Genomic DNA, 55,443 nt, shown 5'->3' with positions numbered 1-55,443 from the left:
GTTCGATATCCCCGCAACACTCGCGAGCATAGCGATCAACAATCTTCCGGCAGTTCTTGTCGGTGGGCTGTTCGGCACCGCATTTGCCGGATATTTGGGCGTAGCAACGCGCCTGGTTACCGGTCCAGTGACACTGATCGCTTCACCGCTCAGCAATGTTTTTGTCGCCGAAGCAAACCAGAACAATAATCGTGGACACCTGCTTGGCGTGGCACGCGGGCTTCTCCTGCTGGCCGCCGGCTTTACCGCGGTGCCGATATTGCTGCTTGGACTCGCCGCGCCCTATGTGGTCGTTCCGCTCCTGGGCGAGCCTTGGATGCCCACCGCGGAAATCATGACCGCACTGGCGCTGATGGGCGCGGCACAAGCGTTGTCTACTCCGCTTAGCGACGTTCCCGCTCTGTTACGGCGGCAAGGAACAAGACTGGTCATCGACCTCGTACGAGCGGTTCTCGTGTTTGGCCCGCTGCTCGCCGGCGCCCAGGCGGGCTGGCAGCCAGTCACCGTCATCTATTTCATGGCCGCCGGCGGCGCGTCGGGTTTCGCTCTGAAAATGGCGGCATCGCTGTATCTGCTGACCCACGACCCTCAACCAGCAGGCGCTGCAACGTGCATCCAACATGAATGTCTCGAGGAAAAAACACCATGAATTCGTCGTCGGTTGACAACCTTCAAGCGGCAGTTGCGGTCACCCAGCATGACCGTGCCGATGTCTCATGGTCACGCCCTTTTATCTCGGTCGGGATACCAACCTTTCGCCGACCGGATACGATCCGCAGGGCGATCGACAGCGTCTTGGGCCAGGATTACTCCGATTGGGAGTTGGTCGTGAGCGACGACGAGGGACCGGAGGGCGAGACCTGGGCTATCGTGACCGACTATGCGCGGAGCGAACCTCGCATCCGCATCATCGAGAACAGCCGAGGTCGCGGTCAGGTGGAGAACACCAACAACGCAATGCTGGCTTGCTCCGGACGATGGATTAAGTTGCTGCATGACGATGACTGGCTTGCGCCAGGTGCACTCAGGACATTCGCCGAAGTTGCCAAACAGCACCCGTCGGTCGCCTTCATGACGTCTGCCGCAAACATAATCGAGGACAAGCGAGTGAGATTTCGCCAAGTCCCCAAGGAGCAGGAACCGATCTCCCTTTATTCCAGCCAGCAGTGCCTGATGGACCTCTATCTGGTGCGTGCGACACGCTGCCTGGGGATCATTCCATCCACATTGTTGATCAACAGCGACGTCATTCGTGCCGGCTGCTTGATGCGCACGCACAAAGAGATTCCGGCCGGAGTGGATCAACTGTTCTTCGTCGATCTAGCCAGCCATGGGGACATGGTGGCGATAAGCGATCCGCTTACCTTTTATGATGCAACGAGCCATCCAAGCATTACCACGTCAAAGAGTTTCCGCGAGGTCGACGAAGTGACCCTCGCCGTCAAGCAGCTTAACTGGAATCTCATCAAGGACCGCAACCATCTCCCGCCTCCCGAGACATTGCTGCGGGCCTTGCGGGTTGCTCGTATTCCCATGCGGTTCCACCAGCAGTCCTGGTTGACCACGTTCCTGGATGGGATTCAGATCTTCCGACCTTCCGTCATGAAGGTGGCGGGCTGGCACGTGCTTAACCACGTGTTTGCAATCCGCCCAAGATTGGGCCGGGTGCGCACGCGACGGCGGTAAGGTGAGGCTGGCCGACAAGCACATCAGCGACAGATTGCGCGCACAAGCCTCTTGCGCGCGCGCATGGTACGGGCGTTTACCTCACGGCAAGACGCATATGCGCCCAAGAAGAGCCACCAGTTCCGCCTGGCGCCGTGTATCGGTCTTGGCGAACAGCGACGCCAGCTGCGACCTGATTGTGGTGCGGCTCAAACGTCGGTTGCGCGCGATTTCCAGAGGGGCATCGCCCTGCGCCAAGCGCAGTGCAAGCTGCGTTTCGGCACTCGTCAGGCCAAACATTCTTTGCAGCGTCTGGGGATTTGGCCCGGACCTGTTTTCACGATCCAGCAGCGCCACGATGCTTGTCGCGTCAGGCGTTGCTATGCCCTTCTCGTTCAATATCAGAGGCCTGTCGCCCATGCCGCGGATCACCACCCATGAAAGCGTGCCAGGAAGAAAATTGGCCGGCACGTTTGCGATCAGCCGTCTCAGAGCAACAGACACCTTGCCGGCCGTATCAGCTACCTCGCCCTCGCGCTCCAAGGTGTTTTGAGCGGCTGAATTCCACTCCATGACCTTCCTGTCGCTGTTCAGGATCAGATAGCCACAACCGATGCGATCGAGCATTCTTACAACAGATGCAAGGCTGCTCTGCCGTGGCTCGACAGCCACGCCGTCGAACCTTTGTGGTGCTTGTTGCCAGGCGGAGGCATGGCCACCTTGCGTTCTCAAGGCGGAGACGGACTTTCCCCCGAAACTTCCATATTGACGACCAAGAACTCCATCATCTTGCCTACCAACCAGTGCCATTTTTCTTACCTCCCGCAAAACGGCAACGCCTCCCAGTTAAAGGAAGGTGCCTTACACATGTCAGTCAGGTCGCTTGGAGAGTTGCGGTCCGATCCGCCCCCGACATCGGACAAAATGCGCGCTACAATCCCGGGGAACAATCCTGCGGTCGGACTAGTCTGTACGCTTTTCGGTCTAATCTCGACGGACTAGTCAGAAGGTTATAGTCTGGCACATGCGTTTGCATTCGCTCAGTTTGCATCCGAACAGCTCAGGCAAGTTGCTGACCCACCTTGCCTCGATGTCGCTCCTGATCGCGACACTTGCGGTCGAGACGGCGCTGCCCGCCTCCGTGACATACGACATCGGCTTTTTTGAATTTGTTCCCACCATTATTGCCATCTCATATCTCGAAGATCGCCTGATTGCCCTTGCGGCAACGTTTGCGATGGCGGCTGTCGGCTTGTTGGCGCGGGACGTCGTGCACAATCCAACCGACGTCGACGTTTGGATTCGGGCCATTCTGCTGCTGGTTGCAGGGGGGATGATCGCCCTGACTTTCCACCGGCAGAGGCAGGACTATCGCACCCTTTTGCAGGTTGCGGAGGCTAGACTCGCGGCCTTGGAAGCAACTGAAAACAGTTATCGCTGGGCATTCGAACGTGCCGCCATTGGCTTTGCCAACATGAGCGAGAACGGAGAGTTGCAACGGTCCAACAAGCGTCTTTGTGAGATGACAGGGCATGTCGAGGAGGAGCTGTCAAGTCTGCCGCTCAAGGCACTCGTCCACCCCGACGACAACCACATCTTGGCGGAAGCGTTGGCTCGCCTGAAAGACACGACTTCGTTCGGCTCGGAGATCCGTCTCCTGAGAAGAGACGGCACGGTTTTGTGGACAAGATTGGCCCTGTCTTTGGCCGTGCCAGCCGATGCTCTCCCTCACAGCATTTTTGTGGTGGTGGACGATATATCGGGAGAGCGAACCGCCCGCGAGGCGCTCCGGGCTCAGAAGGAATGGTTGGACCTGGCGCTATCGTCCAGCCGGTTGGGGACATGGCGCATAGATTTCGAGAGCGGGTCCGTGAATGGCTCGGCCGCGTTCTGGGAAATGATGGGACTGGCACCCGCGCCGTGCCGTCCATTGCAGGAATTGGCCGCGGTCGTTCACCCGGCCGATTTGCCGAATCTGACCACACCGGGAGAACTAGCATCAGGCGCCAACTACGACGCGGAGATCCGCATCAGGCGAGCTGGAGGGCATATCCGCTGGATTGCTCTACGGGGACGGGACGAATTGCGGGACGGTCGTGCACAGCGAATAGGAGTCGCCGCGGATCTCACCGATAGGCGCATAACCATCTTGCTGCGGGCTGCGGCGAAGAAGCGAGAGCGGGCCATGCTTGAACAGCGCCATAGGCTCAACAATCTGTTTCCGGTGATCACGGCGCTTGTGAATATGGTTGGTGCTCCCGACGATGATATCGCCCGCTACAAGCAGACACTGATCGAGAAGATCGGCGCACTCCAGGCGACGCATCTGCTTCTTTCACGCGATGGCAGCCTGTCGGCTTCCCTGCGTGACCTCATTGCTCAGGAATTGCAGCCCTATATGGGGACGCACAACATTTCGATCAGTGGACCCGAGGTTAAAATGGCAGAGGGTTCGGCTGAGAGCTTCGCAATGATCGTTCACGAGCTTACGACCAATTCTGTGAAGCATGGGGCTCTCGGCACTCCGGCAGGCCGGATCGAGGTCCTGTGGCGATTCGCAGCCCAGGAACCCGACGCCGACATAGTGTTTGAATGGTCGGAATCGGGAGAGCGCCGGGTCTCCGCCTCGGCTCGGCGTGGTTTCGGGTCGTTGATTATTGGAGCCGACGGTGAGCCTATCGTGGGCCACTCTTCCAAGCTTGAGATGCTGGATCACGGACTGAAATATTCGGTCCGGCTGCCGCCAAAAGCAATCGGCGCTAGTTGATGTCTCTGGCGGCCCATGTCTTCAGCAGGACCGCGGCTTCTGTCCGATTTCGTGCCCCAAGTTCGCGCAGGACGGCGGCAGCATGTATCTTCGTCGTCGCTTCTGCAATTTCAAGAGAGCGGGCAATCTCTTTGTTCGAGTAACCTTCCGCCATCAACCTGAGGACTTGCTTCTGTCTGGACGTAAGCCTGCCCAGATTGTTGACGCTGGTGGTCCTGTGGGGCATTTGCGTGGGAGCCTCGGATGGAAGGCGTACCGACTCCTTGGACCTGTGTGAAAGAAGTGCCGGAACGTAAATACGGCCGGCCAGGATTTCGTTCACTGCCAGGACCACCTCCTCGTCCGTTTGGGACTTTACGATATAGCCATGAAGTCCAATCGAAAGGGCAGTCAGAATCTCGGCGCGTGAATCGGTCCCCGAGACAATTGCAAACCGTGTGTCGGGATGAGCCGGTAAGACGTCGCGAAGATCATCCTGACCGGACAGTCCCGGCATGTTCAGGTCGAGGATGGCGAGATCAACGGGCGCCTGATCTTCAAGCAGGCTTATGACGGTATCAAAACACGCCGCTTCGAATATTTCCAAGTCTGGAATGCCGGCCATCAATGCCAGTCGCAGCCCACGACGATACAAGCCGTGATCGTCGGCGATGATAATACGATACATGAACCACCCACCTTTTGGCAGCCCCGCATATGTCCCTAGCTGCCGAAACCTCCGTCTGGATGGACTGTACGGTGACCCAACACAGATCAGCCGCCCGCTGATCCCCCGTATGTCGACGCCCGCCGCCACCCATCCGCACATTTCAACATTCTAATATAGCTTACAATCGCACACATTTCAGGGCCAGATATTGAAGTGTTTTTTTCGTACGAACGGTAGCGATGCCCTTCCGAGGGGGTCGTTGCCGGCGTCGGACATATCCACAGTAGTGCCAATCGAGCGGATACAGCTCCCCAGCTCTGATTGATCGCCCTGCCGCGCCCATGCCCTGCCAGCTGGGATACTGAAGTCAAAAGGCCGGGAAAGTGCCATTCAAATGCACGACGACGCCCTCTCGTGCGCCACTTACCATCGCTGCACTCCGGAGAGGCGAAGCCAACACTGGCGTACCCTCCGGCCGGGTGGGCTGGACCCACAACACCGCGACAGTCGTATCAATAGGAGGACGAGATGAAAGCGGTCATTCAGTGCGGTGGAATGGGAACACGCCTTCGGCCTTTCACATCCATCTTGCCCAAGCCTCTCATGCCGATCGGTGCTCGACCGGTTCTTGAATTGCTTTTGAAGTGGCTGCGACGGAACGGCATTCAGGAAGTCTACGTCACGACCGGCTATCTGGGGCACTTGATCCGCACCGTATGCGGAGACGGGTCACAGTGGAATCTAAGGATACGCTATACCCAGGAGATGGAACCTCTCGGCACCATTGGCCCGCTCTCCCTGATCAGGGAGCAACTGGACGAGCCGTTCATTGTTCTCAATGGGGACGTACTTACCGATCTCAGTCTTAGCCGGTTTGTGGCGTCACACCGCACTCACACGGATCCAGTCACCATCGCCACAGCTTCCCGCGTCATCAAGATGGACTTCGGCGTCATCGATGAGATCGATAATACTGTCAAAGTATTTCGTGAAAAACCCACGCTATCTCATCTGGTAAGTATGGGAATATATTGCATGAATCCAGACGTTTTTCGCTTTATACCTGACGGCATCGCCTTTGGATTCGACGACCTCATGCTGCAAATGATGCAAAACGGCACGAATGTGCACGTCTACAAACATGACGGGCTTTGGCTGGATATCGGACGCGTTGAGGATTTTCAAAACGCACAAACCATTGCCTGGGAAGAGCAGTCCGCATCGATCGAGGTCTCGGCAGCGGCCGCTTGAGGGCTGAACGCTCGACCGCGCCAACATGAGGAGGTCGTAATGCTCTTGGTCAGCGCTCCTATTCTTGGCTTTCCGGAAAAGGCGGCCTTGGCCAAAGTTGTCGACAGTGGGTGGCTGACGATGGGGGACCAGGTGCGAGCCTTTGAAGAGGCCTTCGCGGCCGTGCATGATGCGGTCGATTGCGTTGCCGTCAGCTCTTGCACCGCCGCCCTGCATCTCATTCTCCATGCACTTGGGATCGGCCCTGGAGACGAAGTGCTGGTTCCCTCGCTGACCTTCGTGGCGACCGCGAATGCAGTGCTCTACGTAGGAGCAACACCGGTATTCGTCGACATAGAGTCGGCCGAAGTGCCACTGATGTCCCTAAGCGACGCGGAAGCCAAGTGCACCGGACGCACCAAGGCTGTCATTCTCGTCCACTTTGCCGGCTACCTCGCCGACCGGGAAGAGTGGCAGAGATTTGCCCGTGTGCGAGGACTGCATATCGTCGAGGATGCCGCGCATGCTCCCGGCCTTAAGGAGGTGGGGACTTACGGTGCGGCCGCCGCCTTCAGCTTCTACGGCAACAAGAACATGACCACCGCGGAAGGTGGAGCCGTAATCGCCCGGGATGCACAGCTCCGCGAAGCGATCCGCCAGGCTCGCGGACATGGGATGACCAGCGGCACACATCAGCGGCTGAACAGCCGCACGCCGCAATATGATGTGACGATGCTCGGTTTCAATTATCGCATGGATGAATTGCGCGCCGCTATTGGCTTGGTCCAGCTTCAGAACCTGCAGGAATGGAATGAAATCCGGCGCATATTGGTCGTCCTCTATCGACGTCTGATCGCAGACTATTGCTCGGCCGTGACAGTCCCGTTCTGCAAACCGCGGACCTCGGCCTATCACATCATGCCTGTCCTCCTGCCACCTGACGTCGACCGGCAAACGGTGATCGACCACCTGCGAACGAAGGGGATACAGACCACAATCCACTATACGCCCGTGCACCAGATGACGCTCTATCGCCAAATGTTCACTGAAATCCATCTGCCGAAGACCGAGGATTTCGCGCAGCGGGAGTTGACGATTCCACTACACCCGCAAATTACGGCAAGTGCGATCGAGTCGGTGGTTGTTGCATTGGCCACCGCGATTGAAAGCAGCGGGCGTGCGGGAGCAGCGGCATGAACGCACTCGACGTGACGATGCATCGGCCCGCCGTAGCTGGCACCAGCCACGGAATTGCCAGACGCGCGATGGACATCATCCTCGCCGCAGCCGCGGGAATGGCACTCGCTCCGCTGATGCTATTGATTGCTGTTGCACTCTTGGTCGAGGGTGGTTGGCCCGTGCTTTTCGCACAGACGCGCCTGGGTGCCGGCGCAAAACCGTTTCGCATGTACAAGTTCCGCAAATTCAAGACGACAGCCGATCCTTTCGGCCTTGCCCTGACCATGAACGATGACAGCCGCATGACGCGGATAGGCCGTTTTCTCGCGGCAACGAAACTTGATGAATTGCCGCAACTGTGGAACGTTTTTACGGGAGACATGGCAATTGTCGGCCCGCGGCCGGAAAGCCTTGCCTTCGCCGATTGTTTCCGCGGCGGCAATGAAGCCGTCCTACAGTGGAAGCCCGGCCTGCTCGGCCCGACCCAGGTTCTCTTCCGTCACGAAGCCTGTTTTTACCCGCCCTCCCTTGATCCGCTCCTGTTTTACCGAGAGGTCCTGTTCCCGGCCAAGGCAACGATCGACCTCGCCTACTATCCGCGGCGCACGATTGCATCGGACCTCGTCTGGATAATGCGAGGCTTCAGGGCGGTTTTCGGCGTGTCGCTACCTCCCGCGGCAAGTGGGTAGAGCAAGTGGGTAGAGTTGGAAATTGAGGAGAGTTTGGCATGAATGGATTGTTGTTCGTTCGCCAGTTTGACGGCTCACACGATCAAAGGAGTGCGCGGTCGTGAGTTATCACGGCAGGAAGGTCCTGGTCACGGGTGCGGATGGATTTATCGGATCCCACCTCACGGAAGCGCTGGTGCTCGAAGGCGCCGATGTCACGGCATTGGCCCTCTACAACTCGTTCGACAGCCATGGCTGGCTGGATGATTTGCCCGACCACGTTCGAAGTCAGGTGCAATGCATTCGTGGGGACGTTCGTGACAGCGCGTTCATCAACCGGATCGTGCGCGGCCAGGCGGTGGTGTTTCATCTGGCTGCGCTGATTGCGATTCCCTATTCCTACGCGGCTGCCCAATCCTATGTGGAAACCAATGTTCTGGGCACCGTGAATGTCCTCGAAGCGGCACGCCACTGGGAAACCGAACGTATTGTGCATACGTCCACAAGCGAGGTTTATGGCACCGCTCTGACCATGCCGATCCACGAATCCCACCCGTTGCAGGGACAGTCCCCCTACTCTGCATCCAAGATCGGGGCGGACATGATGGCGGCGTCCTATGCCAGGTCCTTCGATGTGCCGGTGGTCATCCTGCGACCGTTCAATACATACGGGCCGCGCCAGAGCGAGCGGGCCATCGTGCCGACCATCATAAGGCAGGCTCTGGACGAGAAATGTCCGGCGATCATGGTCGGCGACACCAGCCCTATCCGCGACCTTACCTTTGTGGAAGACACTGCGGCGGCATTTGTGGCGGCAGGGGCGGCCGAGCTTGAATTTGGCCATGCTTACAATGCCGGCAGCCAGCGCGCCGTCAGTGTCTCGGACGTTTTGGAGTTGGTGCTCGAGTTGAGTGGCACCAGGAAACCAGTTCGTCGAGATGAAAGCCGGATGCGGCCGCAAAACTCCGAGGTTCGCGCGTTGCTCGCCGATTCCTCAAACCTTGAAAGTAAAGTCGGATGGCGGGCACATACGAGCCTGCGTGATGGTCTGGAAAGGACCATCGAATGGTGGCGCTCGCGGCTCACCGAAGGCCGCGTCCGACGCGAAATGAGCTACATGACATGACCTTTCCGCGGCTCATACCGGCTGTGCTGTTGATGGCCGCTCTGCTGGCGCTGCACACAGCCGGAAACCGGCCGAGCGGTGCGGCAGGCACGGAGCCGGCAATGGATCTGCCCGCTTATCTGAAACCTGCAACTGATCCGGCGACAGGGATCCGCTTTACTCGGATCACCCAGCCCGGAGCGCTTGGCAGCGGAATTGTCTGCGGCAAAATATATTGCAGTCATCGTTACTCGAGCGCGCAAGCCTGGAATGCAGATCAGAGCCTCCTCGTCCTCATGAACGGCTGCAACGGCATGTGTTTTCTCGACGGGAAAACCTACCTCCCTTTGTTTCATCGCAACAAGTCGGGTGAGTGCGAGTGGCGCCCCCGAAACGCGGAGATGATGATCTGTGTCGATGGTCAGAAGATTTCGATCTGGGCGCCCCGCACCAATCGTGAGGACATAGTGTATGCCGCAACGAAATATCGGGATCTCGAATTTGGCCCGTCCAAGGGAAATCCTAGTCGTGACGGCAACCGCATTGCCGTACGCGCGACCCGCAATGATGGAGCTGCTGTCGTCTTCGCATACGACATCGACCGGCGTCTGAAATACCCGGACATCGATCTCGCCCAGGTTGCCGGAACGACCAGTTCCTGCACCATTTCTCCGCTTGGAGAGAACATCCTGTGTTTCCAAAATCTGGTCGACGGCACCGAGCAGCGAGCCATTTTCGCAGTCGACGGCACCCTGCGCCAGACGTGGAAGGATCATCATCGGCCCGGCCATGGCGATTTGACTCTCGATGCGGATGGCAGCGAAATTTACGTCGGAACCAGCAAATCCGCTCCGGACAAATATCAGGTGATCAAGCGTCGGCTGTCCGATGGAAAGGTCACGTCGCTCACGAAGTACGGTGAGGCCGAGCATACGTCGCTGCGTGCTTTGGACAGGCCCGAATGGGCATTTATAAGTTACGGGGGCAATCCCGATGAGGTTCGGAGCCACCCGGACTGGGCGCCATACACGCGCGAAGTTATCGCGCTGCGTGTCGACGGTCGTCAGGAGGTCCGACGCATCGTGCAGACGCGAAACGCTCCGTTCGACTATTGGAGCGAGACGCACGCCTCCCCGTCCCCTGATGGGTCGCAAGTGATCTGGTCGAGCAATTGGGGGGTGCCTGGTGGGCCGGTCTACGAATTCGTCGCCCATCTCGATTGGCCGCAGCAGCCGGGCCTGAATTAAAGGGAGATTGCCATCAATGGCCTTCGTTAGCCGAATTTTCTTTGCAGCCCTTGCCGGCTGCCTGGCCCTGGATATCGCAGCCGCGGCTGAAGCGCCGGTGGCCTATAAGCTGTCGCCCGGCGATACGGTGGAGATAGGAATAGCCTCAATAGCGGAGCGAACGCAACGCGCGATCGTCCAGATGGATGGCTCGATCGCGCTGCCTGAGTTCGGGATGATCCCGGTTGGCGGGCTGACGCCGGCCGAATTGCAGACGCGCATGGAGGCGGTGCTGCCAACCAAGATCGTCCATCAGCGCCTGCCTGATGGACGGGAACAAATGATCGTCATCAAGCCGAGCGACGTCACGGCCGTGATCGCGGAGTACCGTCCGATCTATGTGACTGGCGATGTGCTGACGCCAGGGCAGCAGACTTACCGGCCACTCATGACTGTCCGCCAGGCAATCGCGGTCGCCGGCGGTTTCAGTCTCCTGCGGTCTCGGGCAAGCCAAAGCGGACCTGATCCCGTTGATCTGCGACGCGACTACGAGTCGATCTGGGGGGACTACATCAGGGACTACTTTCATGGCGCCCGCATCCGCGCCGAACTTCAGAACCAGGCAGAATTTGAGATGCAGCCGCCGCAAGGCTCGCCCCTGTCGAATGCATTGATATCGGCGGTCGCGCAGGCGGAAGCGGAGGGCCTCAAGATTTCGCTGAACAATTTTCAACAGGAGCAAAGCTATCTCGACAAGACCGCCAAGGATGCCGAGGCTCAGGTCGAGGTTCTGCTCAAGCGCGAGCAAACGGAAGCGGCCGCGGTGAAACAGGATGAGGACGATCTTGCGCGGGTCACCAAATCGTTCGAATCGGGCAACCTGACCAACAGCAGGCTCGCCGACGTCAGGCGTGCCGTGCTGATGTCGTCGAGCCGGGCGCTGGAGACCTCGGTCGAACTGATGAGAACGCGGCGCCAGCAGGAAGACTCCGTCAGGCAGCAGGAACGCAATGAAAATCAAAGAAGGATTGGCCTTCTGAACGAGTTGAGGGACACCGACCTTCGCCTGGCCGAGACCACTGCAAGGCTCCACGCAGCCAGCCAGAAGCTTCAGCCATCGGGGGCGTCCGCGCTTCCACTGCCGGTCGCCGGCGAAACCTTTCAGGCGCGGATCACAATAACCGGCGGGGCCGGCGACGCGTCGAGAGGTCGACCGGTCGACCAGGACACTGAGGTTGCGCCTGGAGACACCATCGAGGTGAGGTTCAGCAGCGAACTGCAGAGCGCGGCGATCCAGTAGTTGCGCGGACGTGAACCGAGCCGGGAACGACGTGGCTGATAGCTCGCCTCACGGCATCAAGACCGGGCGCCTGAGAATCAACATGGGAAAATCAAGAAAGCGGGTTTGCCGTGATTGGTGAAATAGATGTCGCCAGCGCCTACAGCACCGGCCGCACCGACTTCATGGGACTGAAGTTGGTTGTCGCGCCCGGCGTGCTTGTCCCTCGCCCGGAGACAGAACTGCTCGGCAGCACCGCCCTCAATGTGCTTCGTGAACTTAATCGGCCGGTACCGCGTGTCGTGGACATGTGCTGCGGGGCGGGCAATCTCGCCTGCGCCATTGGATACAAGATCCCCACCGCGCGCGTCTGGGCGAGCGATCTTACTGACAGCTGTGTCGAAACCACCTGCCGGAACGTCGCCCATCTTGGCCTGGCCGGGCGCATTTCGGTGCTGCAGGGCGACCTGTTCAATTCCTTCTCGGGTCTGGAACTCGAAGGCACGATCGATCTGGTCGTCTGCAACCCGCCTTATATCTCGGAGAAGCGGCTCGAAAATGACCGCGCGCATCTGATGGAACTTGAACCACGTGAGGCCTTCGCTGCCGGACCTTACGGCCTGAGCATTCATATGCGGGTGATCAAGGAGGCGCGGCGCTATCTGCGGCAAGGTGGTATGCTGCTTTTCGAGGTCGGGCTTGGCCAGGACCGGCAGGTCATGAGTTTGGTTGAGCGTTCCAAAGCCTACGAGAGCATTCGCACGGTTGCGAACAAAGCCGGTGAAGCCAGGGTGGTTTGTGCACGGGCCAAAGCGCCAGCGTGAGCCGCGCCATGGGTTTGCGCGCCCGGTTGGGACGACACCCTTAACCGTAGTCCGGCGATCAGTTTTCCTTGCTGACCACGTAACGTGCAATTCCCTGGATGGAATCGAAATTCTCAGGCAGAAGTTCACTGTCCTCGACAGTGATGCCGAATGTCTCCTCGACGAAGCCGATAACTTCAAGCACTCCAGTCGAGTCTATGATGCCCTGGTCGAGCAACGACGTTTCAACTTCCAGCGCACGCGGGTCGGCTACGTAGAAATTTGACGCCAGAAAGGCGCGGATTTGATCGCTGTAGGTGTCAATTCTGTTGTTCATGCTCAGCATTGAATTGGCCTCCGATCCAGATAATTTCCGTGAATCGCTTTATGACAGAGCTATTTTCTTGAGCTTGCCCGTGTCCGTCATCGGTAGACTGGACACAATTTGGATGGACTTCGGAATCATGAAGTTTTCCAGCCGCTTCTGACATTCCATCCGCAGCTGCTTTTCACCCATGATCGTTCCTTCCTCGATGACGACAAACGCTTTCACTGCTTGCCCCAGCAGGTCGTCGGGAACTCCGACAACCGCGGCTTCCCGTACTCCCGGGATTTCCATCAGCACGTTTTCGACTTCCCTAGGCGCCACCTTTTCTCCCCGCGATTTTATGATCTCATCGCTGCGGCCGACAAAATAGAGGTACCCTTCCTCGTCCATTCGGCAGTAGTCGCCGGTGTACAGAACCTGCTCGCCGGGCAAAGGGCCGGGCTTGAGCTTCCTCGCGGTAGCCTCCGGCTTCCCCCAGTAACCCTTCATGATCGTCGCCCCGCGAATGACCAGCTGGCCGACGACATTGGGACCGACCTTTCGGTCATCCTCATCGACAATCCACATTTCGGTGTTCGGGATGGCGATCCCCACGCTCAAGGGTTTTCGGGCAAGATCGTCCGGCGGAAGATAGGTGCAGCGTTTGCATTCGGTCAGGCCGTACATCGAATAGATGCGGGCGTCGGCAAACAGCTCCTGGAGCAGGCGAATGTGCTTGAGCGGCAGGGCCGCGGCCGTATTCGTGACATACCTTATGCTTGCAAAATCATGTGCGTTCAGCGTCTTGAGATCCGACAGCGCGGCAAAGATGGTTGGCACGCCGGGAAAGCCTGTAACTCTCTCCCTTTCGATGATCGCAAGTATCTGTGAGGGGAAGGCAAACGAGCGCTCGAGGACCAACCGCGCCCCGGTACGGAATGCCATTATCATCTGATAGAGGCCGTAATCGAAGGCCAGGGGCAAGACATTGAGGATCACATCGTCTTCGCCAAGTTCAAGGTACGAGGCAATCGACGTGCATGCTGTCATCATGTTCCTGTGCGTCAGCATCACGCCTTTGGGTTCGCCGGTCGAGCCCGACGTGTAGATGATGGCTGCGAGATCGATATCGATGCGGCGGCGGGCCGGCGCTTTGCCGTGGCCGGCAGCCGCCTCATCCCAACGCACGGCATGCGGCAATCTTCGAAGCTCGGCGTCGTCCACCGGACCGGAGACGATGAGCCGCCGCAGCGACGGACAGTTACGCGCCGGCTCAGTAAAGATCGGCTGCAAATGTTTGTCGGTGATCAATGCTGCCGGAAGGCAATCGTTGAGCAAATACCCCAGCTTGTCGCTCTTGGTGAGCGGATTGACGATGCATACAACGGCGCTCGCCTTGAGAACCGCCCAGAAGCTGACCACGGTCTCGACGGTGTTGTCGGCGAAGATCATGACGCGGTCACCGGGGGTGACCCCGGACGTGACGAGATGATTGGCGACCGCGTTGGAACGTGTCTCAAGCTCGTCATAGGTGAGCCGGTGCTCGCCGCACACCAGCGCCATCTTGTCGCCGAGCCGGCCGGCCGAATGGCTGAGGTAATCGTCCAGCAGAGGTACGGCGCCATGCATCATACCAGCACCTCTTCCCTGTGCAGGCGATCGACATCTATCCTGAGGTCGACCGCACGCCCGCTCGATGGACGGCTTGCGACAAACTGCTGATGGAGGAGCTGCGTCGACAGCACGCCGACCAACGCCATGTTGTCCGAGTTGGACAGATCCCCATCGCCGGTCTTGGCAGCGCATTTGTCCAGCAGGCGCGCGACCGAGTTCGGATCAAAGACATTCGCCGCGCGCAGGGCAGTCTCGGAGAGTGCTTCGCGGACATAGGCTGGTGCGCTATCGCCCATGAAGCAAAGTGCGTTGGGCGCCCGGTAGGGTTGCTTCTTGCGGGCCACGACTTCCGCAGGCACGATTGATTTCGCCACACGCTTCAGCACGTGTTTCTCATCCAGAATACGCAGCTTGTAGTCGGCCGGAAGCGAATTCGCCAAGGCCACGAGCCTGTCGTCCAGGAACGGGAAGCGCCCTTCGACGGAGTGAGCCATCAGCATCCTGTCTCCTTGCGAGGAAAGCAGGTAGCCCGACATCAGCGTCCTGATCTCAAGGTACTGGTCCTGCGCGAGAGGACCCCATCGTTGGAACTCTTCGGGCAGGCGGCCGAGCAGGTCCGCCACCACGTTGTGGCGCGCCGCTTCGGCGTGCATGTCGGCCGAGAACAGCCGTTTGATGGCGCTGGTGGTGCGCCAGCGGGTGTCATGCGCGAAGCCGGGCGCGCCAAATGCATGGATACCGTGCCCAAAGAACTGGCGCGCCATCGCCTGCTGCTTGACCGGCGAGCGGCTCAGATAAGGGTAGAGGCGTTCCAGCAGTCGCGCGCGGCGGGCGGATGCGGGCTGCCGCCCCCAGAAGCGGCGGACCTTGCCTTCACGGAACAGGTCGTAGCCAGCGAACATCTCGTCGGCCCCCTCGCCGGTCAGCACGACCTTGATGCCATGTTCGCGCACCAGCCTCGAGAGAAGGAACAACGGCGCCGGCGCGGTTCTGAGAATCGGACGCTCGGCGTGACGGATCACATCTGGGAAGATGTCGGCGATGTCACCGCGCGAAACCATCACCTCGTGGTGCTCGCCGCCGCTCGCATCGGCAACCAGCCGCTGGTAACGGGTTTCATCATATTCGGCGTCAGCAAAGCGCAACGAAAAGGTCTGAAATGGCGCGCCGGCGAAGCGCCTCCCGAGCATGGCGACAAGCGAGCTGTCGAGCCCGCCGGAAAGGTAGCAGCCGACCGGCACATCCGCCTTCACCATTCTAAGCGCCGTCGCGGCCTGCAAGGCGCTGCGCACTTCGTCCACCGCATCGTCCAGTGAGCCCGTGAAGGTGCCATGGGCCGGGTCCGCGATCTCGGGATAGCAAGGTTTCCAGAAAGCGTGCTCACGAACGCTGCCATTGTCGTAGATGCGTACATGGCCGGGGGTAAGTTCCTTTACTCCCTGAAATACGCCTTGCGGCGGTACGACCGTCCAGAGCGTGAAAGTCTGGTCGACCCCCGCCGGATCGAAAGCCCGCGGTATCGCGGTGTCGGCTGCGAAAATGGCCTTCACTTCGCTGGCGAAGTGAAGGCGTCCAGCGTGTTCGCACAAATGCAGCGGGCAGATGCCGAACCGATCGCGCGATAGGACGAGGCGGCCTGTCAGCGAGTCCCAGATGGCGAGTGCCCACTGCCCGTTCAGCCGCTCGAACGCGGCCACGCCCCAGGCGCGATAGGCGTGCACGACGACCTCCGTATCGCTGCGGGTGCGGAAACGATGTCCCAGGGCCATGAGTTGTTCACGCAGCTCGACGTAGTTGAAGATCTCGCCGTTGAACACGATCCAGGTGGTATCGCCTGTGTCGGCGAGGGGCTGCTGGCCGCTCGAGAGATCGATGACCGACAGGCGGGTATGCGCCAGCCCGGCTCGCCTGTCGCGGTAAAGGCCGCTCTCGTCCGGGCCTCGATGGGAAAGCGCGGCTGCCATTCGTAGAAGCGCGGCTCGTGAAGGAGGCTCCGCAGCCGCGTTCAGCGCCACAATTCCGGCGATGCCGCACATGGGGTCAATCCCTATCCATCGCAGCGGACAGCTGCGGCCGTGCGTGAAGGTAGCGTGCAGCGCGGCGTTTGCTGACGATATCCTTATAGACCTTCTCGACCTGCCCGGCCGTGAGGCCGGCGGCGGCGGCAACCACGCCGGCCGAAATTCCGTGATTCATGCCGTAGAGGCACAAATCCATCAGCTGATAGGGCAAGGCGAAGTAGAACTCCTCCTGGGTTTGCGCCATGGAAAACGTGTCCGTGGTCGGCAGCCTTGTTTGGACCTCCTTGTCAATACCGAGATATTCCGCCAGCTGGTAAACCTGGGTCTTGTAGAGATGGACGATAGGCATCACATCGGCGACCCCGTCGCCCTGCTTGACGAAGAAGCCCTGGTCATATTCGAGCCGGTTCGGCGTGCCTGCCACTGCATAGTTGAGGCGGTCCGCATGATAGTATTCAGTCATCTTGCGAACCCGCTGCTTGTAGTTGGTTGCAGCGACGATCTGCAGGTAAGCCGCCGGCGACAGACGCACGGTGTCGATCTTTCCGTCCGGATCCTCGACCGTAAGGCGCGTGATATTGAGGCCGCTGCTCTCCAGCACCGATGCCATGACCAGCTTGCATTTCCAGCCTTCGCCATATCCAGGAACGGCAGTTCGGATGGCCTCCATCTGTCGGGCGTAGGCGCCGATGCCCTCGAGCGCCGGCCGGATATCTTCAAGGATTGTGTCGATGCCAAGCTGCCCTGCGACGCTGCGGCCAAGCCTCAAAGAGTCGCCGGACGAATCGCGCTCCGGCATGAACAGGCCCAGTACCTTGTCCCTGCCGAACGCCCGAGCGCACACCGTTGCGACGACAGAACTGTCGATGCCTCCAGAGAGCCCGACGACCACTCCGCGACGCCGTTGTGTGCCGAGAACCTGTTCGCGCAGGGTCTCGACGATGCGATCGATCTCCAGCCGGGCATCGAGCGCCAGTACGTCGCTGCTGAATTCCCCGATCAGGTCGATGACACTGCCTCCTGTTGGCGTGACTCGACCGAAGAGTAGGTCTCGGTCACAGCGTTTTCGATGAGCGGGCGATTGACGGTCAGATGGGGCTCCACGACCATGTCGATGTGAGTGCCGGCGATCGGAATGACGTCCAGATGGACGAATGCCCGATCCCACCCAAGTGCAAGCGGCATTCCGGGCCGCGCGCAACGGAACAAGGTGCCGGTGATCGGCAGTATCGGCCTGGGTTCTGTGAGCCACTGGAAGAAGGCGCGCGCGCGCAGAACTTCCTGCAGTTCCAGTTTGGTTCTGAAGCTCGTCGGGTTGAACTGACCCTCGGCATAGCGGTCGAGGAAGCTGGCAAGCCGGGATTCGCAGTGCATTTTGACCGCGACCTTGGCAAGCGCGCGGCATGCCACTCGACTAGCCGATATACGATTGGTTCGGATCCGGTGAAATGTCCGGGTAATCGTCTCCCAACGCTTGCTGCGCTCGCCAACCAGGCTGGTATCCAGAATGCCCGTGAACGCTACAGCTCGCCCTTGATCAAGCAGACGCGCGGCAACCTCAAAAGCGACAGCTCCTCCGAGCGAGTGACCAAGCAGGCGAACACAGCCGGTCGGCTGCACGCGGTTGATATGATCGATTGCAGCTTCGACCATTGCGGCGACAGTGTTCTGACCTTGCAGGATCATGCCCAGGGCCGGATATCTTATGGGAGACACCCTGGCGACCTTGCTTATTGCTGATGCGAACGAAGCAAGGCTCGGACCATAGCCGACCGACCCGGGGAAAAGGAAAAGCAGCGGAGGCTCGTGTTTCCAAGCGGGCGCGTGCTCGCCGCCTCCTTGAGCGGAAATGACCGCTGCAACCATCTCATCGAAGCTCATTCCAACCGTGAAGGCTTCCAATCCGAGTTCCTGCCCGATCGCGCTTTCGATTTCCATGACGCAATGCAGCAGCTTCAGCGAATCTCCCCCCGCTTCATCCCAGCAGCCCAGGGCGACCCGCGTCTTGAGGACCTTGGTCCAGGCACGCCGTACGATCTGATGAGCAGGAACTTCATTTCCCGCATGGGGGATTTGCGGTGGGGGCGTTGTTTCCCGAACCGAAAGGTCGATTGCAGCCAGCATTGCCATATCGATCTTTCCGCTGGCCAGCCGCGGTATCTCGGCGCTTGCATGGAGCCGCATCGGGCAAAGCGCCGGCGGCAATTTTGTCCTGGCAAGTTGGCGCAGCTCGTCGCAAAAACCGGCTCCCGCCCCGCCGTGCGGTACGGCGAACGCTACCAGTTCATTGGCCGGGGTGACGATAACCACGGCATCCTTCACCGACGGCGCGCAACGCAGAACCCGTTCGAGTTCGGCCGGCTCAACGCGCCGCCCATTGACCTTTATCTGGCGCCCTTTGCGACCGATGATCCGCAGCAGGCCGTCACTCCCAATTTGCACGAGATCGCCCGTCGCAAAGATGCGAAGCGTCTGGTCGTCGGGATCTACTTCAAACGGAACAACTGCCCCGTTTTCCCAATATCCGAGCGCGACATACGGACTTCTGATCAACAGTTCTCCGATCTTGCCTGGCTGAACCGGGTAACCCTCTTCATCGACCACTGCGAAGCTGATTCCCGGAAGCAGCCAACCGACGGGAGCTGAAGAATCGAATTCCTGCCAATCGTGCGGCAAGAACCACTGCGATCCAGTCGTTTCCGTCGATGAATAGCCGATCTGCACCAGGCAATTTGGCGGGACAGCCTTGCGCACGAGGCGGATGTCGGTCGAAGACACCTTCTCGCCTCCAATTCGGGCAACCCTGAGTGAACCAAAGGCGTCCGCGGGCTCATCCGCCAGGAGAGCGCGAAGCAATGCCGGCACCAGATAGGTGATCGTCACGCCTTCCGATTGCATGCGGCCGCGAACCCCGCGCAGGCCAACGGCTTCGACCTCCACAAGCTGCAACGTGGCACCCGTGAGAAGAGCAGCAAGGATTTCCCGACAACCGGCGATGGTTGCCGGGCCGGTCAGGGGCAGGAAAACATCCTGTGCATTGATGTGGCACGCGTCGACATATTGCTGCACCCGGCACAGCAAGTTCCGCTGGCTGTTGACAATCCCCTTGGGGCGGCCCGTGCTGCCGGAGGTATAAAGCACGATTGCCGGTGCATCGACAGAAACGATACGGTGTGCGGCTGGACGAGGCGTTGCCTGCAACGATTGCGCCATCTCCATCCGGGCAACGTTCTGGGGCAGATCAAGGCCGTAGATGCCTTTGTCGCCAATTATGGCGGAGAGCCTCGCGTCGGCGACGATTTCGTTGATGCGCGAGTCCGGATCTCGCACGTTAAGCGGCACTGACGGTCGACCGGATGCCATGCTGGCCAGCATCGCAACGGTGTACCAGACCGAGTTGGCCTGAAGTATTCCAATCGCATTTCCGTCGGGAACGACGGCTTCAATCCAGCCGGCCAATGCCTCGACCGCCCGAAAAAGCTCGGAATAGGTCAGTTGATTGGTGCCGTCGCTGGCGGCTAATTTTTCGGAATAACGCCCGGCGATTTCCCTGAGGTGATCAAAGACAGGAATGTCGGCGAAGCCAGTTCCCATCCGTTGGTGCAGACGTAGAACAGGCCCGCCATGGTCAAGAGCATGATCGGGAGCTTTTGACCATCGACAAGAGACCACCGCCTGGTAGTCAGCCTGCACCGTTTGAATCGCCCTCGAAGATTCTAAATGCGCCAGAGACATAAGGGCCCCACGCTAGGATTGTTGCCGCTTATCGCCCCGCGGCATGATCTTTTCATCAATCATTCGGATGATGCGCGAGGCGGTCTTGATCGCTTGAATCGTTCGAAGTTGAGCATGCCAGCCTGCGCTCGCTCGGCTGTGCTACCTTACCGAAGTGTCGGGTTGTCCGCTGCTGTCCGCTTCGCCAGTGCCTGAAACGAAGCAGTATGCGAATACTTCCCCTCCAAGCTCATCCGTGACACGAACCCAATTGTTTTCCCATGTCCGCAGGGTAACCTGGCGTCCCGTTGACATAGTCGCCGCCGTGAACGGACTGGACGCATTGACATTACTCGCCGCGACCACGTCGTCCCCCTCCATTTGTTCTACCAGGTATGTTTGCATCACTGCTCCTGACTGCAGGGCATGGCCGGTTCAATTGCGTGTAGCTGGAGGCATGAACTCCCAACCGCGGGGAACGGATTTCGTTCCATGCCACAGGCAACACTATGCCGGCAGTCAGCGACCGCCCCTGGCAGGACCGTGGCCCTAGCCGCTTAATGACTTGGTCAGGACTGAGCTATGTTTTGGCGGAGATGGGCCCTCGCTGCGAAGCCGCATACTTCTGGAATAGTGCAATCTTGTCGGGATAGGTAATCCGGATTTCGCTGTGACACCCCTCGCAGCGATATTTGGATGCAACCTGGAACCAGCGCCCGGGTTTCAGCAGAGCCAAGCCGCAACGCGGACATTTGAATGTCATTTCAAGAGGGCATAGATTCTGACACAGCGGCATTTCGTAACTTTCATAAGATGTACCTAATGTTAGGCAACGACAGCCGGCCGAAATCGTTCCTGGGCGCCGTTCTTTTCGTCAGGCCGATGACCAACCTCGGACGCCAGGAAACCATTGGAGTTATCCGCGATGCCAGCTTCACTGGCGCAGGCCTGAACTCAAGCGCACCCCGATTTCTGGTGGCGTAGCGCCGTTGCAGGCGTTGACTGATGTCAGCAACTTGCAATGAGCAAGCCCGGAGCGCCTCACTGCGTGGGCGCCGATCGAACGACCGTCAGAAAGGTTTACGAGAACCGAGCGTGGTGGCCTCGGGGCGACGGCGGGCCGCACGCTTGACGACACGACCTATTATCCGGACGCTGAAACAACGCCGCGCACCAAGCCATCATCAGTCAAGCAAGGAGGACGAAAAGCAGCGCAACCAGGCGGCAATCGTTGCGCTCGGGAGCCGCGATCCCGACCGAATTGATGGATATGGAAGCGCTGTTGAAGGGAACCGACGCATCCCTTGCGAATGCGTCGGTTCCAGAAGCTTATGCGTGGCGGATTTCCGTTCCCAGCACCTTCAAACATTCGCGGATGAACGCAGCAAGCGCCGTCCAGCCTTTGGCCGAAACCATTGTCCCGTCCACATATGCCTCGGTCGGCGACAGGTCGATATAGGTGCCACCCGCCAGTGTCACCTCAGGCTCGCAGGCGCCGAGTGCTGCGACCTTCTTGCCACGCACCACGCCGTCGACAGCGATCAGGATCTGCACACCGTGGCAGATGGTGAAGATCGGCTTCTTGGCCTCGTGGAAATGGCGCACGATCGCCTGCACGCGCTTGTCGGTGCGGATGTATTCCGGGCCGCGGCCGCCCGCGCAGTAGACGGCATGATATTGATCGAGCTGCCTCTCGGCTTCCGAGAAAGTCTTGTTGATCAGCGCATAGTGGCCGAGCTTTTCGGTGTAGGTCTGGTCGCCCTCGAAGTCGTGCAGCGAGGTCTTGATCAGATCTCCGGCGTTCTTGTCCGGGCATACCACGTGGATGGTGTGACCGACGGCTTCCATCGCCTGCTGATAGACAAAGATTTCGTATTCTTCGGTGAACTCACCGGTCAGCATCAGTATCTTTTTGCCTAGCATGGCTCTTCCTCTCTGTGTTTTGAGCTACGCAAGGCGCAGACCGCGCCCTGCCTTTCGGTGAAATCGGATAGTGTCAGAACGGTGAGTCCGGGAAATAGTATTCCTTGGCGTTGGCCTGGGTGATCAACGGCGCGTCGAGCTTGACGGTGCCACGGACGGGTGCCTGGCCGATCAGGTTGGCGACAGTCATGTAGATCGCGGTCTTGATCATCGACGGCGGATATGGCGTCTCGACCGGCGTCATGGCGTCGCCGTCGATCACTTTCTTGACGATGTCCTTCATGCCGTTGCCACCGAGTGCCAGCTTGATATCGGTCCGGCCCGATTGCTTGACCGCCTCGAGCACGCCAAGCAGCATGTCGTCGTCATTGGCCCACACCGCATCTATATGCGGGTACTTGGCCAAGTAGTCCTGCATCAGCTTGAAGGCTTCGTCGCTGTTCCAATGCGCGTACTGGATGTCGAGGACTTTCAGATCAGTGCCCTTGATCGTGTCTTGAAAGCCCTTGATGCGCTCGTCGTCGATGACGGTCGGAATGCCACGCAGTACGACGACGTCGCCCTTGCCGCCGAGCTTGTCGATCATGAACTTGGCTGTGTTGGTGCCCACCGCGATATTGTCGCCGGCGAGGTAAAGATCCTGGACGGAGGCGTCAGTTAGACCGCGATCGACGACGGTGATGAACGTGCCCATGTCCTTGATAGCCTTGACCGGCTGGGTCAGCTCTTCCGAGCTATAAGGCAGGATCACCAAAGCATCCAGCTTGCGGCTGGCCGACAGGTCCTCAAGCGCGCTGACCTGCTCCGCCGCCGACGGCGACGTCTTCACGACCACTTCGACGTTCGGGAACGCGGCGTTGATTTCCTTGGCCGCCGCTTGCGCGTGATAGACGATGCCCGCCGTCCAACCGTGGTCAGCTGCCGGTATCGACACCGCGATGACCTTCTTGTCTTGCGCCATGGCCTGACCGGCCAGCAGCAGCGCGCCCAGTGTCGCCGCCGCAATCCATTTTCTACTGAACATTGTCTTCTCCCTTGGACCTACAAGAACGTTAATCCGCGTGGTCCGGACGCGGCGCTATTTCGAATTCGAAAACCGCTGGATGAGCATGGCGATAATGATGATGACGCCCTGAACAGCGGCAACGAGGTATTCCGAGACGAAGTCCGACAGCACCATGAGGTTGGCGATGAGCTCCAGGATGACGGCGCCGGCGACCGTCCCCCACACATGGCCCTTGCCGCCGCGCAATGCGGTGCCGCCAATCACCACGGCTGTGATGACCTGCAGTTCCCAAAGCTGTCCGGTCGTCGGCGTTGCGGCGCCCAGGCGCGGCACGTAGCAGATCGCGGCAATGGCCACGCAGACACCCTGGACGATATAGGCGACGGTCCGTGTCCTGATCACCGAGATGCCGGAATAACGGGCGACATCCTCATTGGCGCCGACCGCCGCACATTTGCGGCCGTATTTCATCTTGTACAGGATGAAGGATGCGACCGCGGCGACGGCGATGGATATGAGGATTGGAACCGGGACGCCGGCAACCGTGCCGAAATAGACAGGCCGGTAGGCCTCGCGCAGCGACCGGTCGATTGGTATCGTGCCACCATCGGTCAGATAGGTTATCAACGCCCGGAAAATCCCCATCGTGCCCAGCGTGGCGATAAACGGTTCGATCCTGCCGACCGTGACGATGAGGCCGTTGGCAAGCCCGCACAGCAGACCGACCAGGATCGCCACCGCCATACCGGCGGGAATAGCCCAGATGCCGGCATGCGGCGCCACCGCGTTCATGAACATGATGGTGATGCCGGTGATGAAGGCGGCCATCGAGCCGACGGAAAGATCGAGCCCCCCGGACGAGATCACAAATGTCGCGCCGACCGCAATAATGGCGATGAAGGCGCTGCGGGTGATGACGTTGGCGAGGTTGGTGGCGGACAGGAAATCGGGGTTGATGAGGTAACCGACCACCAGCAGAGCTGCCAGCGCAAGAAAGGGCCCGATGTCGGTCCAACTGATATTGAGATCGAGGGGGCGACGCCTGGGTGCGGATTCGGTCATGACAGCCATTCTGTGCCTCCCTTGGCTTTTGGCCCTGGCTTGGGGCCACTGGTCGCCAGTACCGCCACATTGCTTTCGGTCATTTCGGCGCCACTGACCTCGCCGGTGATGCGGCCTTCGCGCATCACCAGGATGCGGTCGCAGATGCCGATCAGTTCCTGCATCTCCGAAGAGATGACGATGCAAGCCTTGCCCTTGGCCACAAGCTCCTGGATGAAGGCATAGATCTGCGCCTTGTTGGCGATGTCGATGCCACGCGTGGGCTCGTCGATAATGACCACCGAAGGATCGGTCAGCAGCACCTTCGCCAGCAGCAGCTTCTGCTGATTGCCCCCGGAAAGCTGGCCCGCTTTGGCGCCGAGGCTCTTCAGCCTGATGTCATATGTCTCCACGGCCTGTTCCAAGGCCTCCGCTTCGCGGCGCCGACCCATCGAAAGGCCGGGATGGAACACACCGAGCGCCGACAGCGTCAGGTTAGGCGCCAGGTGCTCTTGCAGCAGCAGTCCCTTGCCCTTGCGATCCTCGGTCAGGTAACCGACGCCGGCGTCGATCGCGGCGCGTTGCGACTGGAAATGGACCGACTTGCCCTTGAGTTCAACGGTGGCGGTCGCCGGTCGCAGGCCGATAATGCCCTCGAAAAGTTCGGTGCGGCCCGCCCCGACCATGCCGGCAAACCCAAGGATCTCGCCCTTGTGGACCGTAAACGACACCTCCTCCACATAGCCGGGAACGGAGGCGTTGCTGACGCTCAGCATCGGCACATCCGAAGGCGCCACGGTTTTTTCGGGATAGAGTGCTGCCAGTTCGCGCCCGACCATCAGCCGCGCCATATCCATCTGGCTCAGCGTCCTGCCGGGATAGGTGCCGATCATCTTGCCGTCGCGCAGAACGGTCACCTTGTCGGCGACCCGTTGCACCTCATCCAACCGGTGGCTGATATAGAGCACGGCGGTGCCGTGAGCCTTCAGTTGCAGGACGATCTCCAGCAGGCGCTCAACCTCGCCACCGGTCAGAACGGCGGTCGGCTCGTCGAAGATGACCACCTTGTGGTCGTCAAGCAGGGCGCGAGCGATCTGCACCATCTGCCGGTCCGCCAGCGAGACGTCGCGCACCAGTGCCCTTGGCGAGACCGTGCAGCCGATCTGCGCCAGTTTCTCGGCTGCCAGCCGGCGCATGGTGCGGTCATCCACGACATGGCCACGCGAAAGCTCTCGCCCGAGAAACAGATTATCGGTGACCGTGAGCCCCTCGGCGAGCAGGATTTCCTGATGAACCAAAGCGATACCGGCATCCTGCGCCTGGCTGGGCTTGGCAAATTTCACCGCATGTCCGTTCATCGACAATGTGCCGTGGCTTGGCTCGACATAGCCGGACAGCAGCCGCATCAACGTCGACTTGCCGGCACCGTTCTCGCCAATTATGGCGTGGATCTCACCGGGCAGGACGTCTAGGGTGACATCCGACAACACCGTCACCGGGCCGTATTGCTTGGACAATTCCTGGGCGCGCAGCACCGGTTCAAGCGAACCAGGCGCATCGCTGGACAACGTGCTCCCGCCCTCCCCGGCGATATTCGCGGCAATCGACATCCGTTCCGACCTCAATCGAATGCCGGGAGCAGGCGATCGCGCGAGTGCTCGATATGGATGCGCATCGCCTTTTCGGCGGCATCGGGATCGGCCGAGCCGAACGCGGCAAGGATCGCCTCGTGTTCGTCAAGCGCCTCCTCGGTCACGCGTGCATGGAACATCAGGCGGAAGATGTGGAAGTGCGTGTGCTGATGGCTCAACGTCTCGCGGACGAGTTCGTTTTGAGAAAATTCCATGATCTTGTCGTGGAAGATCGCATCTTGCCTGGCGAAGTTCGAATAGCGTACGCGATCATCCTTGCCTTCCCGGCGTGACATCACGCCGGCGGCTTCGAGCAACAGATTGAGCTTGGCCTCGTCCATCGTTGCGGCGGCCTTTGCGGCGCCATGCGGTTCGAGCAGCAGACGCATCTCGTATAATTCGTCGAAACGGCGCCGGGTGATCTGGGGCGCGGCACGATAACCGATCAAATGCGTCTTGAGCACCAGACCTTCGCCTTCGAGCCGGCCGAGGGCTTCGCGGATCGGCGTGTGCGAGACGTTGAATTCCTTGACCAGGCTGTCGACTGTAATGCGTGAGCCTGGCGGGATCTTCAGCGCCATCAACTGCGCGAAAATGGCTTCATAGACATCTTCTACGAGACTGTTGGCGCGCTGGATGCGACCAGCTCCAATGCTGGCGTCGCTTGGGTCGGGTAAGTTTGCGGTCTGCATATTTTGCCTCTTGACAGTGAGGACTGCTAACACGATGGTTCCCCGGATGCAATCCTATATCCTATACGATTTTAAAGCGGATATGATTTAAGTGCGAGAGACACACTCTTAAACCGTCCGATCCAGACCGAGTTCAATGCCTCCGTTCCAGTCAGCCGCCGTCAAAGGACCGACCATGACCCTCTTCGCCGCCCTGCGGTTGCCGCGTGAAATCCTGTTCGGGAAGGGGCAGCGCCATGTGCTGCCGACGGTCGCCGCCCGGTTCGGCCGACGCGCGCTGGTCTGCACCGATGAGCGTTTCGCGGGCACAACGGTATTCGCCGACATCATCAAGTCCCTTCAGTCAGCCTCGATCGAGGTCCTGGTGCATGATCGTGTTCTGCCCGACGTGCCACGCGACACGGTCGGCATCTGTGTCGAGGAAGCGAAGGGGTTCAGACCGGACATGGTGATCGGCATCGGCGGCGGCAGCTGTCTCGATTTCGCCAAATGCGCCACCCTGCTGCTCAGCCATGGCGGCAAGCTCCAGGACTATTACGGGGAGTTCAAGGTGCCGGGTCCGACACTGCCGCTGATCGCCGTACCCACCACGGCCGGCACCGGCTCCGAGGTGACGCCGGTCGCGGTGATTTCCGACCCGGACCGGACGCTCAAGGTCGGCATATCGAGCCCTTATCTGATCGCCGCGGTTGCCTTGTGCGACCCCGAACTGACAATGACCTGCCCCCGTGCCCTGACCGCGATAGCCGGCGCCGACGCGCTGACCCATGCGATCGAGGCCTTCACCGCCATGCGGCGCGGAGAAGACCCCAACCTGCCGCAACAACACGTCTTCATTGGCAAGACTGCGCTGACCGACCATTTCGCGTTGCTCGCGATAAAGCTGCTCGGCCGGAGTCTGGAGAAAGCCTGCAGCGACGGCACCGATGCCGACGCGCGTGCCGATGTCATGATGGGCGCGCTGGCGGCGGGCTGCGCATTCGGCACCGCCGGCACGGCGGCGGCGCATGCCGTGCAATACCCGGCAGGCGCCCTCACCCACACCGCCCATGGTTTGGGCGTGGCGACAATGATGCCTTACGTGATGACCTATAACAGCCGCGTCGCTGCTCACGAGATGGCAGAGATCGGCGCGGCACTTGGCTTGGAGACCAAGACGAGAACCGCCGCCGAGATGGCAGCCGCCACGATCGAGGAGATCAGGCGATTGTTCGCAGCGATCGGCATTACGCCAACACTGGCGGATCTAGGCCTCCCTGCCGACAAGCTTGACTGGACCGCCGAGCAGGCGCTCGGCATCGACCGCCTGATCAAGAACAATCCGCGTGCCTTCGATTTCGGCACGATGCGACGCCTCGTCCAGGCTGCCCATGACGGCGACCTCGCCGCCTGCGTTATGTGAAAACGGAACAAAGCGATGAATTTGAACCCTCAGCAACTCGACCAGGATGGCTATGACGTGCGCGGTTTTTCGCACGGACTCTACATCGACGGCACTTGGCGGCCGTCCTCCGACGGTCGGCTCATCGATGTCGTCGATCCCTCCTCCGGGGCGGTGATCGCCGCGGTTCCCGATGCGACAGTCGAGGACGCTACCGCCGCCGTCGAGGCCGCGGCCAAAGCAGCTAAGGGATGGCGGGAAACTGCGCCGCGCAAGCGATCCGAAATCCTCAGGCGTTGTTTCGAACTGATGGTCGAACGCTCGGAAACGCTTGCCATGCTGATCTCGCTGGAGAATGGCAAGGCGTTGCGCGACGCGCGCGGCGAAGTGGCGTACGCCGCCGAGTTCTTCCGCTGGAATGCTGAAGAAGCGGTCCGGATCACCGGTGAATTCGGCACTGCGCCATCCGGCACCAACCGGATCGTGGTCGATTATGAGCCGATCGGAATTTGCGTGCTGATCACACCGTGGAATTTTCCGGCCGCGATGGCGACCCGCAAGATCGCGCCGGCGCTGGCGGCAGGCTGCACTGTCGTCCTGAAGCCGGCCAGTGAAACACCGCTGACGGCCTATGCGCTGGCGGCACTCTACAGCGAAGCCGGCGTGCCTGCCGGCGTCGTCAACGTGCTGACCACGACCAGTCCCGGGCCGCTGACCTCGGCCATGCTCGCCGATCCACGCGTCAGGAAGCTGTCCTTCACGGGGTCAACGGGTGTCGGCCGAACCTTGCTCGGCGAGGCTTCAAAGCATGTCATTTCGTGTTCGATGGAACTCGGCGGCAATGCCCCGTTTGTCGTCTTCGACGATGCCGATCTCGACGCCGCCCTCGACGGCGCGATGATCGCCAAGATGCGCAACGCCGGCGAAGCCTGCACCGCTGCCAATCGCCTCTATGTGCAATCGGGAATCTATGATGCTTTCGCCGACGGGCTCCGCAAGCGCATGGCGGCACTTAAGGTGGGAGCGGGCCCGAATGCCGACACCGAATGCGGGCCGATGATCACCAGAAAGGCTGTCGACAAGATCGACCGCCTGGTCAAGGACGCGGTGGGCCGGGGAGCCAAGGTGCTTTGCGGCGGGGCGATTTCGGAGGAAGAAGGATTCTTCTATCCGCCCACAGTGCTGTCCGATGTGCCGCCCGATGCGGAGATGGCGCACGAGGAGATTTTCGGCCCGGTGGCACCTATCACACGCTTCGACACCGAGGCCGAGGCCATCGCACATGCTAACAACACAAAATATGGCCTGGCCGCTTATATATACACACACGATGTTGGGCGCGGCATGCGGGTGGCGTCGGGGATCGAGGCCGGCATGATCGGCCTCAATCGGGGACTGATGTCGGATCCGGCCGCACCATTCGGAGGCGTCAAGCAGAGCGGCCTTGGCCGCGAAGGCGGCCAGCACCACGGTATCGCCGAGTTCATGGAGGCTAAGTATATTGCCGTCACCTTCTGAACCGGCAGTCATGTCAAAGGACCCTTTCCGCACGCGCGACCATGTGGCCGATTTTGACGATATCGTGGCCGACATAGTGACTCGCAGCGCCGAGACTCGGGCGACCCTGCCGATGTCAGTTGATATCGCCTATGGCGAGGGCGAGGCCGAAAGATTGGACCTGTTCTTTCCGCCCGGCGCGCGCAGGGATCTTCCCGTGCACATCTTCATCCATGGCGGCTACTGGCGCATGTTCTCCAGGAGCGACTATTCTTATGTAGCGAACACCGTCACCAAAGCTGGGGCGATCGCGGTCATCGTCGACTATGCGCTGATGCCCGAATTCAGGATGGCGGCAATCGTCGACCAGATCCGGCGTGCCAAACAATGGGTGCTGGACAATATAGCCGCCCATGGCGGTGACCCTGCCCGGTTAAGCGTAAGTGGTCATTCGGCGGGTGCGCACCTGGCCACATTCCTGTTCGAAAAGACGCCAATGCCATCACGCATACGTGCGGCGCTGCTGCTGGGCGGCCTTTACGACCTCAAGCCCCTTCAGACGTCCTTCCTCCAGCCGCTAATCGGAATCACCGATGAGGAGGCAGCTGCCTTCTCCCCAATGACGCGGTGGCATGACCCGGAGACGGCAGCGACCATTCTCGTCGGAGATCAGGAAACGTCACCTTTTCACCAGCAGGCCGCCGACTTCGGAAAGCGCTTGCGCGCACAGGGGCACCTTGTCTGCGACCTCTGCCTGAATGACCGAAACCACATGAACAGCGTGCGGGATCTGGGCATCAGCGGCACACAAGCTGGCGATTGCCTGATGGCGATGATCGAGGGAAACGGCCTATAGGACGGAACCTAGGGAACGTAGAGCTCGCTTGAAAGTACCGTCACGGGATCGCGGCACGCTACCGGCATCGGGCTGAGCTTTGCAGCAGGTGAAATCCGGCAGAGGACACAACCGACGATTCCTCATCCTCTTTCTCCACACTGACGAACTGCACAGCGCATCAGAAAATCGAAATTGCCCCTGCCGCCTCGAGCCGCGATGGTCTTTACGCAAGCAGCCGGCTTAGGGCTGTGGAGGAAACGTCGTCGCGGCAAAGCCCTGGGGCAAGGCCGTTTTGGCACGCCGCTGGTTCAAACCGGCAGCGAGGGGAGGAACTGACTTGGCTGGTTCGGGCAAATCCGACACCGCGCGCTTGGGCATCAAAATGTCCCAGGAACTCGTCGTCGGCGCGATCTCGGCCGTCCTCTTTCTGGTGTTCTCGGCGACGCTCAACAATTTCCTAAGCCAGGGCAACATCCTTGCCATCCTCAAGAATGTCTCCATCCTCGGCACGCTGGCCGTCGGCATGGGGTTCATCGTCGTCGGGCGTGGCATCGACCTGACCATGGTGGCGGTGATGGTCGTCGGCGTCGCCTTCAGCATTTGGATCTCCACCTGGGGCGTCGACTTCACGCTGGCCATCGTCTTCGGCGCTATCCTGGTCGCAGCCATCGGCCTGTTCACCGGGGTCATGGTGGCGGTGGCCGAAATTCCGCCGATCTTCGCCACCCTTGCCATCGCGTCCTCCGTCTACGGCTCTGGCCGCATCGTCTTTGCGTCCGACGTGCTCTATGCCCCCTCCGATATCGGCTGGCTGAAATTCGTCGGCAACGGAACCATCCTTGGCATTCCGATGTCGGTGATCATCTTCGCGGCGGTGGCCGCGCTCATGGGCTTCTTCCTGAGGAAGACCCGCTTCGGCCGGCTGGTCTATGCTACTGGCGACAACCCGAACGCGGCCCGCACTACCGGGCTGCCGACGCGCCCGATCATCGTGACGCAATATGTCATCAGCGCCCTCATTGCCTATACCGCCGGCATCATCATGCTGGGGCTGGTCACCGGAATCGACACGCGCCTCTACAATTCCAGCCTGATCTACGACGTGCTGCTGGTGGTCGTGCTGGGCGGCATCGGCCTCTCCGGTGGCCAGGGCGGCGTACGCAACGTCATCGTCGGCACCATCCTAGTCGGCATCCTGACCAACGGCATGACGATCCTGAACTTCAGCTACACCAGCCAGAACCTGATCAAGAGCGTGATCCTGCTGGGCGCGCTGGCGATCGACGCCATCATCAATCCGCGCGACGAGCAGACCTCGCAAAGCGGCGACATCTGAAACAAGAACCGAGACATAAATCTGGGAGGAAAAACATGAAGTTGTTCAAGAACTGCCTGTTCGCGGGCATGACAGCGCTCGCGCTGCTGGGCGCGGCGAAAATCACCACGGCGCAGGAAACCGATCAGGTCGGCCGCTCTACGTATCTCGAGGCGCTCAAGGGCAAGAAGGTCATCTTTGTGCCAATCTCGCAGGGCATGGACCTCAACCAGGCATGGGTGGTGGTGTGGCAGCGTCACGCGGCACGCTACGGCTTCACCCTTGAGGTGCGCGATCCCTCCGGCGACACCAATGCCGGCATTCGCGCCATGCAGGGCGCCATCGCCGAGAAGCCGGACCTGATCATCGTGCAGAACCCCGATGTCCAGACCTACGCACGCCTGTTGAAACAGGCGCAGGCGGCCGGCATCAAAGTGCTGCAAGTCAACATGCAGTCGGCCACCCAGACCGACAGTTATGTCGGCAATGACTGGATCGAAATGGGCCGTCTCGAAATGGGCGAACTGGCCAAGCACTGCACCGGGCCCAATGCCGTCTCGCACAAGGTGGTCTGGCTCGCCGGCGTCCAGACGGGTGCCGCCAACATCTACATGCGCACCGGCATCGACGAGGTGCTGAAGGCCAATCCCGAGCTGCAGCTCGTCTCCGATCAGCCGGCCGATTACATGAGCGAAAAGGCCCGCCAGATCACCGAGACGGTCCTCCAGCAGCATCCGGACCTGTGCGGCATCATGGGCATCTGGGATAATGCCGAGGTCGGCGCCGGCGCCGCCGTCGCGGCCGCCGGCAAGCAGGATCAGGTGACGATCGTGACCAATGGCGCGGGCAGCGCCACGGGCTGCGAGAGCATCAAGAACGGGCTGCTCGACGTGATCTTCAACTTTAATGCTCCGATCCAGGCCGAGATCGCAGCACAGCAGATTTCCGAACTGCTGCAGCAGTCCGGCCGGCAAGCGGGCAGCGAGAAGACCATCTTTTTCGGTCCGATCACCCGCGTCGACAAGGCCAATGCGACCGGCAGGAATTGCTGGAAGCTGGACGAGCTCAAGTAACGGACTTCCTTGATGAGCATGGCTGAAAGCCTTGTGCGCTGGCGCTACCGCCTGCTCCCCGACCACGTGGTCGGGGAGATCCTGACCAAGAAGTGGATCGACAGCGTCATCCCCTTCACGGCGCTGGCCATTTTGTGCGCGATCTTCGGCTCGATCGTGCCAGGCTTCTTCGATCTGGCGACGCTGACCAATCTCAGCGGCCAGACCGCCGAGCTTGGCCTGGTGGTGCTCGGCATGACCATCGTCATGGTATCGGGCGGCATCGATCTGTCTGTCGGGTCGACCTTCGCGCTCGCCGTTCTGGTCACGCTCTATGGCATGAATGTCGAGCAGTGGAGCTTTGGTACCGGCCTGTTGGCGTGCCTCGGCCTCGGTGTCGTCTGCGGCGCCATCAACGGCTTCCTGGTTGGCTTCCTGCGCATGCGGGCGTTTCTGACCACGCTGGTGACGCTCATCATCTACCGCTCGACCTTCGACATCGTCTTCCCCCAGGTCTCGACGCGTATCGTCACCAGCGGGTCGGATTCGCCGACCTATGATTTCCTTGGTTTCGGCACGATCTGGGGCGTGCCGACATCCTTTGTGGTCTTCGTCGTCATCGCGCTGATCATCCATCTGGTGCTGTCGCGCGCCCGCTATGGCTGGAGGCTGTTCGCGGTCGGCGGCGCGCGGCGCTCTGCCTACAATGCCGGCATCAATGTGCGCTTCATCTTGTTCAGCGCCTATGTCTTGTGCTCGGTGCTGGTGGCGCTCTCCGGCTTCTTCTTCTCGGCCCGCATCGGCAGTGCTGCTTCCGACATCGGCACCGGGCTCGAACTGCAGGTGTTGACCGCGACCGTGCTCGGCGGCATCTCGCTCGGCGGCGGGCGCGGCTCGGTCGCCAAGGCGCTGATGGGCACCGTCTTCGTGCTTGTCCTGTCGAACAGCCTGCTTGCGCTGGCCGTGCCCGGCCCGGTCAATTTCCTGATCCTCGGCATCGTACTGCTTTTGTCGGTGCTTCTCGACGTGCGCTGGGTAAAGAACCGCCACAAGATCCTGCGCAGCGTCTACATCTCGCCGACCTTCGCCAAGATGCCGCAGGCGATCTCGACCGCGCCCGGCGCGCCGATGGCGGTGAACGACCGGTTGAAGGACGTCGGCGTCATCGGCCTCGGCGTTCTCGACGGCGCGGAGGATGTGATCTTCGACCGGCAGGACCGTCTCTACACCGGCAGCCGCCAGGGCGAGATCCTGCGCTTCCAGCCGCCCCATTACACCGATAGCGAAGTGTTCGCACATATTGGCGGCTCGCCGCTCGGCATGGCTTTCGACCGCGACGACAACCTCGTCATCTGCGTCGCCGGCATGGGCCTCTATCAGGTCTCGCCGACCGGCGACGTAAAGTTGCTGACCGCCGAGACCAACCGCTCACTGACCTCGGTGGTCGACGACTCGACCATGAAGCTCGCCGACGACTGCGACATCCTGCCGGACGGCCGCATCGTCTTTTCGGAAGCCACCGTGCGCTTCGAGATGCATGACTGGTATGCCGACGCGCTGGAAAGCCGCGGCAACGGACGCATCATCGTCCATGATCCCAAATCCGGTTCGACACGCACACTGCTGTCGAACCTCGTCTTCCCCAATGGCATCTGCACGGCCTTCGACGGCCAGTCGGTACTGTTCGCCGAAAGCTGGGCCTGCCGCATCAGCCGCTACTATTTCGATGGCCCGAAGAAGGGCCAGGTCGAGCGCGTCATCGAGGGCTTGCCCGGCTATCCCGACAACATCAACCGCGCCTCCGACGGCACCTACTGGCTGGCCCTGATGGGCATGCGCACGCCGGCATTGGATCTCTCGCTTGAAATGCCGAGCTTCCGCCGTCGCATGGCGCGGCGCGTATCGGAAGATGCGTGGCTGATGCCCAACCTCAACACGGGCTGCGTGCTGCGTTTCGACGAGAACGGCCAGATCCTCGAAAGCCTGTGGGACCAAGCCGGCGAGAAGCATCCGATGATCACGTCGATGCGCGAGCACAAGGGCATCCTCTATCTCTGCGGCATCTTCAACAACCGCATGGGCACCTTGCCCCTGAAAGGCGTCGATCCCGACTGGTTCAGCTCGGATTCCTACTGGGGCAAAAAGTCATGAGCGGTTTGAACCAGCTTCTTGACCGCTTTCTCGGCCGTGGCGAGTGGGCCGTGACCGTGCCGACGCTCGACGGGCCGTTGCTGCCCAACCAGGGACTGGAGGAAGCCGAGCCGTTCGCCGGCCTCGCCGAGGCCGACAATCTCGTGCGCACCGAAAAGGGCCTTCTGGCAAGCAGCGCCAACCGGCTGATGCGCTTTAGCGCCGTCGGCCATGCCGAAACCTTGCAGGAATTTCCGGGCGAGATTACCGCACTCGCCCATGCCCGCGGCATGACCGCGATGGCCATCGACGGCAAGAGCGTCGTCGTCCGTGGCGGCCTGCATGACGGGCGCGAGGCGACGGGCGAGGAGGCTCGCCGCCTCTCCTGTATCACCGCTCTCACCTTCCTCGACAGCAACACCTTGCTGGTGGCCAACGGCTCGGCCTCAGTGCCGGCGAGCGGTTGGCGTCGCGACCTGATGCAGAAGAGCGTATCCGGTTCGGTCTGGCGGCTCGATCTGAAAAACGGCCGGCTGGAGCTGATCAGGGATGGCTTGGCCTGGCCGGCCGGCATCGCCACCACCGGCTCCAACCGCATCTACGTCTCGGAGGCCTGGCGCCACCGCGTGCTGGCGATCGACCTTGCCACCAAGGCGTCGCTGCCCGTGCTGGAGCATCTGCCGGCCTACCCCGCGCGCATCGCCCCGGCCTTCAACGCCGGCTACTGGCTGACCTTCTATTCCGTGCGCAACCAGTTGGTGGAGTTCATCCTGCGCGAGGAGACCTACCGCACCCGCATGCTGGCGGAAGTCCCGGAGGCCTACTGGATGGCGCCGTCGCTCGGATCATGGCACGACTATCGCGAGCCCATGCAAGGCAGCCAGTTGAAGCAGATGAACGTGCTGAAGCCATATGCGGTGACAAAGTCCTACGGGCTGGTGGTCCTTTGCGACCAGAACATGAAGCCGCTGTCGAGTTTCCATTCGCGCGCAGACGGCAAGGTGCACGGGACGCTGAGCGCCTGCGAGCTGGGAGATGATCTGCTGGTCGCCTCGCGCGGCGGATCGAGGATCGTGCGCGTGGCGAGCGCCGCCAGTGGCAAGCGAGGCTAAGCGATGTCGGACGCCAACATCATTGAACTCAGGGATGCCGCCAAGGCGTTTGCGCGCATTCCGGCCTTCAAGAATGTCAATTTCGACCTGCGCAAGGGCGAAATCCACGCGTTGCTCGGGGAAAACGGCGCCGGCAAGTCGACGCTGACCAAGGTCATGGCCGGTGTCTTCAAGCTGACCGAGGGCAAGATGACCTTCGACGGCAAGGATGTGTCCTTCGCCACGCCCGCCGAAGCGCTGCGCGCCGGCATCGCCATGGTGTTCCAGGAAACCAACCTGGTGCCGGCCATGACGGTGGCCCAGAATCTCTATCTCGGCGAAGAGAAGATGTTCAACCGGTTGCGCGGCCTCTACATTCAGGCGCGGCAGTTCCTCGCCGGCATGGGCTTCCAGGTCGACCCGTCCGCGCAGGTCAGCACGCTGGGCGCGGCGCACAAGCAGATGGTGGAGATCGCGCGCGCCGTCCACCACAAGGCCCGCGTCATCATCTTCGACGAGCCGACAGCGACGCTGACGCCTGAGGAGAAGAGCCACTTCTTCAAACTTTTGCGGCGGCTGGTGAAGGAGGGCATCGCCGTCATCTTCATCACCCATGCGCTGGAAGAGGCGCTTGCTGTCGCTAACCGCATCACGGTCATGCGCGATGGCGAGATCGTCGCGTCCGGCGAAGCCAAGGGCTTCACCCGCGCTTCGATCGTGCAGGCCATGGTCGGCCGTACGCTGACCGAAACGCTGCATGGCGAGGTCAAGCGCACGGCGCGGCCCTATGGCGACAAGGTGCTTTCGGTCGAGAACCTGTCCTGCGCCGGCCTGGTACGCAATTCTTCCTTCTCGGTGTTTTCGGGCCAGGTCACCGGCATGTTCGGCCTTGTCGGCGCCGGCCGGACCGAAATGGCCAAGGTCGTCGCCGGACTGTTGAAGCGCAACATCTTCCACGGCGGCGAGATCCGCCTGCTCGGCAAGTCGGTGCGCTACCGGGTGCCCAGGCCTGCGGTGCGCGACGGCATCGTCTATGTCACCGAGGATCGCAAGGTCGACGGTTTCTTCGAAACCATGACCGCGGGCGAGAACCTGCAAATGGGTGAACTGACCGAGGGCGCCAATCCCGTCTCCATGGTGTCGCTGGCGCGGGCCAGGCAACTTGCTCGCGAATGGGGCGAACGCCTGAGCCTGCGGCAGACCAGCGACCGAGCCCGGATGATCGAGCTCTCCGGCGGCAACCAGCAGAAGGTCGTGATCGCCAAATCGCTGATCCAGAAACCGAGGCTGGTGATCTTCGACGAGCCGACACGCGGTGTCGACGTCGGCGCCATTGTCGAGATCCACCAGCTCATCAGCGATCTCGCCGAGCAAGGCATGGCCGTCGTTGTCATCTCGTCCTATCTACCTGAAATTCTTGCCGTTTCGGATCGCATTCTGGTGGTCAAGCGCGGCCGCGTGGTCGAGGAGATGATGCTGTCGGAGGCCACCGAGGAACGCGTCATGTTCGCCGCGGTTCATTGAACGGCTCGACAAGAGAGACACTTTTGCCGGTCAAGCCAGGACCAATGTCTGGCCGGCCCTATTGCCTTGCAATCGGTTCCGCGTCTGAATAGGTCAGGGGTCAGATCACCCTGCCCGAGCGGATATGCCCAGCATCAACCTCAAACTTCTGCAGACGTTCCTGCTTGCCGCCGAAAACGGCAGCTTCCGTCGTGCTGCCGAGGAGAGCAACCGTTCGCCGTCGGCGGTCTCGATGCAGATTCGCGACCTTGAGGAGCAGATCGGCATCTCGCTGTTTATCCGCACCGCACAGCGTGCAAGCCTGACGCCGGAAGGCCAGATCCTTTTCGAGGAGATCGCCAACGTGATGTCACAGGTGCAGACCAGCCTCGATCGGCTGACGGAGGTCGCCGCTCGGCGCAAGGGCAAGGTGCAGATCGCCTGCGCCCCGACGCTAGCGGCAAGCCGGCTGGGCGATATCCTGGCGACATTCAAGTTGCGCTATCCCCGCAGCGTCGTCGAGGTCATCGAGAGCCCGCCGCAGGCCGCGCTTGGCCTTTTGCAACAGCAGGAGGTCGAGTTCTACATCGGCCCCGAACTGCCAAACCTGACGGACTTCCAGTTCGAGTCCATCCTCGACGATCCGCTGATGGCCTGCATCCCCACGGAAATATACGGTGGCGAAAAGAAGCTGCTGCTCTCCGACCTGCTGCGCTATCCGCTCATTCTGCTCAACCGCAAGACCGCCGTGCGCGGCCTTGTCGATCGGCTGACGGCGGCGGAAGGCATCGAGTTCAAGCCGCAATACGAGGTCGAAAGCGCGCAGACGGCGGTGGCGCTGGTGTGTTCGGGACTTGGCGTCTGTGTGGTGCCCGGCATCGCCATTTCGCGCAATGACGAGCGCATGCGGGTGGTGCCGATCGACCATCGCGACGCCCACCGCTCCGTCGGCATCATCACCGCGCGGGGTTATGTGCACCACTCCTTTTCCGAACAGCTGATGAATCTCATCCGCACCAATTTGCGCGAACTGGCAAACTGAGCATCGCGCCTTCGGACAGGCACCTTGCACGAGCGCCGAGAATGGTGCGGGCATGCCGTCATTCGCAGGCCGGCCTCACCTGAATATCAGCGCATCCTCAGTCGGTCTGGATCCAGATCGACTTGGTCTCCAGATATTCATGCAGATGTTCGATGCCGCCCTCGCGGCCATAGCCGGACATCTTCATGCCGCCGAACGGCACCGCCGGGTCGATGGCGTGGTACATGTTGACCCACACCGAGCCGGCCTTGATGCGGCGGGCGAGCTTGTGGGCGGTGCCCAGATGACTGGTGAAAATGCCGGCCGCCAGGCCATAGGGCGTCGCATTGGCTCGCGCTACGGCTTCGTCGAGCGTGTCGAATGGCATCGCCGAAATCACCGGACCGAAGATTTCTTCACGCGCGATGGTCATCTTGTCCGACACCGCGCCGAAGACAGTCGGCGCGATGAAATTGCCGCCGTCGTAGAGGTCGCCGGTCAGTCGCGAGCCGCCCGCTATCAGTTCGGCGCCTTCGTCACTGCCAGCTTTGATATAGTCCACCACCTTGCCAGCCTGCCTGGCATTGATGAGCGGGCCGATTTCGGTTTCCGCCTCGATGCCATGGCCGATGCGAAGCCTGCCGGCAAACTCGGCGACCCGGCGCACGAATTCGTCATGGATTTCGCGCGCCACGAACAGCCGCGATCCAGCGATGCAGATCTGGCCCGAATGCACGAACACCGCCATCGCGGCGACAGGGACCGCCTTGTCGATGTCGGCATCACGGCAGACGATGATCGGCGATTTGCCGCCGAGCTCCAGGGAAACGCGCTTGAGGTTGGTCACGCCCGCCCGCGCGATGGCCTGGCCGGTCAGCGTCGATCCGGTGAAGACGATCTTGTTGACGTCGGGATGTTCAGCGAGCCGCGCACCGGCCTCTCCCCCGGTGCCGGTGACGACGTTGACGACGCCGTCGGGGACACCGGCCTCCTGCATCAGCCTGGCGATTAGCAGCGGCGTCAACGAGGCATCCTCCGAGGGCTTCAGCACGATGGTGCAGCCGGTGGCGAGCGCCGGTGCGATCTTCCAGATCGACGCGGCGGTCGGAGCGTTCCAGGGGATGATCGCGCCGACAACGCCCACCGGCTCGCGCCTTGTGAAGCTGACGATCTCGCCAGGGATCGAATTGTCTATGGATTCGCCATGCAGCGCGGTCGCCATGCCCGCATAGAAGCGCAGCATGCCGATGACGCGCCGCCGGTTGGCGAGCGTGCGCGTGATCGGCAGTCCCATGTCGAGAGTGTCGGAAACGCTGAGTTCTTCCCAATGGGTCTCGAAGAGATCGGCGATGCGCAGAAGCACGCACTGCCGCTCATAGGGCGAGAATTTTGACCACGGCCCTTCGAAAGCCGTGCGCGCAGCGGCCACCGCCGCATTGATGTCGGCCGCCGAGCCACGCGGCACGGTGGCCAGCACTTCGCCAGTCGCCGGGTTGAGCGCCTGCATCTCCTGGCCGGACTGTGCCGAAACCCACTTGCCGCCGACGAACATCGGCCGGAATTCGCCATGGTAGAGCGCCGTGGCCTTCGCCCGCGGGTCGAAATTCAGCGTCATCCCTTCCTCCTCACAATTCCGTGGCGACTATGACTCCCACGCCGGTCGACCTCAAACAAGGAAAGCTAAAAGGGCGTTCAGATAATCGGACTGTGCAATGCACGCGACTTCCCCGATGGTGCCGGCAACGGAGGAACAGATATGAGACTTGCTGGCAAGGTCGCTGTCGTCACGGGCGGCGGTTCGGGATTTGGCGAAGGCATCGTCAGAAAATTCGTCACCGAAGGTGCGCTGGTCGTGTTGATGGACCGTGATGAGGCGGCCGCGGCCCGCGTTGCTGCCGAAGTCGGCGAAAATGTGCGGCCAATCACGGGCGACGTCTCGACACTCGGAAGCTTCGAAGCGGCGGCAGACCTTGCCCGCTCGGCCTTTGGCGGTCTCGACATACTGGTCAACAATGCCGGCGTGGCCCAGCCGCCCTTGGCGCTCGAGACGATGGACGAAGAGATGTTCGACCGGATCGCCAACGTCAACATGCGATCCATCTACAATGGCGCCCGCGCGGTCGTTGCGCATTTCAAATCCATCAAATCGGGCGCCATCCTCAACGTCGCCTCCACCGGCGGCGTCTCGCCGCGCCCGAATTTGACCTGGTACAATGCTTCCAAGGGCTGGGCGATTGCCGCCACCCGGGCCATGGCCGTGGAACTCGCCCCCTTCGGCATCCGCGTCAACGCCATCAACCCGGTTGCCGGCGACACGCCACTTCTGTCCACCTTCATCGGCTCCGGCGAAGAGAACCGCGCCCGCGTCGTCGCCACCATTCCGATCGGCAGACTGTCTACGCCCGCGGACATGGGCAACGCCGCAGCATTCCTGTGCTCCGACGAGGCCAGCATGATCACCGGCGTCGACCTCAATGTCGACGGCGGCAAGTGCATCTGAGCGTTAGACATTTGGGAGTTGGCGATGAAGCCTGTCTACGAAATCGCCGTGGTGCATGGCGACGGCATCGGCCCGGAAGTCTGCGCCGCGGCGATTCAAGTGGTGAAAGCAGCGCTCGGTCCCGGCAACCCCTTGCACTTCAGCGAATACCCGGCCGGAGCCGAGCATTTCCTGAAGACCGGCCAGAGCTTTCCCGAGCCGACCTTCCAGGCCTGCCGCGCGGCGGACGCCATCCTGCACGGTGCGGGCGGCTTGCCGGGCGTCGTCCATCCCGATGGAACCGAAGCAGGCCTGGATTTCACGCTGAGGCTGCGCTTCGAACTCGATCTCTATGCCAACATCCGCCCCGTCAGGCTCTTCGAGGGCGTGCCGAGCCCGTTGAGCGGAGTGAAGGCCGGCGATATCGACTACATCATCTTGCGCGAGAACAGCGAAGGGCTTTACGCCGCGCGGGGATCGGGCGCGCTGTTGCGCGGCGAAGTGGCGGTCGACACGCTGGTGCAGACCCGCTCCGGCATCGAGCGCATCGCACGCAAGGCCTTCGAACTGGCGCGCCAGTCGGGCGGCGCGCCCCGTGACGGCGTGCGCCGGGTCACCTGCTGCGACAAGGCCAACGTGCTGCGCAGCTATGCCTTCTTCCGCTCCGTCTTCGACGAAGTGGCGAAGGACTATCCCGATATCGCGACCGAGCACGCGCTGGTCGACGCCATGGCGATGCATCTCGTGCTGAAACCGGGTCATTTCAACGTCATCGTCAGCGAGAACATGTTCGGCGACATCCTGTCCGACCTCGGCGCCGCGACGGTAGGCGGGATGGGCATGGCGCCTTCAGCCGAGATCGGCGCGGCCAACGGCTTCTTCCAGGCCGCGCACGGCTCGGCGCCCGACATTGCCGGCCAGGGTATCGCCAATCCGTATGGGACGATCCTGTCGGCAGCCTCGATGCTCGACTGGCTCGGCCACAAGCATGGCGACGAGAGGCTCAACCAGGCCGCAGCGCGCATCCGTCGCGTGACCGAGGACTGCCTGGCCAACGGGCTTCTGAGCGCCGACCTGAAAGGCAGGGCGTCGACCAGCGAGATAACCCTTTCGGTCTGCGACCGGCTCGCGGCAGCGGCGTGACTGATGACCAAGGTGAAGATGGATCTTGTTGGACCTCGCAAGGTCGGCCAGACGCTCATGTGCCGGATATTCATTGCCGACGGGCATGAGGGCGAGGCTTGAGATGGGCGTTCTCGATCGCCAGGTTTCGGTCGAGGACTTTCGCAGGCTTGCCCGTCGTCGCCTGCCGAAATCCATCTTCGAATTCATCGATGGCGGGGCGGGGCAAGAACTCACCCTCAACGCCAATCGAACCGATTTCGAAAAGATCAGACTTTTGCCGCGCGTGCTTACCGATGTTTCGCATCCGAACGTTTCCACGACGCTCTGGTCCGAGACCTTGCCAACACCGCTGGTGATCAGTCCGATGGGCTCCTGCGCGCTGGTCAGGCCCGGAGCCGACATTGCCATCGCGAGGGCGGCAACCGCTCGCGGCATCCCCTACACGCTCTCCACCATGGCCACGGCCAGCATCGAAGGCATGGCACGAGCCGTACAGGGGCCGCTGTGGTTCCAGCTTTATGTGCTCAAGGATTTCGACTTCAATCGCCAGTTGGTGAGGCGGGCGGAAGAATTTGGTTATTCGACGCTGGTGGTGACCGTTGATCTGCAAGCCGGGGGCAAGCGCGAAAAGGATCTTAGGAACGGCATATCCATCCCACTGCGGCCTTCGGCCCGGCACCTCTGGGAGGGCATGCTTCATCCCGGCTGGTCGCTGCGCCTGCTGCGCGGCGGTCTGCCCCAGTTCGAGAACGTCCGCGGCTATCTCGGTGACAACAGCGCCGGCCTGACGATCGCCGCGCGTGTCGGCGGCAGCCTCCATGCAGGTTTCGACTGGGACGATTTCCGCCAGATCCGCGACTGGTGGAAAGGCCGGCTGCTGGTCAAGGGCGTCCTGCACCCTGGCGATGCGTCGCGACTGGGGGCGGCTGGTGCCGATGGCATCTGGGTGTCCAACCATGGAGGCCGCCAGCTCGACGGTGCTATATCGAGCATCGATGCCCTGCCCGCCATCCGTCAGGCACTTGGCGCCCAAGTCCCGATCCTCATCGATTCCGGTATCCGCACGGGCACGGACATCATCAAGGCCAAGGCACGCGGCGCCACCGTCGCGGCGATCGGCCGGGCCGCCCTGTTCGGCGCAGTGGCTGGCGAGCCCGGCGTGGCCAAGGCACTGGATATCATCCTGGACGAAGTGGCGACTTGCCTCAGGCTCTGCGGGATCCCCCGTTTTCAGGAAGCGGGATCAGAAATGATAGTGCAGCGCCAAGACGAGTGCTCACGCTTGGTCGAGGGCGGCTTGGGTACGGAAAACCTCGCTCGTCGCCACCACTACCATCGAGAGCAACCTGAGGGACGATGACGAGACCGGCGTGAACCGGCCCTTTGGCATAGAGTTTTCAGAAGTCCTTGGCGCTCTATCCGTCAAAGAGCCAAAGCTGCCGGGGCAAATGACGAGAGCACACCGGCATAGGGTTTAGACAGGGGATAAGCATATGCCCCTCGTTTTGACGTGCTCAACCCCAACGCCACCAATGCCTCGGCCTGTTTCACAGCCGCCGCCACGCCATCGATCACAGGCACGCCGAATTCATGGCGAAGCTCGTATGCAAGATCGGCCATGCCGGCGCAGCCGAGCACGATCGCTTCAGCGCGGTCCTCGGAGAGTGCGCGAGCAATCTCGCTTCTGAGCTTCGATGTCGCGTCCGATGCGGGATCCTCAAGCGACAGCACTGGAATATCAGCCGCGCGCACTTTTGCCTTGCCGTCCATCCCGTAACGCTGCACCAGTCCCTCGAGCGGTACCCGGGAGCGTTCCATGGTTGTCACCACGGTAAAACGCTGCGCGATGAAAGCTGCGGTCATCAACGCGGCTTCGCAAATGCCGATAACCGGAATGCTGGCGAGCGCTCGTGCGGCATCAAGGCCGGTATCGTCGAAGCAGGCGATTATCGCAGCGTCGGCGCCATTGCGCTCACCATGGGCGATTTCCTGAAGCAGACCTGGCACAGCCAGCGCCTCGTCGTAATAACCTTCGATAGAAGCTGGACCCATGCTGGACGTGGCGGCCAGTATCTCGGTCGGTCCGGCCGCGACCGCGGATGCAGCCTTGGCGATCGTCGCGGTCATGCTGGCGGTGGTGTTGGGATTGACGATGAGAATACGCAAGGCGTTACCCCACTTCCATGCAGCGATGATCCAGACGGCTTTGGTCCTGCCCAGCGAGCATCGCGCTAGGCGATCGCATGATGGCAACGCACCAATGTGCCGCCGACAGGGCGGGATTCGGGTGCGGCAGTCCGGCAGATATCGGTAGCCAGCGGACAGCGCGGATTGTAGGCGCAGCCAGGCGGCGGATCGATTGGGCTCGGCAGGTCGACACTCGTCGGCATGCGATCGCGGTTTGGGCGATCGAGATTGGGCACGGTATCGAGCAGGAAGCGCGTGTAGGGATGTTGCGGCCGCTCGAAGATTTCATCGGTTGCGGCTTCCTCCACGATCCGGCCGAGATACATGACGGCGACACGGTCCGACACATGGCGTACGGCCGCTAGATTGTGGCTGATGAACAGATAGGTGAGGCCGAGTTCACGCTGCAGGTCTTTGAGCAGATTGAGGATCTGCGCCTGCACCGACACATCGAGAGCCGAGGTCGGCTCGTCACAGACCAGAAACTCAGGTTCGGCAGCCAATGCCCGGGCGATAGAGATGCGCTGGCGCTGGCCACCGGAGAATTCGTGCGGATAGCGGTTGGAATCCTGACCGGAAAGTCCGACCGTCTCCAGCAATTGTCTGACGCGTGCCTGCGTCTCCGCGCCCGAGGGGCGCAAACCCATTTGCTTGATTGGCTCGGCGATGATGGCGCCTACGCGCCAACGCGGATTGAGGCTGGCGAAGGGATCCTGGAAGATCATCTGGGTGCGCACGAAGCCATCGCGACCGCTGCCGTTCGCAAACGAAAGCGTACCGCGCGTCGGCTGATACAGTCCGACCACCAAGCGCGCCAACGTCGACTTCCCACAGCCGGATTCGCCGACGATCGAAAACGTGGTGCCGCGGGGGATCACAAAACTCAGGCCGTCGACCGCCTTGAGCGTGCGTTGCGGCTTGCGCATCACCGTGCGGTCGAACCAGGAGGGCGAGACATCGAAGAAGCAGGCGACGTCGTCGACCCGCAGCGTCGGCTTGGCGAGCGCGTTTGTCATGCCGCCTCCACGGCATTGCCGGCGGCAAGGGTCCAACAAGCAGCCATGCCGGAGACGTTTTTCTGCAAGGGCGGCAGAGCGGTACGGCAGCGCATATCCGCCAGAACGCAGCGCGGATGGAATGCACAGCCGGGCGGCATGGAATTCAGACGCGGCATCGCGCCGTCAATCTGAACGAGACGCTCGTGACGCGTCACCAGGCTCGGGATCGAGCCGATCAATCCGCGCGTGTAGGGATGTTGCGGCCGCCGGATGATGTCATCGACCGGCCCGATTTCGACGATGCGGCCGGCATACATTACCGCCACGCGGTCGGCGGTTTCCGCGATCACGCCCATGTCGTGGGTAACCAGCATCACGGCGGTTCCCCTGTCGCGGCAGATGCGTTTCAGCAGCGCGGTGATCTGTGCCTGAATCGAGACATCCAGAGCCGTGGTCGGCTCGTCGGCGACGACGAGGTCTGGTTCGCCGGCGAGCGCCAGCGCGATCACCACGCGCTGGCGCATCCCGCCTGAAAACTGGTGCGGATATTGCCGGAGCCGCAATTCCGCCGAAGGGATACCGACCTCGTTCAGCAGATCGATCGCGCGCCTGGTGGCCTCGGCCCGCGATAATTGCAGGTGGCAGCGTATCGTTTCGACCAACTGGTCACCTACGGTAAGGAGCGGGTTGAGTGAGGTCAGCGGATCCTGGAAGATCGCACCGATGGTCTTGCCGCGGAGCGCCATCATCTCGCGCTTCGGCAGATTGTCGATGCGGCGGCCGCCGACGCGGATTTCGCCGCTGGCGATGCGACCCGGCGGCTCCAGCAGGCCGATGACGGCAGCACCGGTGAGCGATTTTCCCGCTCCGGATTCGCCGACGATGCCCAGGATTTCGCCACGCCCGACAGTGATGGACACGCCACGGATCGCCGTCAGCACACCACGGCGCGTCGGGAACTCCACGACAAGATCGCGAATGTCGAGCACCGGCCCGGTGTCCGGCCTATCGTTGGGAAGCGGCGCGGCGCGCATTTCTCTACTCCGTTGCGAAAAGTGCCGCGCCATCGCGGGCAACAACTTTGCCGCGCTTCATGACCAACGGCCGGTTTCGACGCGAAACCACGGCCTCGGCCAGCGTCTCGCCTTCGATCAGGACAAGATCGGCCACGTCTCCGATGCCGAGCCCGTAGCCTTCGACCCCCATCACGGTGGCGCCGCCCGTCGTGACCACTTCGACGGCGCGGCGAAGATCCGCGTCGCGATCGAGGTCGTTGCGCATGCCAAGGAAAATAGCGCGCTCCAGCATGTCGGCATTGCCATAGGGGCTCCAGCAGTCACGGATGCCGTCGGAGCCGGAACAGACCGTTATGCCCGCGTCGAGCGTGCGGATCAGCGGCGGGCATGGATAGCCGGCCGGCCCGGTGGTCATGATGGCGATGCCGGCCTCGGCCAGTTGTTCGAGCAACCTGCCAACGGCAAGGTAATCATTGTGGCCAAGGCAGAAGGCGTGGCTCACGGTCACCTTGCCGCTCATCGCATGAGCGCGTGCCCGATCGATGATAAGCCGCATCGAGAATGCGCCGAGTTCGCCAAGCTCGTGCAGATGGATGTCGATCGGCTTGCCGTGCTTTTCGGCAAGGCCGAAAATCACGTCGAGATGGTTTTTCGGGTCGAGGTCCATCGAACAAGGATCGAGGCCGCCGACGACGTCGGCGCCAAGCGCCAGCGCCTCGTCCATCAGTTCTTTCGTGCCCTGCCGGATCAGCATACCCGACTGTGGGAAGGCGACGATCTCGAGGTCGATGACATCGGCGTATTTTTCGCGTGTCTCCATGACGCCGAGCACGCCCTTCAGACCATGTTCGGTGTCGATGTCGACATGGCTGCGGATGTGGGTCGTGCCATGCGCGACCGACAGCGCAACCTGCCTTGCCGATTGACGCGCCGGGTCGAGGCCAAGCCGGCTCTTCGAATCGCGCTCGTTGGTGATCTTCTCGACCAGGGTCGAGCCGACATTGTTCGGGTTCCACGCCATACCGTAGAGCGTCTTGTCGAGATGGGTGTGCGCTTCGACGAAGCCCGGAAGCAGGATTGCGCCAGCACCGTCGATGACTTTCGCGTCGTTCCAGACCGTTGCCGGTCCGAGCCCCGTGATACGGCCGGCGGCGATCGTCACGTCGATTGCCGTGCCACCCCAGGGCCGCACATTCTTCACGATGGTGGTTTCGGTCATTGGTCGGGCCTTTCAACGAAGTTTCGGGTTGAGGGCGTCGCGCAGCCAGTCGCCAAGCAGGTTGACGGCAAGGATGATCAGGCTGAGCTGCAGCGCCGGGAAAAGCACCACCCACCAGCTTCCCGAGAAGAAGTACTGATTGCCGATGCGGATAAGCGTGCCGAGGGAAGGCTGCGTGACTGGCATGCCGACGCCCAGAAAGGACAGGGTCGCCTCGGCGAGGATGGCAAGGCCGAGATTGAGCGTCGCCGTCACCAGCACCGCCGTCATCACGTTTGGCAAGATGTGAGAGATCATGATCTTGCTGGAAGGCAACTGGAGGATACGGGCCGCAAGCACGTATTCCTTGCGTGCCTCCACCATTGTCGAGGCGCGCACGATGCGGGCGTATTGCACCCAGGATGTGATGGCTATCGAGGTGGTCAGGATGACCGGCGTGAAGGCATCGCGCAGCGAAATGGGCAGCAGTTGGCGAAAGATCGCGCTGACCAGTATGGCGACGAGCAGCGTCGGGATCGACAGGACCAGATCGCCGAAGCGCATCAGAAAATTGTCGATACGACCGCCAATATAGCCGGATGTGAGTCCCACGGTAATGCCGATGAGCACCGAGACGATGACACTGGCAAAGCCGATCATCAGCGAGATTCGCGAGCCGTACAGGATGGCGGAAAAGATGTCGCGCCCTTGCACGTCGGTGCCGAGCAGGTATGGCGCTTCGCCGCCGGCCGACCAGATCGGCGGCAGTTCGGCTTTGTCGAGGTAGAGCTGTGTCAAATCATAGGGGTTCTGCGGCGACAACAGCGGTGCGGCTATCGCCGTCAGCGCAATGACAAGAAGCACCAGCGCCGCGATGACCGCTGACGGGGTGTGGAAGAAGCCATGAGCAAGGTCGCCATCGAGAAAGGACTTCAGGCGCGCAAATCGCGGCGTGCCGGGCGTTTTCGAAGTCTGCGTTTCAACGGACATGGCCACCCCCTCCGCCTCCCGCCTGCCGCAAGCGCGGATCGACGGCGAGATAGACGAAATCGACAATCGTGTTCAGCGTGATGAAGATGACGGAGACGATCATCAGATAGGCCGCCATCACCGGAATATCGATGAACATGACGGCCTGCACGAACAGCAGGCCCATGCCCGGCCACTGAAAGACGGTTTCGGTCACCAGCGCGAAGGCGATCAGGTCACCGATCATCATCCCGGTCATGGTGACCACCGGCATCATGCAGTTCTTCAACGCGTGACGAAAATGCACGCTGCGGTCGGGCAGGCCGCGTGCCCGGGCGAATTTGATATAATCGGTCCGCAGGACTTCGAGCATTTCGGCGGTGACCAGCCGCATGATGAAGGAGATCTGGAACAGCGCCAGCGAAATGCTCGGCATGATCAGCGCGAGCCGTCCCGACGGCGTCAGCAATCCGGTCGACCAGGTGCCGAATTGCACGACTTCGCCCCGGCCGAAGGCGGGTAACCAGCCGAGTTGGACCGAAAACACCAGGATGAGCACGATGCCGATGACAAAGGCCGGCACCGAGATGCCGATCATGGAGACCATGCGAGCCATGCGGGCCGCCAGGTTCTTCGGGTTGATCGCTGCAAACACACCAAGCGGAATGCCGACAAGCAGCGCCAGCACGGTCGACACCATGACCAGCTCAAAGGTTGCCGGGAAGCGCTCGGCGATCAGCGACATCACCTCTCGCTGATTGCGGAAGGAGACGCCGAAGTCCCCGTGCAGCGCGCGAACGACAAAGGTGAAGAACTGCATGATGACCGGTTGGTCGAGGCCAAGCCGGATCCGCAATGCATCACGATCGCCTTGGGTCGCCTGGGAGTTCAGCATGAGCTGCACCGGGTCACCCAGGAACTGGAAGATCATGAAGGCGATGAAAGCGACCACAAGCATGACCAAGGCCGCATTGCCGATGCGCTTGACGATGATGGCGAGCATGACTGCCGTCTCCCGACGCGGTTTGGGCAAACTCCGGGCATGGCCCGGAGTTTCTCTATGCACGATCCATGCCGGTTTCCCGGCGAGGAGCTTCAGGTCACTTCATCATCGTAAGCCAGAAGCGCGGCTTGTTGTCGGTGAGCTGGACGATGCTCTCGATCTTGGGACCCATCGCCCATGCCATTGGCTGCTGGTGCAGCGGCAGGAAGGCGATATCGTCCTTGACCTTCGTCAGGGCCTGCGTCTGGAATCCGAGGCGCTTTTCACGGTCCAGTTCCTTGCCGGCGCTGTCGATCAGCGCATCGACCTCGGGATATTTCCACCCGCCCCAGTTGAAGACGCCCGAAGTGCCGATCTTGGAGTGGACGACCTGCACGAGGATCGAGAAACTGTCGATCATCGGCTCGTTGGCCCAGCCGAGAATGCCGACATCGAACTTGCCGCTCTCGAATTTTGCCGTCTGCAGGCTGGTAGGCGCGACGTCGAGATTGGCCTTCAGGCCGACACGGGCCCACATGGACGATACCGCCTGGCAGATTTCCTCCTCGTTGACGTAACCGTCATTCTCGCAGACGAAGGAGAAGGAGAAGCCATTGGGATACCCGGCCTCCGCAAGCAGTTTCTTGGCGGCATCCGGATCGTAGGGCAAGCGCGAGTCCAACGCATCGACATAACCCGGAATGGCCGGGGCGATCAGCGACCCGGTGTTGCGGGACAGCCCGCGCATTACCTTCTTCTGCAAGGCATCGATGTCGATGGACTGGTACATGGCCTGCCGGACCTTGATGTCGTTCATCGGATTCTTGTCCGTGACATCCGAGGCGATCGTCTTGTCGGTGCGATTGAAGAGAAAGAACACGGTCCGCAGTTCATTGCTCGCCAACACCTTGATGTCAGGCGATGCCTGAAGACGAGGAATATCCTGCAGCGGCGCGGAGTTGGTGAAGTCGATCTCGCCCGACAGAAGGGCGGCCACCCGTGTGGCGGAGGACGCGATCGGGGTGAAGACGATCTTGTCGATGTTGTGCTTGGGCTTGTCCCACCAGTCCTTGTTGACCTCGAACACGGTCTCGGCGTCCGGCTTGCGCGACACGATCTTGAAGGGACCGGTGCCGTTTGCATGTGACGTCGCATAACCCTCGACACCCTTGCCTACATCCGTCGGCGCTTCGGCGTGGTTGGCGACCAGCCACTCCTTGTCGAAGATGACGATGTTGGTGAGATCGTTGAGCAATAGCGGATAGTTCGGCGTCGTGTTGATCTCGACCGTATAGTCGTCGACCTTGGTCGCGCTCTTGTAGGCGGGCAGATTGCCCCGCAACGGCGAGGCCGGATCGCTGACGCGGGTCAGCGAGGCGACCACGTCGTCGGCCGTGAACGGCGCGCCGTTGTGGAATTTCACCCCTTCGCGCAAATGAAATCGCCAGACCGTTGGCGACACGACTTCCCACGACGTTGCAAGCGCCGGCGCGATCTGCAGCTTCTCGTCGTAGCGCACCAGCCCTTCATAGACGTGGTTCAGCACGGCAATGGTGAAGGTGTCACCATACGAATAGGGGTCGAGCGAAACCACGTCGCGCTGCGCTCCCCATTTCAGCACGTTCTCGGCGGCGGCCGAGAACGTTGTCAGCGTCAACGCCACGACTGCGGCGACCGACGTCCTCAAAAGCGATTTCATGCGGGCCTCTCCATTTGGAACCAGAAACTTTGTGTTCACGAATGCCATTGATGCCAATCTGCTCGGCGTTTCCCCTCGATTGCACTCGCTTTAGGCAGCTTGTGATTATTTATTATGCAATCTGTATCCACTTGATTTACGCTAGTGTATACTGTTTAGTGATGCAAGAGAAAACATTTTGGACTCGCTTCTGTCCCAACTTTGAGGAAACCATGATTGACACCCACTCATGCCAAGTTGATAAATCGGCCCGCCATGACCATTCAGAATTCCCTGCCAACCAAGCGCCCCAGCCGTGCCGGCAATCTCGCGGACGGCGTCTATCAGGCGCTGCGGCGCGCGATCATCGAGCAGGCGTTGGCGCCGGGAACGAAGCTTCCCGAGGACTCGGTCGGCGAGAGTTTCGGGGTCAGCCGTACGGTGGTGCGCAGCGTTCTTGGCCGACTGACTGTCGAAGGCCTTGTTTCGCAGCAGCCGAACAAGCGTGCGACCGTGGCCTCGCCGAGCATCGGCGAGGCGCGTGGCGTCTTTCAGGTAAGGCGCGGCCTGGAGCGAACGGTGATCGAAACGCTGGCGGGTCGTTTGACCTTGGCGCAGGCGGAGAAATTGCGTACCCATGTCGCGGCCGAAGAACAGGCGCAGGGCCGCGACGGGCCGGAATCGATCCGGTTGGCCGGCGAGTTCCATGCCTTGCTGGCAGATATGACCGGAAACGAGCTCCTCATCCGCTACGTGGCGGAAGTTACCTCACGCTGCTCGCTGATACTCGCGCTTTATGGCCGGCCGCATTCGTCGGAGTGCGCGGTCAACGAACACCAGATGATCATCGACGCACTGGTGCGCGGCGACGAAGCGACTGCTGTAAGGATCATGGACGAGCACCTGATGGCGGTGGCAACCCGAGGCCTGCTCGACCTCAAGCCGGCGCGCGAGCGCGACCTGAAGGATCTGCTTTCCGACTATCGGGCAGCCGTGAAATAGACAAAGCCGCCGGCACGCTTGCCGGCACGTTGCGCATTCACGCCGGACGGCCGGGCTTCGACCCTGCCGCCAGCCCTTTCCCCTGCCCCGAGAACCGCCATGACAACTGAGACGACGTTCGATTTCACGCGTCTTACGGAACGCGAGAAATACAAGATCCTCATCGGTGCCGTGGTGCCGCGGCCGATCGCACTGGTAACCACCGTCGATACCGAAGGGCGCGTCAATGCCGCGCCTGTCAGTTTCTTCAATTGCCTTTCCGCGGAGCCGGCGATCCTCGCGCTCGGGGTCGAGAACCACGACGACATGTCCTTCAAGGACACGGCGTGGAACGTCAGGGCGACCGGCGTGTTCACCGTCAACATCGTATCGAGCGCCATGCTGGACGCCATGAACGTCTGTGCCGTGCCGTTTGCCCCCAATGTCGACGAACTCGCCGAGGCAGGACTGACGGCCGTTGCCGGAACGAAAATCGCGGTACCCCGCATCGCCGAATCGCCGGCTGCGTTCGAATGCCGGCGCCACATGACTCTCGGCCTCGGAAATTCGCGCGAGATCATACTGGGCGAAGTCGTCGCGGCCCACATCCGCTCCGACATCATCAACCAGCGCCTGCATATCGATCCGATGGGTCTCGACGCCATCGGCCGCATGGGCGGCCATGGCTATTCCCTATCGCGCGAAACCTTCGACCTTCCAACCATGAGCGTCGCGCAATGGGAAGAGCGTAAACGCATGCCAGGGGCCGCCGAATGAGATGGAGGAGGAGACCGCTGCCATGACTTCGCCCAGCAAGCGCATACTGATGACCGCCGACTGGGTCGTAGGCCATGAAGACGGCCGGCACACTCTGCTGCCCGGTGGGCAAATTGTCTACGAAGGCGCAACGGTCCTGTTTGTCGGCCACGATTTTTCCGGTGAGGTCGACGAGCGCGTGGACTGCGGGCAGGCGCTGATCGCGCCGGGGTTCATCGATCTCGATGCGCTGTCCGACCTCGACACGACGATCCTGTCATTCGACAACCACCCGGCCTGGGCCAAGGGCCGCGTCTGGCCGAAAACCTACATGGATGCCGGCCCTTACGAGATGTACTCGCCTGAGGAGTTGGTGTTCCAGAAACGCCATGCCTTTGCGCGGCTTATCCGAAACGGCGTCACGACCGCGCTGCCGATCGCTTCGCTCTACTACCGCCAATGGGGCGAGACGGTGGAGGAATTCGAGGGCGCGGCCGACGCGGCGGCGGATCTTGGACTGCGCGTCTATCTCGGCCCCGCCTACCGCACCGGCAATCCATTCATCGTCGAAGAAGGCAAGGTCGAGTTTTTCTTCGACGAGCCGCGTGGCCTTGCGGGGCTGGATGACGCGGTCACGTTCTGCGAGCGGCTCGAGGGCCGGAACGGAGGCCTTGTCCGCACCATGCTGGCGCCCGACCGCATCGAGACCTGCACCGCCGAACTTCTGCGGCGCACCGCCGCCGCCGGCCGCGATCTGGGCGTGCCTGTCCGCCTGCATTGCTGCCAGGGCGGCTTCGAGCGCGAAACCGTGCGCCGCCTGCACGGCATGACTTCGATCGAATGGCTGCAAAGCCTCGATTTCCTGACCGAGAAAACACTGCTGCCGCATGGAACGTTCGTCAGCCCATCGCGATTCGTGCCGGAGCCGGGCCGCGATCTCGACATCATCGCGGAGAAAGGCTCGATCATCGTGCATTGCCCGCTGGTCGCCGCCCGCTTCGGCGACGGTCTTGAAAGCTTCAAGACATACCGCAAGCGCGGCCTTCGCATCGGATTGGGCACCGACACGTCCCCACCGGACATGCTCCTCAACATGCAGACAGGCCTGATGATCTGCCGCTTCGTCGAAGGCGAGGCTCAGGCCTGCCGGGCCGAGGACTATTTCGATGCCGCCACCGTGGGCGGCGCGGATGCGCTCGGGCGTGCAGATCTCGGCCGGCTTGCACCCGACTGCCGCGCTGACATGGTTGTATGGGACCTCTCCAATCCCGATCTCGGCCAGGTGATCGACCCCATCCAGACGCTGATGATTTCCGGCTGCGGACGCGATGCGCGAACGGTGATCATCGATGGCCGAACGGTGATGCGAGACCGCGAGATTCCAGTCATGGATTACACCGCCGAGGCAGTTCGCGCGCAGCGCCAGTTCAACAGACTGATGGCGAAGTATCCAGAGCGGACACTCGGCAATCCGCCGGCCAACGAAATCTTCTCGTCCGCATACCGGGTGATCCCGAAGGCACCTTGTAGAAAAAGGCCGGGACCGGCCCACCGGCGCAACATTTGAGTTCGCTCAAAGCCGATCGATGGCTCAAACAGTATAGGCTCAAGCTATGGCAACGCGCGCGGCACGCTCCGCTGCTCAACCAGCGAGCCTGAGCCATAGCGCCTGCCTGGCGGCAGGAGGTTAGCCGCCGCCGCCCATGGTCACGGACATAAAGGCCCGGAAGGCCGCCGCTGCCGGTTCGATTGATCTGTCACGCGACCAGGCAAGGCCGACATCCATAGTGGGGATCGGCTCGACAAGCCCGCGCACTTCGATGCGCTGCCCCTCCAAGGACCACGGGCGGTAAACCATGTCGGACAGGACAGTGACCCCCATGCCGGCAGCCACGAGTGACCGCACGGCTTCGACCGAACTGGTGGTAAGGACGGCGCGGAGCGAAAGGCCCGCGGCATCCCAGTAACGGGCGGCCGTCGTGCGTGCCTCGTCCACCGTCAGCATGACATAATCTTCCGCCGCCACATCGGTAAGGCTGATTTCCCGACGCGCGAGCAGATGATGATCAGCCGAAAGCCAGAGCCGGCGGTTCGACCGCATCAAGACCTCCTGCGCCAACTCCTTGGTGTGTTCCAGGTTGGACACCAGCATCACGGCCATGTCGATGTCCCCGCACATCAAGCCGCTTTCGAGAGCGTCTCGAGGCAATTCCAGCACCTCGACCTCGATCTCGGGATAGGTCTTTCGAAACCGCGCGTAGTGGCGCGACATGTAGTAGCCGACGACCGTGTAGGTCATGCCCAGCCGCAGCTTGCCCGCCAGGCCTTTCCTATCGCGCAACGGGCTTCGGACGGCGGCAGCGACGGCCCCGGTGATAACACGCGCATGTTCAAGAAACCGCGCGCCCTCCATCGTCAATCTTACGCCAGCGTGGTTACGCTCCAAAAGCCGTACGCCCAGGTCAGCCTCAAGCGTCTTTATCGCCGCAGTGACCGCCGATTGCGAGATGTTGAGTTCCACCGCGGCATGACTGACCTGTCCGCTCTCCGCGGTCGCGATAAAATAATCAAGCTGTTTCAAGGTGATGGTCATGGTCGCTCCGGCCCGGCACCATTATCTGTTTTTCTGATATGACAATCAATAAACTACTATTTCACAAACGCCCTCGCATGCGCAAAAAATGCTGCAACGCCGCAAAGACGGCAGCTTCGAGGGGTAACAATGC

46 protein-coding genes are annotated in these 55,443 nt (G+C 61.3%); 25 read left to right on the top strand and 21 right to left on the bottom strand.

Annotated features, from left to right (window positions below; translation table 11 throughout):
• Nucleotides 1-649: oligosaccharide flippase family protein (locus EN943_RS04525; RefSeq protein WP_164778070.1), on the top strand; the 649-nt coding region annotated here is incomplete at its 5' end.
• A complete protein-coding gene (locus tag EN943_RS04520; RefSeq protein WP_127411683.1) occupies nt 646-1,686 on the top strand; it encodes a glycosyltransferase family 2 protein in 1,041 nt (346 codons plus the stop codon). The genes EN943_RS04525 and EN943_RS04520, both read left to right, overlap by 4 nt.
• 81 nt (nt 1,687-1,767) lie before the next feature.
• On the opposite strand, the gene EN943_RS04515 is transcribed toward EN943_RS04520, so the two are convergent.
• The gene (locus EN943_RS04515) at nt 1,768-2,475 is read right to left on the bottom strand and encodes a helix-turn-helix transcriptional regulator (protein ID WP_127411682.1); all 708 of its coding nucleotides are present in this window, start codon (nt 2,473-2,475) and stop codon (nt 1,768-1,770) included.
• Between the two features lie 214 nt (nt 2,476-2,689).
• Between EN943_RS04515 and EN943_RS04510 the strand changes: the two genes are divergently transcribed.
• On the top strand, nt 2,690-4,432 hold the full coding sequence (locus tag EN943_RS04510) for a PAS domain-containing protein (protein ID WP_127411681.1): 1,743 nt from the start codon (nt 2,690-2,692) through the stop codon (nt 4,430-4,432).
• Here the strand turns inward: EN943_RS04510 and EN943_RS04505 are convergent.
• Nucleotides 4,425-5,099, bottom strand: coding sequence for a response regulator transcription factor (locus EN943_RS04505; RefSeq protein ID WP_127411680.1), 675 nt, complete (start codon nt 5,097-5,099; stop codon nt 4,425-4,427). The genes EN943_RS04510 and EN943_RS04505 overlap by 8 nt on opposite strands.
• A 510-nt stretch (nt 5,100-5,609) precedes the next feature.
• Between EN943_RS04505 and EN943_RS04500 the strand changes: the two genes are divergently transcribed.
• The 7 genes from EN943_RS04500 (at nt 5,610) to EN943_RS04470 (ending at nt 12,592) form a co-directional block, all read left to right on the top strand.
• Nucleotides 5,610-6,332, top strand: coding sequence for a sugar phosphate nucleotidyltransferase (locus EN943_RS04500; RefSeq protein ID WP_127411679.1), 723 nt, complete (start codon nt 5,610-5,612; stop codon nt 6,330-6,332).
• A gap of 39 nt (nt 6,333-6,371) precedes the next feature.
• Complete coding sequence (locus tag EN943_RS04495) at nt 6,372-7,508, top strand: DegT/DnrJ/EryC1/StrS aminotransferase family protein (RefSeq protein ID WP_127411678.1); 1,137 nt, start codon at nt 6,372-6,374, stop codon at nt 7,506-7,508.
• Nucleotides 7,505-8,179, top strand: coding sequence for a sugar transferase (locus tag EN943_RS04490; RefSeq protein ID WP_127411677.1), 675 nt, complete (start codon nt 7,505-7,507; stop codon nt 8,177-8,179). The genes EN943_RS04495 and EN943_RS04490 overlap by 4 nt, the downstream gene beginning before the upstream one ends.
• A 100-nt stretch (nt 8,180-8,279) precedes the next feature.
• Nucleotides 8,280-9,284, top strand: a complete 1,005-nt coding sequence (locus EN943_RS04485) for an SDR family NAD(P)-dependent oxidoreductase (RefSeq protein ID WP_127411676.1) — start codon at nt 8,280-8,282, stop codon at nt 9,282-9,284.
• On the top strand, nt 9,281-10,510 hold the full coding sequence (locus tag EN943_RS04480; protein ID WP_127411675.1) for a hypothetical protein: 1,230 nt from the start codon (nt 9,281-9,283) through the stop codon (nt 10,508-10,510). The genes EN943_RS04485 and EN943_RS04480 overlap by 4 nt, the downstream gene beginning before the upstream one ends.
• A gap of 16 nt (nt 10,511-10,526) precedes the next feature.
• Complete coding sequence (locus tag EN943_RS04475) at nt 10,527-11,789, top strand: polysaccharide biosynthesis/export family protein (RefSeq protein ID WP_127411674.1); 1,263 nt, start codon at nt 10,527-10,529, stop codon at nt 11,787-11,789.
• 110 nt (nt 11,790-11,899) lie between these two features.
• Complete coding sequence (locus tag EN943_RS04470; protein ID WP_127411673.1) at nt 11,900-12,592, top strand: class I SAM-dependent methyltransferase; 693 nt, start codon at nt 11,900-11,902, stop codon at nt 12,590-12,592.
• Between the two features lie 58 nt (nt 12,593-12,650).
• Here the strand turns inward: EN943_RS04470 and EN943_RS04465 are convergent, their stop codons facing one another.
• The 10 genes from EN943_RS04465 to EN943_RS04410 all read right to left on the bottom strand — a co-directional run bounded on the left by EN943_RS04465 (nt 12,651) and on the right by EN943_RS04410 (nt 26,520).
• Entirely contained in the window at nt 12,651-12,917 is a 267-nt protein-coding gene (locus EN943_RS04465; RefSeq protein ID WP_127411672.1) for an acyl carrier protein, read from the bottom strand.
• A 39-nt stretch (nt 12,918-12,956) separates the two neighbouring features.
• Entirely contained in the window at nt 12,957-14,510 is a 1,554-nt protein-coding gene (locus EN943_RS04460; protein ID WP_164778069.1) for an AMP-binding protein, read from the bottom strand.
• Entirely contained in the window at nt 14,507-16,528 is a 2,022-nt protein-coding gene (asnB, locus tag EN943_RS04455) for an asparagine synthase (glutamine-hydrolyzing) (protein ID WP_127411671.1), read from the bottom strand. The genes EN943_RS04460 and asnB overlap by 4 nt, the downstream gene beginning before the upstream one ends.
• 4 nt (nt 16,529-16,532) lie before the next feature.
• Nucleotides 16,533-17,516: an NAD(+) synthase gene (gene nadE / locus EN943_RS04450; RefSeq protein WP_164778072.1), complete on the bottom strand. Its 984-nt coding sequence runs from the start codon at nt 17,514-17,516 to the stop codon at nt 16,533-16,535.
• Nucleotides 17,513-20,206 carry an AMP-binding protein gene (locus EN943_RS04445; RefSeq protein WP_348630098.1) on the bottom strand — a complete coding sequence of 898 codons (2,694 nt, stop codon included), beginning with the start codon at nt 20,204-20,206 and terminating at the stop codon, nt 17,513-17,515. The genes nadE and EN943_RS04445 overlap by 4 nt, the downstream gene beginning before the upstream one ends.
• A gap of 1,350 nt (nt 20,207-21,556) precedes the next feature.
• Nucleotides 21,557-22,150, bottom strand: a complete 594-nt coding sequence (locus EN943_RS04430; RefSeq protein WP_127411669.1) for a DJ-1/PfpI family protein — start codon at nt 22,148-22,150, stop codon at nt 21,557-21,559.
• A 73-nt stretch (nt 22,151-22,223) separates the two neighbouring features.
• Complete coding sequence (locus EN943_RS04425; protein ID WP_013533130.1) at nt 22,224-23,174, bottom strand: substrate-binding domain-containing protein; 951 nt, start codon at nt 23,172-23,174, stop codon at nt 22,224-22,226.
• Nucleotides 23,175-23,228: 54 nt separating this feature from the next.
• Nucleotides 23,229-24,218 (bottom strand): ABC transporter permease, encoded by a 990-nt coding sequence (locus tag EN943_RS04420; RefSeq protein ID WP_245475581.1) that lies wholly within the window; start codon nt 24,216-24,218, stop codon nt 23,229-23,231.
• A complete protein-coding gene (locus EN943_RS04415) occupies nt 24,215-25,807 on the bottom strand; it encodes a sugar ABC transporter ATP-binding protein (RefSeq protein ID WP_127411667.1) in 1,593 nt (530 codons plus the stop codon). Before EN943_RS04415 ends, EN943_RS04420 begins: the two co-directional genes overlap by 4 nt.
• An 11-nt stretch (nt 25,808-25,818) precedes the next feature.
• Nucleotides 25,819-26,520 carry a GntR family transcriptional regulator gene (locus EN943_RS04410; protein ID WP_127411666.1) on the bottom strand — a complete coding sequence of 234 codons (702 nt, stop codon included), beginning with the start codon at nt 26,518-26,520 and terminating at the stop codon, nt 25,819-25,821.
• Nucleotides 26,521-26,695: 175 nt separating this feature from the next.
• Here EN943_RS04410 and EN943_RS04405 point away from each other — a divergent pair, with 175 nt between their 5' ends.
• The 9 genes from EN943_RS04405 (at nt 26,696) to EN943_RS04365 (ending at nt 38,369) form a co-directional block, all read left to right on the top strand.
• The gene (locus EN943_RS04405; RefSeq protein WP_127411665.1) at nt 26,696-27,922 is read left to right on the top strand and encodes an iron-containing alcohol dehydrogenase; all 1,227 of its coding nucleotides are present in this window, start codon (nt 26,696-26,698) and stop codon (nt 27,920-27,922) included.
• Nucleotides 27,923-27,937: 15 nt separating this feature from the next.
• A complete protein-coding gene (locus EN943_RS04400; protein WP_127411664.1) occupies nt 27,938-29,419 on the top strand; it encodes an NAD-dependent succinate-semialdehyde dehydrogenase in 1,482 nt (493 codons plus the stop codon).
• 10 nt (nt 29,420-29,429) lie between these two features.
• Nucleotides 29,430-30,254: an alpha/beta hydrolase gene (locus EN943_RS04395; protein ID WP_164778071.1), complete on the top strand. Its 825-nt coding sequence runs from the start codon at nt 29,430-29,432 to the stop codon at nt 30,252-30,254.
• Nucleotides 30,255-30,618: 364 nt separating this feature from the next.
• Nucleotides 30,619-31,572 (top strand): ABC transporter permease, encoded by a 954-nt coding sequence (locus EN943_RS04390; RefSeq protein ID WP_245475580.1) that lies wholly within the window; start codon nt 30,619-30,621, stop codon nt 31,570-31,572.
• A 35-nt stretch (nt 31,573-31,607) separates the two neighbouring features.
• Nucleotides 31,608-32,624, top strand: coding sequence for a sugar ABC transporter substrate-binding protein (locus tag EN943_RS04385; RefSeq protein WP_127411662.1), 1,017 nt, complete (start codon nt 31,608-31,610; stop codon nt 32,622-32,624).
• A 12-nt stretch (nt 32,625-32,636) separates the two neighbouring features.
• A complete protein-coding gene (locus EN943_RS04380; RefSeq protein WP_127411661.1) occupies nt 32,637-34,754 on the top strand; it encodes an SMP-30/gluconolactonase/LRE family protein in 2,118 nt (705 codons plus the stop codon).
• A complete protein-coding gene (locus EN943_RS04375; protein WP_127411660.1) occupies nt 34,751-35,845 on the top strand; it encodes a strictosidine synthase in 1,095 nt (364 codons plus the stop codon). Before EN943_RS04380 ends, EN943_RS04375 begins: the two co-directional genes overlap by 4 nt.
• 3 nt (nt 35,846-35,848) lie before the next feature.
• On the top strand, nt 35,849-37,348 hold the full coding sequence (locus EN943_RS04370) for a sugar ABC transporter ATP-binding protein (RefSeq protein ID WP_127411659.1): 1,500 nt from the start codon (nt 35,849-35,851) through the stop codon (nt 37,346-37,348).
• Nucleotides 37,349-37,472: 124 nt separating this feature from the next.
• A complete protein-coding gene (locus EN943_RS04365; RefSeq protein ID WP_127411658.1) occupies nt 37,473-38,369 on the top strand; it encodes a LysR family transcriptional regulator in 897 nt (298 codons plus the stop codon).
• Between the two features lie 97 nt (nt 38,370-38,466).
• On the opposite strand, the gene EN943_RS04360 is transcribed toward EN943_RS04365, so the two are convergent.
• Nucleotides 38,467-39,963 carry an aldehyde dehydrogenase family protein gene (locus EN943_RS04360; RefSeq protein ID WP_127411657.1) on the bottom strand — a complete coding sequence of 499 codons (1,497 nt, stop codon included), beginning with the start codon at nt 39,961-39,963 and terminating at the stop codon, nt 38,467-38,469.
• A 141-nt stretch (nt 39,964-40,104) separates the two neighbouring features.
• On the opposite strand from EN943_RS04360, the gene EN943_RS04355 reads away from it, so the two are divergent.
• From EN943_RS04355 to EN943_RS04345, 3 genes are all read left to right on the top strand, one after another.
• Nucleotides 40,105-40,848, top strand: a complete 744-nt coding sequence (locus EN943_RS04355; protein WP_127411656.1) for a glucose 1-dehydrogenase — start codon at nt 40,105-40,107, stop codon at nt 40,846-40,848.
• Between the two features lie 24 nt (nt 40,849-40,872).
• Nucleotides 40,873-41,970 carry an isocitrate/isopropylmalate dehydrogenase family protein gene (locus EN943_RS04350; RefSeq protein WP_127411655.1) on the top strand — a complete coding sequence of 366 codons (1,098 nt, stop codon included), beginning with the start codon at nt 40,873-40,875 and terminating at the stop codon, nt 41,968-41,970.
• 103 nt (nt 41,971-42,073) lie between these two features.
• Nucleotides 42,074-43,312 carry an alpha-hydroxy acid oxidase gene (locus EN943_RS04345; protein ID WP_245475579.1) on the top strand — a complete coding sequence of 413 codons (1,239 nt, stop codon included), beginning with the start codon at nt 42,074-42,076 and terminating at the stop codon, nt 43,310-43,312.
• A gap of 62 nt (nt 43,313-43,374) precedes the next feature.
• Here EN943_RS04345 and EN943_RS04340 read toward each other — a convergent pair whose 3' ends face one another.
• The 7 genes from EN943_RS04340 to EN943_RS04310 form a co-directional block, all read right to left on the bottom strand.
• Nucleotides 43,375-44,118, bottom strand: coding sequence for an aspartate/glutamate racemase family protein (locus EN943_RS04340; protein ID WP_127411654.1), 744 nt, complete (start codon nt 44,116-44,118; stop codon nt 43,375-43,377).
• A 65-nt stretch (nt 44,119-44,183) separates the two neighbouring features.
• Nucleotides 44,184-45,155: an oligopeptide/dipeptide ABC transporter ATP-binding protein gene (locus tag EN943_RS04335; RefSeq protein WP_127411653.1), complete on the bottom strand. Its 972-nt coding sequence runs from the start codon at nt 45,153-45,155 to the stop codon at nt 44,184-44,186.
• The gene (locus EN943_RS04330) at nt 45,152-46,171 is read right to left on the bottom strand and encodes an ABC transporter ATP-binding protein (protein ID WP_127411652.1); all 1,020 of its coding nucleotides are present in this window, start codon (nt 46,169-46,171) and stop codon (nt 45,152-45,154) included. The genes EN943_RS04335 and EN943_RS04330 overlap by 4 nt, the downstream gene beginning before the upstream one ends.
• A gap of 4 nt (nt 46,172-46,175) precedes the next feature.
• The gene (locus tag EN943_RS04325) at nt 46,176-47,372 is read right to left on the bottom strand and encodes an amidohydrolase family protein (RefSeq protein WP_127411651.1); all 1,197 of its coding nucleotides are present in this window, start codon (nt 47,370-47,372) and stop codon (nt 46,176-46,178) included.
• 12 nt (nt 47,373-47,384) lie between these two features.
• Entirely contained in the window at nt 47,385-48,341 is a 957-nt protein-coding gene (locus EN943_RS04320; protein WP_127411650.1) for an ABC transporter permease, read from the bottom strand.
• Nucleotides 48,331-49,323, bottom strand: a complete 993-nt coding sequence (locus tag EN943_RS04315; RefSeq protein ID WP_127411649.1) for an ABC transporter permease — start codon at nt 49,321-49,323, stop codon at nt 48,331-48,333. The genes EN943_RS04320 and EN943_RS04315 overlap by 11 nt, the downstream gene beginning before the upstream one ends.
• 97 nt (nt 49,324-49,420) lie before the next feature.
• Nucleotides 49,421-51,001 (bottom strand): ABC transporter substrate-binding protein, encoded by a 1,581-nt coding sequence (locus EN943_RS04310; protein WP_127411648.1) that lies wholly within the window; start codon nt 50,999-51,001, stop codon nt 49,421-49,423.
• A 255-nt stretch (nt 51,002-51,256) separates the two neighbouring features.
• Between EN943_RS04310 and EN943_RS04305 the strand changes: the two genes are divergently transcribed.
• The 3 genes from EN943_RS04305 (at nt 51,257) to EN943_RS04295 (ending at nt 54,284) form a co-directional block, all read left to right on the top strand.
• The gene (locus tag EN943_RS04305; RefSeq protein ID WP_127411647.1) at nt 51,257-51,982 is read left to right on the top strand and encodes a GntR family transcriptional regulator; all 726 of its coding nucleotides are present in this window, start codon (nt 51,257-51,259) and stop codon (nt 51,980-51,982) included.
• 99 nt (nt 51,983-52,081) lie between these two features.
• The gene (locus EN943_RS04300; protein WP_127411646.1) at nt 52,082-52,738 is read left to right on the top strand and encodes a flavin reductase family protein; all 657 of its coding nucleotides are present in this window, start codon (nt 52,082-52,084) and stop codon (nt 52,736-52,738) included.
• Between the two features lie 22 nt (nt 52,739-52,760).
• Nucleotides 52,761-54,284 (top strand): amidohydrolase family protein, encoded by a 1,524-nt coding sequence (locus EN943_RS04295; RefSeq protein WP_127411645.1) that lies wholly within the window; start codon nt 52,761-52,763, stop codon nt 54,282-54,284.
• 120 nt (nt 54,285-54,404) lie between these two features.
• Here the strand turns inward: EN943_RS04295 and EN943_RS04290 are convergent, their stop codons facing one another.
• Nucleotides 54,405-55,310: a LysR family transcriptional regulator gene (locus tag EN943_RS04290; protein ID WP_127411644.1), complete on the bottom strand. Its 906-nt coding sequence runs from the start codon at nt 55,308-55,310 to the stop codon at nt 54,405-54,407.
• Nucleotides 55,311-55,443 lie beyond the last annotated feature (133 nt).

This window comes from Mesorhizobium sp. M7A.F.Ca.US.006.01.1.1, assembly GCF_003997935.1.
Classification (GTDB): domain Bacteria; phylum Pseudomonadota; class Alphaproteobacteria; order Rhizobiales; family Rhizobiaceae; genus Mesorhizobium.
This window is presented reverse-complemented; position numbering and strand designations above follow the sequence as displayed.

Bases quoted from the DNA above. Each gene is read 5' to 3' on its own strand.
- EN943_RS04385 (WP_127411662.1), top strand. From the start codon at position 31,608: ATGAAGTTGTTCAAGAACTGCCTGTTCGCGGGCATGACAGCGCTCGCG.
- EN943_RS04365 (WP_127411658.1), top strand. From the start codon at position 37,473: ATGCCCAGCATCAACCTCAAACTTCTGCAGACGTTCCTGCTTGCCGCC.
- EN943_RS04460 (WP_164778069.1), bottom strand. From the start codon at position 14,510: ATGATGCATGGCGCCGTACCTCTGCTGGACGATTACCTCAGCCATTCG.
- EN943_RS04505 (WP_127411680.1), bottom strand. From the start codon at position 5,099: ATGTATCGTATTATCATCGCCGACGATCACGGCTTGTATCGTCGTGGG.
- EN943_RS04425 (WP_013533130.1), bottom strand. From the start codon at position 23,174: ATGTTCAGTAGAAAATGGATTGCGGCGGCGACACTGGGCGCGCTGCTG.
- EN943_RS04475 (WP_127411674.1), top strand. From the start codon at position 10,527: ATGGCCTTCGTTAGCCGAATTTTCTTTGCAGCCCTTGCCGGCTGCCTG.
- EN943_RS04405 (WP_127411665.1), top strand. From the start codon at position 26,696: ATGACCCTCTTCGCCGCCCTGCGGTTGCCGCGTGAAATCCTGTTCGGG.
- EN943_RS04360 (WP_127411657.1), bottom strand. From the start codon at position 39,963: ATGACGCTGAATTTCGACCCGCGGGCGAAGGCCACGGCGCTCTACCAT.
- EN943_RS04500 (WP_127411679.1), top strand. From the start codon at position 5,610: ATGAAAGCGGTCATTCAGTGCGGTGGAATGGGAACACGCCTTCGGCCT.
- EN943_RS04300 (WP_127411646.1), top strand. From the start codon at position 52,082: ATGACAACTGAGACGACGTTCGATTTCACGCGTCTTACGGAACGCGAG.
- EN943_RS04370 (WP_127411659.1), top strand. From the start codon at position 35,849: ATGTCGGACGCCAACATCATTGAACTCAGGGATGCCGCCAAGGCGTTT.
- EN943_RS04480 (WP_127411675.1), top strand. From the start codon at position 9,281: ATGACCTTTCCGCGGCTCATACCGGCTGTGCTGTTGATGGCCGCTCTG.
- EN943_RS04410 (WP_127411666.1), bottom strand. From the start codon at position 26,520: ATGCAGACCGCAAACTTACCCGACCCAAGCGACGCCAGCATTGGAGCT.
- EN943_RS04305 (WP_127411647.1), top strand. From the start codon at position 51,257: ATGACCATTCAGAATTCCCTGCCAACCAAGCGCCCCAGCCGTGCCGGC.
- EN943_RS04325 (WP_127411651.1), bottom strand. From the start codon at position 47,372: ATGACCGAAACCACCATCGTGAAGAATGTGCGGCCCTGGGGTGGCACG.
- EN943_RS04495 (WP_127411678.1), top strand. From the start codon at position 6,372: ATGCTCTTGGTCAGCGCTCCTATTCTTGGCTTTCCGGAAAAGGCGGCC.
- EN943_RS04375 (WP_127411660.1), top strand. From the start codon at position 34,751: ATGAGCGGTTTGAACCAGCTTCTTGACCGCTTTCTCGGCCGTGGCGAG.
- EN943_RS04465 (WP_127411672.1), bottom strand. From the start codon at position 12,917: ATGCTGAGCATGAACAACAGAATTGACACCTACAGCGATCAAATCCGC.
- EN943_RS04295 (WP_127411645.1), top strand. From the start codon at position 52,761: ATGACTTCGCCCAGCAAGCGCATACTGATGACCGCCGACTGGGTCGTA.
- EN943_RS04330 (WP_127411652.1), bottom strand. From the start codon at position 46,171: ATGCGCGCCGCGCCGCTTCCCAACGATAGGCCGGACACCGGGCCGGTG.
- EN943_RS04400 (WP_127411664.1), top strand. From the start codon at position 27,938: ATGAATTTGAACCCTCAGCAACTCGACCAGGATGGCTATGACGTGCGC.
- EN943_RS04315 (WP_127411649.1), bottom strand. From the start codon at position 49,323: ATGCTCGCCATCATCGTCAAGCGCATCGGCAATGCGGCCTTGGTCATG.
- EN943_RS04320 (WP_127411650.1), bottom strand. From the start codon at position 48,341: ATGTCCGTTGAAACGCAGACTTCGAAAACGCCCGGCACGCCGCGATTT.
- asnB (WP_127411671.1), bottom strand. From the start codon at position 16,528: ATGTGCGGCATCGCCGGAATTGTGGCGCTGAACGCGGCTGCGGAGCCT.
- EN943_RS04395 (WP_164778071.1), top strand. From the start codon at position 29,430: ATGTCAAAGGACCCTTTCCGCACGCGCGACCATGTGGCCGATTTTGAC.
- EN943_RS04355 (WP_127411656.1), top strand. From the start codon at position 40,105: ATGAGACTTGCTGGCAAGGTCGCTGTCGTCACGGGCGGCGGTTCGGGA.
- EN943_RS04290 (WP_127411644.1), bottom strand. From the start codon at position 55,310: ATGACCATCACCTTGAAACAGCTTGATTATTTTATCGCGACCGCGGAG.
- EN943_RS04490 (WP_127411677.1), top strand. From the start codon at position 7,505: ATGAACGCACTCGACGTGACGATGCATCGGCCCGCCGTAGCTGGCACC.
- EN943_RS04380 (WP_127411661.1), top strand. From the start codon at position 32,637: ATGAGCATGGCTGAAAGCCTTGTGCGCTGGCGCTACCGCCTGCTCCCC.
- EN943_RS04345 (WP_245475579.1), top strand. From the start codon at position 42,074: ATGGGCGTTCTCGATCGCCAGGTTTCGGTCGAGGACTTTCGCAGGCTT.
- EN943_RS04390 (WP_245475580.1), top strand. From the start codon at position 30,619: ATGTCCCAGGAACTCGTCGTCGGCGCGATCTCGGCCGTCCTCTTTCTG.
- EN943_RS04350 (WP_127411655.1), top strand. From the start codon at position 40,873: ATGAAGCCTGTCTACGAAATCGCCGTGGTGCATGGCGACGGCATCGGC.
- EN943_RS04430 (WP_127411669.1), bottom strand. From the start codon at position 22,150: ATGCTAGGCAAAAAGATACTGATGCTGACCGGTGAGTTCACCGAAGAA.
- EN943_RS04335 (WP_127411653.1), bottom strand. From the start codon at position 45,155: ATGACAAACGCGCTCGCCAAGCCGACGCTGCGGGTCGACGACGTCGCC.
- EN943_RS04515 (WP_127411682.1), bottom strand. From the start codon at position 2,475: ATGGCACTGGTTGGTAGGCAAGATGATGGAGTTCTTGGTCGTCAATAT.
- EN943_RS04420 (WP_245475581.1), bottom strand. From the start codon at position 24,218: ATGACCGAATCCGCACCCAGGCGTCGCCCCCTCGATCTCAATATCAGT.
- EN943_RS04520 (WP_127411683.1), top strand. From the start codon at position 646: ATGAATTCGTCGTCGGTTGACAACCTTCAAGCGGCAGTTGCGGTCACC.
- EN943_RS04310 (WP_127411648.1), bottom strand. From the start codon at position 51,001: ATGAAATCGCTTTTGAGGACGTCGGTCGCCGCAGTCGTGGCGTTGACG.
- EN943_RS04415 (WP_127411667.1), bottom strand. From the start codon at position 25,807: ATGTCGATTGCCGCGAATATCGCCGGGGAGGGCGGGAGCACGTTGTCC.
- EN943_RS04510 (WP_127411681.1), top strand. From the start codon at position 2,690: ATGCGTTTGCATTCGCTCAGTTTGCATCCGAACAGCTCAGGCAAGTTG.